Annotated in this window: 59 protein-coding genes (1 of these 59 only partly in view); 28 read left to right on the forward strand and 31 right to left on the reverse strand. The window is 63.9% G+C overall.

Features of this window, described 5'->3' with window-relative positions:
• The 4 genes from glgB to petJ form a co-directional block, all read left to right on the forward strand.
• Positions 1-1,190, forward strand: a 1,190-nt coding sequence (glgB, locus tag QZ184_RS00830) for a 1,4-alpha-glucan branching enzyme (RefSeq protein ID WP_296417708.1), incomplete at its 5' end; no start/stop codon positions are given.
• Positions 1,191-1,216: 26 nt separating this feature from the next.
• Positions 1,217-2,275: a uroporphyrinogen decarboxylase gene (gene hemE, locus QZ184_RS00835; RefSeq protein WP_010316726.1), complete on the forward strand. Its 1,059-nt coding sequence runs from the start codon at positions 1,217-1,219 to the stop codon at positions 2,273-2,275.
• A complete protein-coding gene (locus tag QZ184_RS00840) occupies positions 2,272-3,270 on the forward strand; it encodes an NAD(P)-dependent oxidoreductase (RefSeq protein ID WP_296415955.1) in 999 nt (332 codons plus the stop codon). The genes hemE and QZ184_RS00840 overlap by 4 nt, the downstream gene beginning before the upstream one ends.
• Positions 3,271-3,364: 94 nt before the next feature.
• Positions 3,365-3,706, forward strand: coding sequence for a cytochrome c6 PetJ (gene petJ, locus QZ184_RS00845; RefSeq protein WP_010316724.1), 342 nt, complete (start codon positions 3,365-3,367; stop codon positions 3,704-3,706).
• Positions 3,707-3,988: 282 nt separating this feature from the next.
• Here the strand turns inward: petJ and QZ184_RS00850 are convergent, their stop codons facing one another.
• Positions 3,989-4,219 carry a hypothetical protein gene (locus QZ184_RS00850; protein WP_247477998.1) on the reverse strand — a complete coding sequence of 77 codons (231 nt, stop codon included), beginning with the start codon at positions 4,217-4,219 and terminating at the stop codon, positions 3,989-3,991.
• Positions 4,220-4,263: 44 nt separating this feature from the next.
• Here QZ184_RS00850 and QZ184_RS00855 point away from each other — a divergent pair, with 44 nt between their 5' ends.
• From QZ184_RS00855 to clpB, 3 genes are all read left to right on the forward strand, one after another.
• A complete protein-coding gene (locus tag QZ184_RS00855) occupies positions 4,264-4,617 on the forward strand; it encodes a hypothetical protein (protein ID WP_296417710.1) in 354 nt (117 codons plus the stop codon).
• Positions 4,618-4,668: 51 nt separating this feature from the next.
• Positions 4,669-5,031, forward strand: a complete 363-nt coding sequence (locus QZ184_RS00860) for a hypothetical protein (protein WP_247477994.1) — start codon at positions 4,669-4,671, stop codon at positions 5,029-5,031.
• 136 nt (positions 5,032-5,167) lie between these two features.
• Complete coding sequence (gene clpB, locus QZ184_RS00865; protein WP_296417712.1) at positions 5,168-7,786, forward strand: ATP-dependent chaperone ClpB; 2,619 nt, start codon at positions 5,168-5,170, stop codon at positions 7,784-7,786.
• Positions 7,787-7,795: 9 nt separating this feature from the next.
• On the opposite strand, the gene asnB is transcribed toward clpB, so the two are convergent.
• The 5 genes from asnB to QZ184_RS00890 are packed head-to-tail and all read right to left on the reverse strand — an operon-like array spanning position 7,796 to position 10,949.
• The gene (gene asnB, locus QZ184_RS00870; RefSeq protein ID WP_296417714.1) at positions 7,796-9,589 is read right to left on the reverse strand and encodes an asparagine synthase (glutamine-hydrolyzing); all 1,794 of its coding nucleotides are present in this window, start codon (positions 9,587-9,589) and stop codon (positions 7,796-7,798) included.
• 32 nt (positions 9,590-9,621) lie between these two features.
• On the reverse strand, positions 9,622-9,906 hold the full coding sequence (locus QZ184_RS00875) for a 4a-hydroxytetrahydrobiopterin dehydratase (protein WP_296417715.1): 285 nt from the start codon (positions 9,904-9,906) through the stop codon (positions 9,622-9,624).
• 36 nt (positions 9,907-9,942) lie between these two features.
• Positions 9,943-10,221: a cupin domain-containing protein gene (locus QZ184_RS00880; RefSeq protein WP_247477978.1), complete on the reverse strand. Its 279-nt coding sequence runs from the start codon at positions 10,219-10,221 to the stop codon at positions 9,943-9,945.
• Entirely contained in the window at positions 10,221-10,490 is a 270-nt protein-coding gene (locus QZ184_RS00885) for a hypothetical protein (protein WP_296415949.1), read from the reverse strand. The genes QZ184_RS00880 and QZ184_RS00885 overlap by 1 nt, the downstream gene beginning before the upstream one ends.
• A gap of 3 nt (positions 10,491-10,493) precedes the next feature.
• Positions 10,494-10,949: a secondary thiamine-phosphate synthase enzyme YjbQ gene (locus tag QZ184_RS00890; RefSeq protein ID WP_363159398.1), complete on the reverse strand. Its 456-nt coding sequence runs from the start codon at positions 10,947-10,949 to the stop codon at positions 10,494-10,496.
• Positions 10,950-11,025: 76 nt separating this feature from the next.
• On the opposite strand from QZ184_RS00890, the gene QZ184_RS00895 reads away from it, so the two are divergent.
• Positions 11,026-11,436, forward strand: coding sequence for a DUF393 domain-containing protein (locus QZ184_RS00895; protein ID WP_296417718.1), 411 nt, complete (start codon positions 11,026-11,028; stop codon positions 11,434-11,436).
• On the opposite strand, the gene QZ184_RS00900 is transcribed toward QZ184_RS00895, so the two are convergent.
• Positions 11,407-11,847 (reverse strand): DUF2721 domain-containing protein, encoded by a 441-nt coding sequence (locus QZ184_RS00900; protein ID WP_363159400.1) that lies wholly within the window; start codon positions 11,845-11,847, stop codon positions 11,407-11,409. The genes QZ184_RS00895 and QZ184_RS00900 overlap by 30 nt on opposite strands.
• 52 nt (positions 11,848-11,899) lie before the next feature.
• Here QZ184_RS00900 and QZ184_RS00905 point away from each other — a divergent pair, with 52 nt between their 5' ends.
• From QZ184_RS00905 to QZ184_RS00920, 4 genes are all read left to right on the forward strand, one after another.
• Complete coding sequence (locus QZ184_RS00905; RefSeq protein ID WP_247477973.1) at positions 11,900-12,301, forward strand: OsmC family protein; 402 nt, start codon at positions 11,900-11,902, stop codon at positions 12,299-12,301.
• A 39-nt stretch (positions 12,302-12,340) separates the two neighbouring features.
• Entirely contained in the window at positions 12,341-13,867 is a 1,527-nt protein-coding gene (locus QZ184_RS00910) for a carboxypeptidase M32 (RefSeq protein WP_296415945.1), read from the forward strand.
• Between the two features lie 43 nt (positions 13,868-13,910).
• A complete protein-coding gene (locus tag QZ184_RS00915) occupies positions 13,911-14,924 on the forward strand; it encodes an LOG family protein (protein ID WP_296417724.1) in 1,014 nt (337 codons plus the stop codon).
• Positions 14,925-14,985: 61 nt separating this feature from the next.
• Positions 14,986-15,573: an inorganic diphosphatase gene (locus QZ184_RS00920; protein WP_010316702.1), complete on the forward strand. Its 588-nt coding sequence runs from the start codon at positions 14,986-14,988 to the stop codon at positions 15,571-15,573.
• A gap of 31 nt (positions 15,574-15,604) precedes the next feature.
• On the opposite strand, the gene QZ184_RS00925 is transcribed toward QZ184_RS00920, so the two are convergent.
• The 7 genes from QZ184_RS00925 to rpoD form a co-directional block, all read right to left on the reverse strand.
• Complete coding sequence (locus tag QZ184_RS00925) at positions 15,605-17,503, reverse strand: chloride channel protein (RefSeq protein WP_296417726.1); 1,899 nt, start codon at positions 17,501-17,503, stop codon at positions 15,605-15,607.
• Positions 17,504-17,570: 67 nt separating this feature from the next.
• The gene (gene hemC, locus QZ184_RS00930; protein WP_296417728.1) at positions 17,571-18,524 is read right to left on the reverse strand and encodes a hydroxymethylbilane synthase; all 954 of its coding nucleotides are present in this window, start codon (positions 18,522-18,524) and stop codon (positions 17,571-17,573) included.
• Between the two features lie 80 nt (positions 18,525-18,604).
• Complete coding sequence (locus QZ184_RS00935; protein ID WP_296415938.1) at positions 18,605-19,018, reverse strand: DUF1824 family protein; 414 nt, start codon at positions 19,016-19,018, stop codon at positions 18,605-18,607.
• Entirely contained in the window at positions 19,011-19,679 is a 669-nt protein-coding gene (locus QZ184_RS00940) for a phosphatase PAP2 family protein (protein WP_296415936.1), read from the reverse strand. The genes QZ184_RS00935 and QZ184_RS00940 overlap by 8 nt, the downstream gene beginning before the upstream one ends.
• Before the next feature lie 5 nt (positions 19,680-19,684).
• Positions 19,685-21,451, reverse strand: a complete 1,767-nt coding sequence (locus QZ184_RS00945; RefSeq protein ID WP_296417730.1) for a glycosyltransferase family 39 protein — start codon at positions 21,449-21,451, stop codon at positions 19,685-19,687.
• A gap of 2 nt (positions 21,452-21,453) precedes the next feature.
• Positions 21,454-22,554 (reverse strand): glycosyltransferase family 2 protein, encoded by a 1,101-nt coding sequence (locus QZ184_RS00950; protein ID WP_247477954.1) that lies wholly within the window; start codon positions 22,552-22,554, stop codon positions 21,454-21,456.
• 80 nt (positions 22,555-22,634) lie between these two features.
• Positions 22,635-24,047, reverse strand: coding sequence for an RNA polymerase sigma factor RpoD (rpoD, locus tag QZ184_RS00955; RefSeq protein ID WP_296415931.1), 1,413 nt, complete (start codon positions 24,045-24,047; stop codon positions 22,635-22,637).
• 408 nt (positions 24,048-24,455) lie between these two features.
• Between rpoD and priA the strand changes: the two genes are divergently transcribed.
• Positions 24,456-26,711 (forward strand): primosomal protein N', encoded by a 2,256-nt coding sequence (priA, locus tag QZ184_RS00960; protein WP_296417732.1) that lies wholly within the window; start codon positions 24,456-24,458, stop codon positions 26,709-26,711.
• Here priA and QZ184_RS00965 read toward each other — a convergent pair.
• From QZ184_RS00965 to QZ184_RS00975, 3 genes are read right to left on the reverse strand one after another with little or no spacing between them, the layout of a single operon-like run.
• The gene (locus QZ184_RS00965; protein WP_296417734.1) at positions 26,708-27,853 is read right to left on the reverse strand and encodes a DUF3153 domain-containing protein; all 1,146 of its coding nucleotides are present in this window, start codon (positions 27,851-27,853) and stop codon (positions 26,708-26,710) included. The two genes, priA and QZ184_RS00965, sit on opposite strands and share 4 nt — an antisense overlap.
• 6 nt (positions 27,854-27,859) lie before the next feature.
• Positions 27,860-28,744: an acetylglutamate kinase gene (gene argB / locus QZ184_RS00970; protein WP_296417737.1), complete on the reverse strand. Its 885-nt coding sequence runs from the start codon at positions 28,742-28,744 to the stop codon at positions 27,860-27,862.
• Positions 28,745-28,788: 44 nt separating this feature from the next.
• Complete coding sequence (locus tag QZ184_RS00975) at positions 28,789-29,331, reverse strand: DUF2854 domain-containing protein (RefSeq protein ID WP_296415925.1); 543 nt, start codon at positions 29,329-29,331, stop codon at positions 28,789-28,791.
• On the opposite strand from QZ184_RS00975, the gene QZ184_RS00980 reads away from it, so the two are divergent.
• Positions 29,330-29,551, forward strand: coding sequence for a hypothetical protein (locus tag QZ184_RS00980; RefSeq protein WP_247477948.1), 222 nt, complete (start codon positions 29,330-29,332; stop codon positions 29,549-29,551). The two genes, QZ184_RS00975 and QZ184_RS00980, sit on opposite strands and share 2 nt — an antisense overlap.
• A gap of 4 nt (positions 29,552-29,555) precedes the next feature.
• Here the strand turns inward: QZ184_RS00980 and QZ184_RS00985 are convergent, their stop codons facing one another.
• Entirely contained in the window at positions 29,556-30,032 is a 477-nt protein-coding gene (locus QZ184_RS00985) for a single-stranded DNA-binding protein (RefSeq protein ID WP_296415924.1), read from the reverse strand.
• An 11-nt stretch (positions 30,033-30,043) separates the two neighbouring features.
• On the opposite strand from QZ184_RS00985, the gene QZ184_RS00990 reads away from it, so the two are divergent.
• Positions 30,044-30,886 carry a precorrin-6A/cobalt-precorrin-6A reductase gene (locus QZ184_RS00990; RefSeq protein ID WP_296415922.1) on the forward strand — a complete coding sequence of 281 codons (843 nt, stop codon included), beginning with the start codon at positions 30,044-30,046 and terminating at the stop codon, positions 30,884-30,886.
• Entirely contained in the window at positions 30,883-31,203 is a 321-nt protein-coding gene (gene cutA, locus QZ184_RS00995) for a divalent-cation tolerance protein CutA (protein ID WP_296417739.1), read from the forward strand. The genes QZ184_RS00990 and cutA overlap by 4 nt, the downstream gene beginning before the upstream one ends.
• Here cutA and QZ184_RS01000 read toward each other — a convergent pair.
• The 4 genes from QZ184_RS01000 to QZ184_RS01015 form a co-directional block, all read right to left on the reverse strand.
• Complete coding sequence (locus QZ184_RS01000; RefSeq protein ID WP_296417742.1) at positions 31,196-32,191, reverse strand: adenosine kinase; 996 nt, start codon at positions 32,189-32,191, stop codon at positions 31,196-31,198. The two genes, cutA and QZ184_RS01000, sit on opposite strands and share 8 nt — an antisense overlap.
• Before the next feature lie 5 nt (positions 32,192-32,196).
• The gene (locus QZ184_RS01005; protein WP_010316677.1) at positions 32,197-33,510 is read right to left on the reverse strand and encodes an adenylosuccinate synthase; all 1,314 of its coding nucleotides are present in this window, start codon (positions 33,508-33,510) and stop codon (positions 32,197-32,199) included.
• 148 nt (positions 33,511-33,658) lie between these two features.
• The gene (gene psb27 / locus QZ184_RS01010; RefSeq protein WP_010316676.1) at positions 33,659-34,069 is read right to left on the reverse strand and encodes a photosystem II protein Psb27; all 411 of its coding nucleotides are present in this window, start codon (positions 34,067-34,069) and stop codon (positions 33,659-33,661) included.
• A gap of 28 nt (positions 34,070-34,097) precedes the next feature.
• Positions 34,098-35,924: a proline--tRNA ligase gene (locus QZ184_RS01015; RefSeq protein ID WP_296417744.1), complete on the reverse strand. Its 1,827-nt coding sequence runs from the start codon at positions 35,922-35,924 to the stop codon at positions 34,098-34,100.
• Between the two features lie 240 nt (positions 35,925-36,164).
• Between QZ184_RS01015 and QZ184_RS01020 the strand changes: the two genes are divergently transcribed.
• Together QZ184_RS01020 and QZ184_RS01025 are read left to right on the forward strand one after the other, a co-directional pair.
• The gene (locus QZ184_RS01020; protein WP_010316672.1) at positions 36,165-36,611 is read left to right on the forward strand and encodes a hypothetical protein; all 447 of its coding nucleotides are present in this window, start codon (positions 36,165-36,167) and stop codon (positions 36,609-36,611) included.
• Positions 36,612-36,969: 358 nt separating this feature from the next.
• Entirely contained in the window at positions 36,970-37,485 is a 516-nt protein-coding gene (locus QZ184_RS01025; protein ID WP_247477932.1) for an inorganic diphosphatase, read from the forward strand.
• Here QZ184_RS01025 and QZ184_RS01030 read toward each other — a convergent pair.
• Positions 37,482-38,150 carry a class I SAM-dependent methyltransferase gene (locus tag QZ184_RS01030; protein ID WP_232197283.1) on the reverse strand — a complete coding sequence of 223 codons (669 nt, stop codon included), beginning with the start codon at positions 38,148-38,150 and terminating at the stop codon, positions 37,482-37,484. The genes QZ184_RS01025 and QZ184_RS01030 overlap by 4 nt on opposite strands.
• 142 nt (positions 38,151-38,292) lie before the next feature.
• Here QZ184_RS01030 and QZ184_RS01035 point away from each other — a divergent pair, with 142 nt between their 5' ends.
• Both QZ184_RS01035 and QZ184_RS01040 read left to right on the forward strand, forming a co-directional pair.
• A complete protein-coding gene (locus tag QZ184_RS01035) occupies positions 38,293-38,652 on the forward strand; it encodes a 2Fe-2S iron-sulfur cluster-binding protein (RefSeq protein ID WP_247479943.1) in 360 nt (119 codons plus the stop codon).
• A complete protein-coding gene (locus QZ184_RS01040) occupies positions 38,649-39,023 on the forward strand; it encodes a Spx/MgsR family RNA polymerase-binding regulatory protein (protein WP_296417746.1) in 375 nt (124 codons plus the stop codon). The genes QZ184_RS01035 and QZ184_RS01040 overlap by 4 nt, the downstream gene beginning before the upstream one ends.
• Here QZ184_RS01040 and QZ184_RS01045 read toward each other — a convergent pair.
• On the reverse strand, positions 38,989-40,482 hold the full coding sequence (locus tag QZ184_RS01045) for a hypothetical protein (protein ID WP_296417748.1): 1,494 nt from the start codon (positions 40,480-40,482) through the stop codon (positions 38,989-38,991). The genes QZ184_RS01040 and QZ184_RS01045 overlap by 35 nt on opposite strands.
• Positions 40,483-40,544: 62 nt before the next feature.
• Between QZ184_RS01045 and lepB the strand changes: the two genes are divergently transcribed.
• Positions 40,545-41,306: a signal peptidase I gene (lepB, locus tag QZ184_RS01050; RefSeq protein ID WP_296415914.1), complete on the forward strand. Its 762-nt coding sequence runs from the start codon at positions 40,545-40,547 to the stop codon at positions 41,304-41,306.
• Here lepB and QZ184_RS01055 read toward each other — a convergent pair.
• Together QZ184_RS01055 and QZ184_RS01060 are read right to left on the reverse strand one after the other, a co-directional pair.
• Positions 41,275-42,558, reverse strand: coding sequence for a dihydroorotase (locus QZ184_RS01055; RefSeq protein ID WP_363159405.1), 1,284 nt, complete (start codon positions 42,556-42,558; stop codon positions 41,275-41,277). The genes lepB and QZ184_RS01055 overlap by 32 nt on opposite strands.
• Positions 42,559-42,582: 24 nt before the next feature.
• On the reverse strand, positions 42,583-43,944 hold the full coding sequence (locus QZ184_RS01060) for a histidine phosphatase family protein (RefSeq protein ID WP_296415911.1): 1,362 nt from the start codon (positions 43,942-43,944) through the stop codon (positions 42,583-42,585).
• 96 nt (positions 43,945-44,040) lie between these two features.
• Here QZ184_RS01060 and QZ184_RS01065 point away from each other — a divergent pair, with 96 nt between their 5' ends.
• From QZ184_RS01065 to QZ184_RS01085, 5 genes are all read left to right on the forward strand, one after another.
• Positions 44,041-45,450, forward strand: coding sequence for a CPBP family intramembrane glutamic endopeptidase (locus QZ184_RS01065; RefSeq protein WP_296417750.1), 1,410 nt, complete (start codon positions 44,041-44,043; stop codon positions 45,448-45,450).
• Between the two features lie 53 nt (positions 45,451-45,503).
• The gene (locus QZ184_RS01070) at positions 45,504-45,956 is read left to right on the forward strand and encodes a hypothetical protein (RefSeq protein WP_010316655.1); all 453 of its coding nucleotides are present in this window, start codon (positions 45,504-45,506) and stop codon (positions 45,954-45,956) included.
• Positions 45,956-47,773 carry a penicillin-binding protein 2 gene (locus QZ184_RS01075; protein WP_296415908.1) on the forward strand — a complete coding sequence of 606 codons (1,818 nt, stop codon included), beginning with the start codon at positions 45,956-45,958 and terminating at the stop codon, positions 47,771-47,773. The genes QZ184_RS01070 and QZ184_RS01075 overlap by 1 nt, the downstream gene beginning before the upstream one ends.
• Positions 47,774-47,856: 83 nt before the next feature.
• On the forward strand, positions 47,857-49,026 hold the full coding sequence (locus QZ184_RS01080) for a transaldolase (protein ID WP_247477915.1): 1,170 nt from the start codon (positions 47,857-47,859) through the stop codon (positions 49,024-49,026).
• Positions 49,027-49,058: 32 nt separating this feature from the next.
• Positions 49,059-49,439 (forward strand): Crp/Fnr family transcriptional regulator, encoded by a 381-nt coding sequence (locus QZ184_RS01085; protein WP_247477913.1) that lies wholly within the window; start codon positions 49,059-49,061, stop codon positions 49,437-49,439.
• A 4-nt stretch (positions 49,440-49,443) separates the two neighbouring features.
• On the opposite strand, the gene QZ184_RS01090 is transcribed toward QZ184_RS01085, so the two are convergent.
• The 3 genes from QZ184_RS01090 to pyrH are packed head-to-tail and all read right to left on the reverse strand — an operon-like array spanning position 49,444 to position 51,886.
• On the reverse strand, positions 49,444-50,592 hold the full coding sequence (locus QZ184_RS01090; protein ID WP_296417752.1) for a geranylgeranyl reductase family protein: 1,149 nt from the start codon (positions 50,590-50,592) through the stop codon (positions 49,444-49,446).
• Positions 50,589-51,128 (reverse strand): ribosome recycling factor, encoded by a 540-nt coding sequence (gene frr / locus QZ184_RS01095; protein WP_010316649.1) that lies wholly within the window; start codon positions 51,126-51,128, stop codon positions 50,589-50,591. The genes QZ184_RS01090 and frr overlap by 4 nt, the downstream gene beginning before the upstream one ends.
• 44 nt (positions 51,129-51,172) lie before the next feature.
• On the reverse strand, positions 51,173-51,886 hold the full coding sequence (gene pyrH, locus QZ184_RS01100; protein WP_010316646.1) for a UMP kinase: 714 nt from the start codon (positions 51,884-51,886) through the stop codon (positions 51,173-51,175).
• 100 nt (positions 51,887-51,986) lie between these two features.
• Between pyrH and QZ184_RS01105 the strand changes: the two genes are divergently transcribed.
• Entirely contained in the window at positions 51,987-52,193 is a 207-nt protein-coding gene (locus QZ184_RS01105; protein ID WP_010316644.1) for a hypothetical protein, read from the forward strand.
• Here the strand turns inward: QZ184_RS01105 and cobO are convergent.
• Together cobO and QZ184_RS01115 are read right to left on the reverse strand one after the other, a co-directional pair.
• The gene (gene cobO, locus QZ184_RS01110; protein WP_247479937.1) at positions 52,190-52,813 is read right to left on the reverse strand and encodes a cob(I)yrinic acid a,c-diamide adenosyltransferase; all 624 of its coding nucleotides are present in this window, start codon (positions 52,811-52,813) and stop codon (positions 52,190-52,192) included. The genes QZ184_RS01105 and cobO overlap by 4 nt on opposite strands.
• A gap of 80 nt (positions 52,814-52,893) precedes the next feature.
• Positions 52,894-54,060 carry a site-specific integrase gene (locus QZ184_RS01115; protein ID WP_296415963.1) on the reverse strand — a complete coding sequence of 389 codons (1,167 nt, stop codon included), beginning with the start codon at positions 54,058-54,060 and terminating at the stop codon, positions 52,894-52,896.
• A gap of 128 nt (positions 54,061-54,188) precedes the next feature.
• Between QZ184_RS01115 and hemH the strand changes: the two genes are divergently transcribed.
• A protein-coding gene (hemH, locus tag QZ184_RS01120) for a ferrochelatase (RefSeq protein ID WP_296417753.1) crosses the window boundary here: on the forward strand, positions 54,189-55,242 show its 5' portion. 122 nt of this gene lie beyond the right edge of the window; 1,054 of the gene's 1,176 nt are visible here — the first part of the coding sequence; it begins with the start codon at positions 54,189-54,191; the stop codon falls past the right edge of the window.

Here is a 55,242-nt window from a genome sequence, read left to right on the forward strand (position 1 = left end):
TCGGTGAGCACAAGGAATGGGGAACGCTGATCTTCAACTACAGCCGCAACGAAGTCCGCAACTTCCTTGTTGCCAACCTGATCTATTGGTTTGAGCAGTTCCACATCGATGGCATCCGCGTCGATGCGGTGGCCTCGATGCTCTACCGGGATTACCTGCGTCCCGATGGCGAGTGGATTGCCAATGAGCACGGCGGGCGGGAGAACACCGAAGCGGTTCAGTTCCTCCAGCAGGCCAACCACGTGCTCTTCCAGCACTTCCCTGGGGCCCTCTCGATTGCCGAGGAATCCACCACCTGGCCGATGGTGACCAAGCCCACGGACATGGGCGGTTTGGGGTTCAACCTCAAATGGAACATGGGCTGGATGCACGACATGCTCGATTACTTCGAGCTCGACCCCTGGTTCCGCCAGTTCCACCAGAACAACGTCACCTTCTCGATCTGGTACGCCTACACCGAGAACTTCATGCTCGCCCTGAGCCACGACGAGGTGGTGCACGGCAAGAGCAACCTGCTCCACAAGATGCCTGGGGACGACTGGCAGAAGTTCGCCAACACCCGGGCACTGCTGGCCTACATGTGGACCCATCCCGGCAAGAAGACCATCTTCATGGGGATGGAATTCGGCCAACGGGCCGAATGGAATGTCTGGGGTGACCTGCAGTGGGATCTGCTGCAGTACGAGCCCCATCAAGGCCTGCAGTGCTTGGTGGATGACCTGAACGTCTTCTACAAGTCACAACCAGCTCTCTGGCGGGATGACTTTGAGGAGTACGGCTTCCAATGGATCGACTGCAATGACAACCGTCATTCAGTCATCAGCTTCATGCGCCGGGAGAGCACGACCGGCCAATGGTTGGTCGTGGTGGCGAACTTCACCCCGCAAAGCCACTCGCACTACCGGGTGGGCGTGCCGCTGAGCGGCTTCTACACCGAGGTGTTGAACACTGATGCCGCCCGTTATGGCGGCAGCAACCTGGGCAACCTCGGCGGCAAGTTCACCGACGAGTGGGGCATTCACAGCTACGAGAACTCCCTCGATCTCTGCCTGCCCCCCCTGTCGGTGCTGGTCTTCAAGCGGGATGAGAAGCGCAGCCAGGAGGGCCAGGCTGCCGGCGAGACTGAAGTTCATGACGATGCGGCGGAACCCGGCGCCTGGAAGGCCTCAATCGGGGGTCTGCTCGGGTAGGTTCCAAGGCCCCTTCGCTGGTCCTCATGTCTTCCAACGCCCCTCTGCTGCTGCGCGCCGCCCGTGGTGAGCAGGTGGAGCGTCCTCCGGTCTGGATGATGCGCCAGGCCGGCCGGTACATGAAGATCTACCGCGACCTGCGCGACAAATACCCCAGCTTCCGCGAGCGCTCGGAGAACCCGGATCTCTCCTACGAGATCTCGATGCAGCCGTTCAACGCCTTCAAGCCCGACGGCGTCATCCTCTTCTCCGACATCCTCACGCCCCTGCCCGGCATGGGCATTGACTTCGACATCATCGAGAGCAAGGGGCCCCAAATCCAGGACCCCATCCGCTCGATGGCCCAGGTGGAGGCCCTGACTCCCCTGAACCCGGCTGAGACCATGCCTTTTGTGGGTGAGGTGCTGGGCCGCCTGCGCCAAAGCGTGGGCAACGAGGCTGCCGTCCTCGGTTTTGTCGGTGCCCCCTGGACCCTGGCGGCCTACGTCGTTGAGGGCAAGAGCAGCAAGAACTACGCGGTGATCAAGGCCATGGCCTTCCGCGAACCCCAGATCCTGCACAAGTTGCTGGATCACTTCGCCGAGTCGATCGCCAACTACCTGCGCTACCAGATCGATTCCGGTGCACAGGTGGTGCAGATGTTCGACTCCTGGGCCGGTCAGCTGAGCCCAGCTGACTACGACACCTTCGCCGCGCCCTATCAAAAGAAGGTGGTGGACCTGGTCAAGCAGACCCACCCCGACACCCCCTTCATCCTCTACATCTCCGGCAGCGCTGGCGTGATTGAGCGGATGGCCAAGACCGGTGTGGACATCGTCTCCCTGGACTGGACCGTGGATATGGCTGAAGGCCTGGCCCGCATGCCCGAGCACATCGGCGTTCAGGGCAACGTGGACCCCGGCCTGCTCTTCGGCAGCCAAGACGCGATCCGCGATCGCATCGACGATTGCGTGCGTAAGGCCCGCGGCCGGAAGCACATCCTGAACCTGGGTCACGGCATCCTTCCTGGAACCCCTGAAGAGAACGGTCAGTTCTTCTTCGAAGCCGGCAAGTCCGTGATGGACCGCCTCGGAGCTGCGGTTTGAGTTCGGCCCCCGCACGGATCCTGATTACTGGGGCCAGCGGCTGCGTTGGCCAGCACATCGCTGATCTGCTCTACCGCGAGAGCGACGCCGAGCTGTTGCTCTGGCTTCGCGATCCCAGCAAGCTGACCGCCGTCCCGGCCAACGATCCGCGCATCACCCTGTTGGTGGGCGACCTACGCGATGTGGAACCCCACCGCGCCCAGATCGCCTCGGCCACCCGCATCATCCATACCGCCACCGCCTGGGGCGATCCCGAACGGGCCCAACAGGTGAACGTGGTGGCGGTGAAGCAGATGCTGGCGGCCACCAATCCAGAGGTGCTGGAGCAGGTGGTCTATTTCTCCACCGCGAGCATCCTCAACAAGGACCTGAAGCTGCTGCCGGAGGCGATGCCCTACGGCACCGAATACATCCAAACCAAAGCCCAGTGCCTGGAGCAGCTGGAGCAACATCCCCTGGCCCAGCGCATCGTGGCGGTGTTCCCGACACTTGTGTTTGGCGGACGGGTGGACGGCGGCGGCAAATTCCCCACCAGCTACCTGACGGCCGGACTGAAGGAAGGCGCCCGCTGGCTCTGGCTGGCCAAGTGGCTGCGGGCCGAGGCCAGCTTCCACTTCATCCATGCGGCCGACATCGCCCGGGTTTGCGTCCACCTGGCGACCCATCCCCATCAGCCCAATCCAGAGGTCGGCCAGGGTGCCGTCCGACGCTTGGTGCTGGGACAGCCGATGGTGACGGTGGATGAAACCGTCAGACGCCTCTGCCGCTGGCGCCGCGCCTGGTACCCACCAGTTGGCCTGGATCTCCAGGGTTGGCTGATTGAAGGCCTGATCAAGCTGCTGCGGATCGAAGTGAATGCTTGGGATCGTTTCTCGATCCGCCAGCGGCACTTTGTCCACGACCCGATCAGCCCTCCGGAGCGCTTTGGCTTGGTGAGCCATGCGCCCACGCTCGAGGCGGTCTTCGAGGACGCCGGGCTGAAACACCGGGGCTAATCACAACAGGAGGTTTCAAATGTTGCGAACCTCTGCAGCAAACGCGACGAGGGCCACTTCGGCCTCTTAATTTGGCCAGGTTGCACGAGCTCAGATGCGCCGTCTCCTCTCCCTGATTGCCCTTTGCCTGGCGCTGGTGCTGGGTGCTTCCCCCAGCTTCGCCGCTGATGCCGACCACGGCGCTCAAATCTTCTCCGCGAACTGCGCTGCTTGCCACATGGGCGGCGGCAACGTGGTGAACGCCGAGCGCACCCTCAAGAAAGAGGCCCTCGAGTCCTACCTCGCTAACTACAGCGCTGGTCACGAAGAGGCCATCCAGTACCAGGTCACCAATGGCAAGAACGCCATGCCCGCCTTCGGCGGCAAGCTGAGCGAAGGTGACATCGCTGACGTCGCTGCCTACGTCGAGTCCCAGAGCCAGAACGGCTGGGCCTGATCTCTCAGACCCCACAGACCAAACCGCCCCTTCGGGGGCGGTTTTTTTATGCCTGCTAAAGGCGAGAGCCGTTGCCGTACAAGGCTGAGCGCGCGAGGGTGAACGATGCGCAACAGCCAACGCCATGGGCAACCGCACAGGCCACGACAGGAGCAGAACGACTCAAGAGCAATCGGTCGTGGACTTTCTCAAGCGCTCGAAACTCGCCGCGATTCCACCGCTCAGAAATGCAGCTGACGGCGGTACGGGCAGTGCACAACAAACCGCCGAGCGCCACTGGAGTCAGGACTGAGCCAGAGCACGCCGGGCCTCAAGCACCTCGAGATAGAGCGCCTCATCCACCTCGCGGATGTCGTATTCACTCGGCAGGCAACCATGCTGATGGCGATGCACCACAAGCCAGCAATTGCGCTCAGGGTCGCGGGCTGTGCCGTCGAAGGTGAAGGACTCCTGGGCTAACCGCTGCACCAATTCAGACCGGGAGGGTTCTTGCTCTGCTGAATCGACGGGCATCTCGGCGTGTCTTGACCAGACTGGAGTCACTGGACCCAGCCATGATGGCGAGAGAGAGAGCCTGGCCGCTACTGCTGCTGAGCCTGACGCTGCTGGGGACGACGGTCAAAGCCCAGTCCAGCACTGATTTCGCCCCACTCGAACTGATTCAAGGAGGGGGAACACCGGCGGCGATTGGGCCGAATGCGCTGCGCGTCCTTGAGGCCAAGCGCTGCCGACTGGTGGTCAACCCCGAGCTGCCAGCACTCCAACCCCTACGGATCGCACCGAGCGCCGTTGCGGCGAAAAACCGGCTGGGCTGTCTCTCCCCGGCGGATGCGATCTACGGAGCCGACGGCTGCCCGACCAGGCTCTGCAGCCAGACCAGTGGTGTCTTGACCCTGCCGGCTGCCCAATAGAAAAACTCTGGACACACTGAGGAGGACTCCTCTCATTCCGCAGCAACGGTCATGTTCAAGTCGCTGGTGAAGACCTCTGTGCTGGTCGCAACGACCGCTGTACTCAGCAGCCTTCCTGCCCTCGCCCAGGTGAGCGCCGCCAACGTCCGGGCCCTCAATTCCGCCCGCAACTGGGCTGTGGATAACAACGGTGGCCTGAGCGTCTATCGCCCCGCCGCCTGCATGTTCAACACCGGTGATGGCGGCGGCAGCTGCCTGACGCAGAACAACAGCCAGGGCTTCCGCTTCAAATTCCTCGGCGGTGCACCCGGCTGGCAGCAGCAGGGCACTCCCGCCACCACGGAAACCGAGATCCAGATCTCAAGCGATGGCCGCACGGTCAGCAACGTCATCTACAACGGCTCGCCCCGCTGATCGGAAAACCGTCCGGAGCGGACGGCCTGCATCCCCGAGGGGTGGAGGACCGAAGCTGCAACTTCGGTTCTCCCCTCCTTCAAAGCCAAACAATCGCCATACGGTTTGGTCACCACCCAGTTGAGGGAGGACCGCCATGCATCCCACCGCCGAACTGTTTACCGAGAAAGCCTGGGCCTCAGTTGTTGCAGCGCAGCAGCTCGCGCAGCAGCGCCGGCAGCAGCAGATGGAAAGCGAGCATCTCTTCGCCGCGCTCCTGGCTCAACAGGGTCTAGCCAATCGGTTGCTGGAGAAGGCCGGGGTGGATGTGGGGACCCTCAGCCAGACCATCGAGGCCTACATCGAAGGGCAGCCATCCCTGAGCTCTGCGCCTGAGAACGTCTATCTCGGCAAAGGACTCAACAGCGTCCTGGATCAAGCCAATGGACTCAAGGAGTCCTACGGCGATAGCTACATCGCCATCGAGCATTTACTACTCGCCCTGGCGGGTGATGATCGCTGCGGCAAACAACTGCTCAAGCAAGCCGGCAGCGATGCCGCCCAGCTCAAAGAGGCCGTTCAGGCGATTCGCGGATCCCAGAAAGTGACTGACCAGAACCCCGAAGGCACCTACGAATCCCTGGAGAAATACGGCCGCGATCTGACCCAGGCGGCCCGCGATGGAAAACTCGATCCGGTGATCGGTCGCGACGAGGAGATTCGCCGCACGATTCAGATCCTCAGCCGCCGCACCAAGAACAACCCCGTTCTGATCGGTGAACCCGGCGTGGGCAAAACGGCAATCGTCGAAGGGCTCGCCCAACGGATCGTCAATGGAGACGTCCCCCAGGCCCTGCAGAACCGTCAGCTCATTGCCCTGGACATGGGGGCCCTGATCGCCGGGGCCAAGTACCGCGGTGAATTCGAAGAGCGGCTCAAGGCTGTGCTCAAGGAGGTCACGGCCTCCGAGGGACAGATCGTGCTGTTCATCGACGAAATCCACACCGTGGTCGGCGCCGGTGCCAGCGGTGGCGCCATGGATGCCAGCAACCTGCTCAAGCCGATGCTCGCCCGCGGTGAGCTGCGCTGCATTGGCGCCACCACCCTTGATGAGCATCGTCAGCACATCGAGAAGGACCCGGCCCTGGAGCGCCGCTTCCAGCAGGTCTTTGTCGATCAACCCACAGTTGAAGACACCATCTCGATTCTGCGGGGCTTGAAGGAGCGCTACGAGGTGCACCACGGCGTGCGCATCGCCGACAACGCCCTGGTGGCCGCAGCAGTGCTCAGTAGCCGTTACATCGCTGATCGCTTCCTGCCGGATAAGGCCATCGACCTGGTGGATGAATCCGCCGCGCGCCTGAAGATGGAGATCACCTCCAAGCCGGAGCAGATCGACGAACTCGATCGCCGCATCCTGCAGCTGGAGATGGAGAAGCTCTCGCTCGGACGTGAATCCGATGCCGCCAGCAAGGACCGGCTGGAGCGGCTGGAGAAGGAACTCGCGGACCTCAGTGAGCAGCAAAGCGCCCTGAATGCCCAGTGGCAAAAAGAGAAAGGCTCCATCGATGAGCTCAGCTCAATCAAAGAGGAGATCGAGCAGGTGCAGCTGCAGATCGAGCAGGCCAAACGCAGCTACGACCTCAACAAGGCCGCCGAGCTGGAGTACGGCACCCTGACGGGTCTGCACAAAAAGCTGGCCGCCAAAGAAGAGGAACTCACGGGCGAGGGCGATGACAAGTCGCTGCTGCGTGAGGAGGTCACTGAAGACGACATCGCTGAGGTGATCGCCAAGTGGACCGGGATTCCTGTGGCCAAGCTGGTGCAAAGCGAGATGCAGAAGTTGCTGCAGCTCGAGGATGAACTGCACACCCGGGTGATCGGCCAGGAGCAGGCGGTGACCGCCGTGGCTGACGCCATCCAACGCTCCCGCGCTGGTTTAAGCGATCCCAACCGCCCGATCGCCAGCTTCCTCTTCCTCGGCCCCACCGGTGTGGGCAAGACCGAGCTCTCCAAGGCCCTGGCCTCCCAGCTGTTCGACAGCGAAGAGGCGATGGTGCGCATCGACATGTCCGAGTACATGGAGAAGCACACCGTCAGCCGTCTGATCGGAGCGCCTCCGGGCTACGTCGGCTACGAGGAAGGAGGACAACTCACTGAGGCCGTTCGCCGCCGGCCCTACGCCGTGATCCTCTTTGACGAGGTGGAGAAGGCGCACCCCGACGTCTTCAACGTGATGCTGCAGATCCTCGATGACGGTCGCGTCACCGATGGCCAGGGGCGCACGGTGGATTTCACCAATACCGTCCTGATCCTGACCAGCAACATCGGCAGCCAGTCGATTCTGGATCTCGCCGGTGATCCCGCTCGCCACAGCGAGATGGAAGCACGAGTCAATGAGGCCCTGCGCGGACACTTCCGCCCCGAGTTCCTCAACCGACTCGATGAGTCGATCATCTTCCACAGCCTCAAGCAGGAGGAACTGCGGCAGATCGTGGAGCTGCAGATCCAGCGGCTGGCCAAGCGCCTAGAGGACAAGAAGCTGGGGCTGCAGGTCAATGCCGATGCCCTCGACTGGCTCGCCGGGGTTGGCTATGACCCCGTCTACGGCGCCCGCCCGCTGAAGCGCGCGATCCAGAAGGAGCTGGAGACGCCGATTGCCAAGGGGATCCTCGCGGGGCAGTTCAGCGCCGGTCACGACGTGGCCGTCGACGTGGAAGGCGAGACGTTGCGCTTCCAGCAGGTGGACCCCAGCAAGCTGCCGCTGTTGGTCTAGTCCCTCGAACTAGCCGGGTTGGAGCGCAATCCCCATGTTGCGCTCCAACCAATCGGCCAGAACCAGCAGTCCCCACTGGCGCGCCCAGGGCCTGAGGTCAACCCGCCGCGATGCCGCCTTCAGATCCAGTTGAGGAAGACCGCTACTAGCCGATGGCGAGCGGAGCCACTGGTCAAAGGGAATCACAAACCCACGCTTGGGGGCGTCCTGCAGAACCGCCGTCACCTCCGGGAAGGCATCCCGCAGCAGTTGCTTCCCCTGGGCCAAGCGCTCTGAGGCGGCGATGGGCGCGAGAGCCTCAAAGAGAGCGACATCGACCAGCGGCACCCGAAGCTCCAGTGAACTCGCCATCGAGAGGGCATCGCTATCGCGCAGCAGCATCGCTCCCATGTAGCTCGACGTCTCGAGCCAGGCGATCTGATCGGCGAGACTTGCCGCCTCCAACCCCTCATGCAGGGGAGGCGTTGATGGAGCGGGGAGATCCCAGAGCTTGATCAAACGGGAGGCCTCGCGGGCTGAAAAAATCGTGCGCATGCAGCGGTGGGCCGCGGGCACACCGGGCGGACTGGCCAGGTAGTCCGAGAAGCGCTGGAGCTTGGCACGCTTGATGGGCCGAATCAGCTGGGAAGCGGCCCAGGCGGCCGGTCCAAGCCGTTGACGCAGCGCCAGCAACTTCGGAACGGTTTGGAACAGCGGGTAGCCGCCGAAGAGTTCATCGCCCCCCAAGCCACTCATCACCACCTTCAATCCGGCATCGGCCGCCTCAGCTGAGACGCAGTAGGTGTTGAAGCCATCGGTGCTGGGTTGATCCAGGGCATCAAAGAACGCCGGCAGACGGGACCAGGCCTTGTCGCGTCGCAACAAGAGGCGGCGATGGTCGGAACCAAAGCGTTGGGCCACCTGCTCGGCGAGGGCACTTTCATCGAAAGCCTCCTCTTCAAAACCGATCGAGAGGGTCGTCAGCCGTTGGTCAGAGGCCGCCAGGATCGCCGATGAATCCAGGCCGCCAGAGAGGAACAGACCCACGGGCACATCCGAGACCATGTGCGCTTCGACGCTCTCCTTAACGGCCCTGCGTGTTCGCTCCACCAAGTCGCCATAGGTGTCGCCCTTCTCCTCGCCAAAGCGGGGTTGCCAAAAGCGTTCAATCGTCAACGCGCCGTTGGCCCAACGGGCCAGATGGCCGGGCGGCAGGGCGTTTAATCCTTCGACCAAGGTCCCGAGCTGGGGAACGCAGCCGAACATCAGGTAGTGCTGCAGCGCCTCCCCATTGAGTTCACGAGGGATTGATCCGCTGCGCAGCAGCGCCCGCACCTCCGATGAGAACAGCAGGCGTTGGTCTGTCGATCGGTAGAGATAGAGCGGTTTGATCCCAAAGGGATCCCGGCCCAGCAGGGCGCTCTGGCGCTCCTGGTCGAACAGGCAGAACGCGAACATGCCGCGCAGGCGAGGCAAGGCTGAGGCCCCCTCACGGATCAACAGCCGCAGGAGCACCTCGGTGTCGCCCGTGGAGACAAAGGTCTCACCCTCGGCCTCCAGCTGGGCACGCAGGGTTTTGTAGTTGTAGATCTCGCCGTTAAAAACCAGCCGATAGCGCCCGCAGGGGGACTGCATCGGCTGGTGCCCCGCCGGGGAGAGGTCCTGAATCGAGAGCCTGCGGTGGATCAGGGTGCAGGTCGGGCTCTGCCAAATCCCGGCGTCGTCAGGGCCGCGGTGGACCAGGAGTTCAGCAATGCGCTCGGCTTGGGCGCGAGGCATGGTCTCGGCCGATCCACGCGTGAGTTCGCCTGCCAATCCGCACATGCGAGGCGATCCTCAGTGGGGTGAATCTACGGTCAAAGCAACGCGCTGATCCGCTGCGCCAACTGCCGATCGAGGTTGGAGAGCCCACCGGTGTCATGGGTGGTGAGATCGACGACAACCCGGTTCCAGACGTTGCGCCACTCCGGGTGATGGCCCATCGCTTCGGCGATCAGGGCCACCCGGCTCATGAAGCCAAAGGCCTCGTTGAAATCGGCAAAAACCAACTCTCGGTGGAGCTTTCCATCCACCAGGCTCCAGCCAGGCAACTGCTGCGGCAGCTGATCGATCTCAGCCGGAGTCAGCGGAACAGCAGCCATCAGCAACCCATCCAACAGCCCTCAGCCTGGCGCGGCTCAACCGAAGCGGTAGTGCTTGCGTACAGGCTGATGCACATCCCAGTGGCAGGAGAGACCGGACGCAAAGGTGACCAGATCACCGGCACCAAAGCGCACCGGTTCACCGCCCTCGGGAGTCACCGTGACATCCCCCTCCAGCAGCAGGCAGGTTTCCTGCTCGTCGTAGGTCCAAGGGAAGGAGCTGATCTCGCAGCTCCAGATCGGCCACTGCTCCACCCCCAACGCCTCGAGCTGGGCAGGCTCAGGCCCATGGACAACGGTGATTGATGAGGCCATCAACGGCTGCCAGAACTGGGGCCATTCTCAAGGGCCAGATCGTGCAAGCGATCGATCAGCAGATCAATATCCGTGTCCTCCTCAGGCTCCGGTGTGGTCTCCCTGCGGCGCCGCACCTCCTCCGCCAGTCGCTCGGCATTGCGCCGCGCCAACTGGGTTGAAGGCGAGAGGTCCCGGCCACGCAGGGATGCCAGTTCCGCCTCCAAGGCCTCCACCCGCTGTTGCAGGCGCGTCAGCGCCGCGGTCAGTTCCTCGAGAGAAAGCGTCATCACTCACTCCCCGACCAGATGGGCCGCGACCCGCCTGCACTGGGGCCTCGAACGGTGCTCCCAGAGGTAGACCGCCTGCCAGATGCCAAGCAGCAACTCCCCATCCACAACGCTCAGGGAGAGGGTTTGGCTGGTCAGCGCCGAGCGGATGTGGGCGGGCATGTCGTCGGGCCCCTCGTCGTCATGGCGATAACGGCGCAGGAAATCAGAGCCATCCAAGGCGCCATGGGCGACCTGAGGAACCACGGCCTCCATCCAGGCCGCCAGGTCATCGAGAACTCGGGGATCGGCGTTCTCATTAATGGTCAGGCTGCAGCTGGTGTGGAGAGCACTCAGATGCAGGACGCCCTGACGCAGGCCCGTGGAGCGAATCCAGCGGTTCAGCTCAGGGTCGATGCGCAAGAACCCCTTGCCGCTGCTGTTGAACTCGAATTGCTCGAGCGCCTGCTGCAAGCCCATCACTGATCCAGCGCAACCCGGCTCCAGTCAAAGCGATCAGCCACGGCGCCCCCTGGCCATCGTTCAGGCTGGGCAGATGACGACAGAACTCACACTCCTCTTTGACGGTGGCTGCCCGCTCTGTCTGCGGGAGGTGAATTTCCTGCGAAAAAGAGATCAGCACTCGCGGATCGCCTTTGTCGACATCAACGCCAGCGATTACAGCCCGGAGCAGCACCAGGGCATCAGCTACCGGCAGGCCATGGGGCGCATCCATGCCATCCAACGGAATGGAACGGTCCTCAGGGACGTCGCAGTCTTTCGCGAGGCCTATCGCCTGATCGGTCTGGGCTGGTTGTACGCCCCGACGGCCTGGCCCATCGTCGGACCGTTGGCGGACTGGGCCTATGGCCTCTGGGCCCACTGGCGCCTCGCCCTCACGGGACGCCCGAACCTGGATCAACTCTGCAACTGCCGCTTAGAAGCGACGGCGGATCAGACGCGCTGAGACGCGGGTATCCAACAGCAGGGTCAATAGCCCCACCATCAGCGAGAGCATCGCCACAACGAACAGCGGCACCACGATCGCCGTCAGGTCAATCACGGCGATCGCACTGATGAAGGTGACCGCCACCACGGCTGCCACCAGTACGCCGGTTGTGGTGACCGCTTCGCTGGCTCGGGTCAGCAGGGTCATCCGCCGCTTCAACAACGCCAGATCCATGGCTTCGTCCCGGATGCTCTGCAACCGCTGGGCCCGGTCCAGCACACGGGCCAGGCGGTTACTGATCACACTCAACAGGCCCGCGATGGCCGTCAGCAGAAACACTGGGGCCACTGAGAGCTGAATCGCCTTGGCCAAGCCGAGCATCGGTGAGCCAGCTCCGGGATCCATCGTCAGCCACATCGACAGGTCCACCTAAGCGAGGCGAGACAAAACTGCCAACCTGGCGGCAACCACTCACCGCCCCGTGACCCAAATCAACAGCAGCTACAGCGGGGACCTGCGTTGTGCCTCGCTGCACGGGCCATCGGGCTCCGCCCTGGAAACCGATGCCCCAACCGACAACCAAGGCAAGGGCGAGCGCTTCTCACCAACCGACCTGGTGGCGACAGCTCTGAGCACCTGCATCCTGACGATCATGGGCATCGTCGCCGAACGCCACGACTGGGATCTCAAGGGATGCACGGCCCGGGTGGAGAAGGTCATGACCAGCGAAGCCCCGCGCAAGATCGCCCAGCTCGAGGTCTGGATCGAACTACCGGCCCACCTCGATGAAAAGGCCCGCAAGATCCTGCGCAAAGCCGCTGAAAACTGCCCGGTCAAATTGAGCCTTGAAGGGGCCGTGGCGATGCAGCTCCACTGGAGCTGAGGACAGTGCCTAGGGTCGCGCCCAGAGCCGGGCATTCCCTTGAGCGCAGGACAGGCATACGCACAGCTTCGCGATCACCTGCACACCACCCAACTGCTCGGAGGGATTCAGAGCACGCTCTACTTCGACCAGAACACCGCCATGCCGCCGGGATCGGCCCACTGGCGCGGCGAGCAGCTGGCCCTGCTGGCGCTGCAGCTGCACGAGCGGCAGACCTCAACGGAATACGCCGATCTGCTGGCCAATGCCGAGGCCGAAGCAGGAGCCCAGGCCAGTCACGAGCAGCAGCGCAACCTCCAACTGTTGCGCCAGCAATGGGAGCGGCAGTCCCGCCTGGATCCTGCCCTGGTGGGGCAACTGGCCCAGGCCCAGGCCCAGGGCTACGCCCTTTGGCAGGAGGCCAAGCGCGACAACGCCTTCGCTCGCTTTGCCCCGGCCCTCCAATCCCTGATTGATCTGCGGCTCGAGCAGGCACGCCAACTAGCTCCGGCCGAACGGGATGCCTCGGGCCAGGAGCGAAGCCCCTGGGAAATCCTGGCCCAACCCTTTGAACCGGACGTCAGCAAAGAGGCGCTCAGCCGCTGGCTGCTTCCCCTGCGCAACGAGCTGCCGCCGCTGCTTGAGCGAGCCCAGGCGCTCCCCAAGGGCAGCACTGAGCGCTGGGATCTCAGCGACCAATCCCAGGAGAGCCTCTGCGATCAACTGCTGCAGGAGTGGGGGTACAACCCTGAGCGCTGCTGCCGGGCCCGCTCACCCCACCCGTTCTCCAGCACCCTGGGGCCGGATGACTTCCGGATCACCACCCGCGTCGTCGAGGGACAACCCTTCTCGGCCTTCCTGGCCACCGCCCATGAATGGGGGCACAGCCTCTATGAACAGGGACTGCCGCGCACGGGGGATCACTGGTTCCCCTGGCCCCTGGGGGAAGCCACCTCCATGGCCGTTCACGAAAGCCAGAGCCTCTTCTACGAAAACCGACTGGCCCGCAGCCAGGCCATGGCCTGCCGCTGGCATCCGCGTTTCGCCCAGGCCCTTGGCCAGGACGTCTGGGGGAGCAGCCAGGGGTTCTGGCGCGATCTCAATCCGATCGCTCCGGGATTGACCCGGGTGGAGGCCGATGAGGTCAGCTACGGCCTGCACGTGCTGCTGCGCTACGAGCTCGAGCTCGCACTGCTGGAGGGGGGGATGCCCGTTGAGGAGTTGCCCAGTGCCTGGAACCGGGCCATGAAGGAGCTCCTCGGCATCGAGCCGAGCAACGACCGAGAGGGCTGCCTGCAGGACGTGCACTGGAGTGAAGGACTCTTTGGCTACTTCCCCTCCTATGCCCTGGGACACCTGATCAGCGCCCAGATCAGCGAGACGATCGAAGGGCAGCTCGGTCCGATCGAATCGCTACTAGAAGCGGGCGATGACGCAGCCCTGGGCCTCTGGCTCAAACAGCGGGTGTACCCCCTGGGGCGCAGTGTCAACGCCATGGAACTGGTGGAGCAGGTTTCAGGCTCCCCCTTGAGCCATCACCCCTTCCTCCGCTACCTGCAGCAGAAGCTCGAACGACTCGCCGCGTGAAGAAACGGAACAAAGGTGTGCAAACGCTGACCGTTGCGCTCTGATGGGTCTGCGCGAAAGGAAAGAGATGGCAAATCAATTCCCCCGCAAGGCCAGTTTCGATCTCTCGCCCCAGCAGCATGGGCAGAGCGTTAACAGCCAAGACAGCAACTCTGCCGGTGCGGAAGCAACCAGGCGCAGTGAAGACGAGCGCTTGGTCAATGAAAACCTAAGCCGGATTTTGCAGTCCTCCAGCTATCAGCTGGCCCACGCCGATGAGGGACTGCTCTCCAGCGCGGAGATGCGCGGCGTCCGCATGTTGCTGGAAATCACCAAGCCACAGCAAATCCTTGAAGCCGAGGGCGTTGAGTCCACCATCATCATTTTTGGTGGGGTGAACATCATTGAGCGCTCCGCTGCCGAGGGGCGACTGGCCGCCGCAGAAGCCGAACTCGCCCGTAACCCCAACAGCGGCCCACTGCAACGGCAGTTGAGACGCAGCCAGACCCAGTTGGAGTTCTCGCGGTACTACGACGCGGCCCGTGAGTTCAGCCGGCTGGTCTCGGCGGACCAACAGGCCGGTCATCACAACCATGTGATCGTCACCGGTGGCGGCCCCGGAATCATGGAAGCGGCCAACCGCGGTGCCTTCGATGCCGGTGGACGCTCGATCGGTCTGAGCATCAAGCTCCCGGGGGAACCGGAGCCCAACCCATACATCAGCCCCGAGCTCTGCTTTCAGTTCAATTACTTCGCCCTACGCAAGTTCCACTTCGTCAAACGCTCGGCCGCTGCAGTCCTCTTCCCCGGCGGCTTCGGCACCCTTGATGAGCTGTTTGAAGTCCTGACACTCCGCCAGACCGCGATCAAGGGTCAGATGCCCGTCATCCTCTTTGGCAAGGATTTTTGGCAACGGCTGATCGATTTTGATTACCTGGCTGACTGCGGGCTGATCCGCGAGGAGCACCTGGAGCTCGTCAGGTTCACCGACTCAGCGCAAGAAGCCTGGTCCTGGATCCAGGCCTGCCAAGCCCAGCCGGATGAGGAAGATCCGAGCTCCGAGCTGCTCGCGGCCTAGGCCAAAGGCCGGTTCCGGGAACTCCGTAGGATGCCGCCCATCCTTAAGGCCCGCTGCCCTGATGGCGAACATCGACCACGCCCCAAGCCGCACGATGCTCAACCTGCTGCACGTGCTGCCGGCCTTTGCCGATGAAGCGGAACTGCGGCTGAACACCATCGTTGAGCTGAACAGCAACACGATCAACAAGTACGAGCTGATCACCGAAACCGGTCACCTCAAGCTCGATCGCGTCGGCTACTCCTCCCTGGCCTACCCCTTCGCCTACGGCACCATCCCCCGCACCTGGGATGAGGACGGCGACCCGCTCGACATCGAGATCGTCGGTGTGACCGAGCCCCTGGTGCCCGGCTCCCTGGTGGAAGCCCGCATCATCGGCATCATGAAATTCGACGACGGCGGCGAAGTCGACGACAAGGTCATTGCCGTGCTGGCCGATGACAAGCGCATGGACCACATCACCAGCTACACCCAACTCGGTGAGCACTGGCTGAAGGAAACCCAGTACTACTGGGAGCACTACAAGGACCTCAAGAAGCCCGGCACCTGCCGCGTCAATGGTTTCTTCGACTCCGCAGAAGCCGTCAAGATCGTCAAGGAGTGCGAGGCCCGCTACATGGAAGTCATCGCGCCCAAGCTGGTCAACTGATCGCAGCCAAGCCCCCAACCGGGGGCTTTTTTCATGGCTTGGAGTCTGCGGACGTTTGGGCTCGAGCTACGGCCCGCGCCATGCCGTCGCGGCTGGCCAATCCCTGCAGGGCCTTCACGGGAAGGCCCGTGGCAGGGAGGGCGCTGGGGAGATGGGGCAGGTCCGGCAGGGCGAGATCAAAGACCGGCAGTTGACGCAGGCCGTTGGGACGCAACTGATCTTCCAACTGGGCGAGGTTCGCGGAAGCCGGCAGCCAGAGCAGCTCCGAGCGCCGGCAGTCCGCCAAGGTGACAGTCGGCCCCAAGCCGGTGAGGGCCCGCTGCAGGTCAGCCAGGGTGACCAGGCCCACCACCCAGTTGTCCTGCTCGACCATCAGGCAGTGACCATGGGCCGAGAGCAGTTGCTGCAGCGCTGACTGGGCCGACTCCGCAGCATTGAGCACCAGCGGTGCCTCGGGCTCAAAGGCATCGAGCACGGGCAGGGATGCCAAGGCATGACGGCGCTGGTCCTCAATCAGATCAGGCCCCAGCAGACCGGGGTCAGCCAGGCCCTGCCAGCGCTCCACCAAGGCTGCACTCAGACCCGCGGCCGCCATCAGCGGCAGGACGATGCGGATGTCACGCGTGAGCTCAAACAGCAGCAAGAGGGCGGTCAAAGGGGCGCGGGCACTGCCGGCCAGAACCGCAGCCATCCCGACCATGGCGTAGGCGGGGGGTTCCGCCACCGGCAGGCCAAAACCGCTGTCCCCCAGCAGTTGGCCATAGACATTGCCCAGGACCGCGCCGGCAAACAGCGACGGAGCAAAACCACCACCCACAAAACCTGTGGCGCTGCTCAAGGCCGTAGCCAGCAGCTTCACCAGCAGCAGACCCACCAGGGTGAATAGGGCGATGCCGCCCCCACTGCCGAGCAGCGCCTCGATCGTGTCGTAGCCCACCCCAAGCACCTGGGGAAAGCCCAGGGCCATCAAGCCAATGGCCAAGCCCCCCAGGGCAGGCAGGGACCAAGACGGCAGGCGTCCCAGCAGGCGCTGGACCCGTGGACTCCGGCCAGCCGCCAGCAGACGCAGGAGCGCCAAGGACACTCCGCTCGCCAAGAGCCCCAAGCCCAGATAAAGGGGCAATTCCAGGGGCGAGCGCACCTCGTAGGCCGGCAGGCGAAAGATCGGGTCACTGCCCAAACAGAGCTGCGTGACGAGGGCGGAGGCCACCGCAGCCACCAGCACTGCGCGAATACTGGGACGGCCGGGGATGGTGCTGTAGCTGCCCTCAAAGGCAAAAAAGACACCGGCGATCGGGGCCTTAAAACCGGCCGCCAGTCCAGCCGCAACACCCGCCGCCACCAAGGCCTTCTGGGACTCGGGGGGCAGTCCGCCGCGCATCCCAAGCCACAGGCCAATGTTGCCGCCGCTCTCCACACTGGGCCCCTCAGGTCCAAGGGACGCGCCGCTGCCCAGGCTCAGCGAAGCGCCCAGCAAACGCTGAAAGGGCAGCTTGGGCTTGGCCTGAACCGCGCCGTCAGCCATGGCCATCAAGCTTGGCAGTCCGGGACCCAGGTCCCTGGACCACAGCCGCAGCAGACCGACCCCCAATCCCCCGAGCACGGGCATCAGCACCACAGGCCAGGAGGCCAACCACAGGGGAAGGGCACCCGTGATCGCTGGTGTGGGATCGGGAGGAAGCGGCGTGGGATCCGGCAAAAAGCCCACGCCCCCCAGGCCGATCTGAAGCAAGGCCCGCAGCGGTGTGCCGCTGTCGACCGGCAAGGGATCCACCGGCAGAACGGGCGGCTCGGGCTGGGTCTGTCCCACCAAGGCCAGGGCCCAGGACACGGCCGGGCCAAACAGACCGTTATTGATCAGGCCGAGCAGCTCGTGGAAGCCGACCACGGCCAATCCCGTCAGACCGCCAACGAGGGCTGCCCAGGCCAACAGGCTCCATTGAAACGGAAGGGGCCGAGCCTCATCGAGCTCAGGCGGGGCCCCGTCCGGAAGGGTGTCAGGCCTCGGGCCGAACGGTTGCAAAGATCTCCTCCAGGATCTCTCCTGCTCCCTGGGCCTTCAGTTTGTGGGCCAAGTCAATCCCCAGGGCTTCAGGGTTGGTTTGATCCCCCTGCACCTGATCGCGGATCAGACGCTTGCCATCGAGGCTGGCGACCATGCCGGTGAGCACGAGCTCGTCCCCTTCAAAACGGGTGTTCACACCGATGGGGACCTGACAGCCGCCCTCCAGTTCGCGCAGGAAGGCGCGCTCAGCCAGGCAGCGACGGGCGGTGGGAACGTGCTCCAGCACTTTGATCTGCTCCAGCACCTTGGCGTCGCCATCGCGGCACTCAATCCCCAGGGCCCCTTGACCCACGGCATGGAGGGAGATGGAGGGATCGATCAGCTCGTGGATGCGATCGCCCAAGCCCAGGCGACCGAGACCGGCGGCGGCCAGGATCAGGCAATCGAATTCGCCGGAATCGAGCTTCTCCAGGCGGGTGATGACGTTGCCGCGCACATCCTTAAAGGTGAGGTGCGGGTAGTGGTGACGCAGCTGGGCCAGACGACGCAGGGAGCTGGTGCCCACCACGGCCCCTTCAGGAAGGGTCGCGAGGGTCTTGTCCTTGTGCTTCTCGTGCACCACCAAGGCATCGGCGGGATCCTCCCGCTCGGTGATGCAGCCCAACATCAGCCCCTCAGGCAGGTTGGTGGGCAGGTCCTTCAGGCTGTGGACGGCGATGTCGGCACGGTCCACCAGCATCTGAGCCTCGAGCTCCTTGGTGAACAGACCCTTGTCCCCAATCTTGGCCAGGGCCACATCGAGGATCTTGTCGCCCTGGGTGGCCATCGCCTCGATGGTGATCTCGAGACCGTCATGGGCCTTGGCTAGCTCGTCACGCACCCAATGGGTCTGGACCATGGCCAGCTGGCTGCGGCGAGAGGCAATGCGCAGTTGGGAACCAGCCATCGGAATGCATCAAGGCAGCAAACAGCCGCCAAGCCTAGGGAGTGGTGTGCCCATCGCGGCCAAAGGCCGCAAAGTCTTGATCAGTCGTCGTTTGCGAAGAGGGCCAGGGGAAGGGGCCCCCAGGTGTCCTCGGTGCTGGGATCCACGGGGTTGTGTCCAGTGATCAACAGACCTTCGCCAAGGCCGCTCTCACGGCGCACCAAAAAACGACCGTTGTTCTGATTCGCCTTCAGGAAGACGGGACCCTCGATCGTCGCCAGCTCCTCACCGGCTGGATCCAGCTCCAGGGTCTCCCAGGAGAAGCGCTGCTCAAGCGCCCGCAGGGTCGCGACCGCAAGGGCTGCGGAGGGGGCCATCACACCCACGGTGAACCACTCGCAGGTCGCCATGGCCTGGGTCAGTTCCTCCAGCAGTTGCCCCTGCTCAGCTGAGGAGAGCTCAGGGGCCGTGCGCAGTCCCTTCAGTGATGCCAGCAGCGAGGGCCCGTCAGCCATGGATGGAGGAAGAGGTGGGGTGGTGCCGTTCCCAGACGGTGAAACCGGCTAGGCAGAAGCTGAGCCACACATAACCGACGGCCGCCCCAGCCAGGATGTCCGTTGGCCAATGGGCGCGGCAATAGAGGGTGCTCAGCCAAACCAAGGCGACCCAAAGACTCGAGAGAACAAACAACGGCCGGCGCAGCCTGGGGTAGTGGGCCGCCAGCAGGGTGCAGCTCATGAAATAGAAGACCACCGAACCCGCTGCATGGCCGCTGGGAAAACTGCGACCACTCAGCTCCAGCAGGCTGGCGTCGGGGCGGGGTCGATCAAACCAGGGCTTCAGCAAGCGATCAACGATCACCAAAATGCCGCCGGTTCCGGCCACGACGCAGACCAAATCAGGCCAGAAGCGCTTGAAGGCCAGGAAACCCAGAACAGCCAGGACCAAAACAGCGGTCACATGAATGCCACTGGCTTGATAGACAACCAGCAGCAGCTGTCCAAGCCAGGCGGGGATGCGCTGGTGCAGCCCATCGAGCAGGACGCGATCGAAGGAGTCCGGGGCATTGGCCTTGAGGGTTGGACTCACCACCAGCAAGACAACCGCAATGGCCAGGGTCAACAGCAATCGGCGCCGTCCAAGGGCGTTCAACCACTCACGCAGAAGAGGAGGCATGGCGATCACCGTCTCTGGCTCAACTGATCGAGGGTGGTGCGGTCCAGTCTGATCAGTCGGTGGGCATCCAGGCGGCCCAGTAGCTCCGCATCACCAGGTCCCACGCCAAGGTCCAGCAGTTCCCGATCAGACCCCAGGACCAAGACGGAATCAGCGGGTAGAGCCTGGGCCTCCAGCTGATCGATGGCGGAACGGGCGTCGTGAACGAAGAGCACCGGACGACCGCTGTAGAACACCACGCTGTAGCGCTTGTAGCCCGCCACCAGCAGCGGTTCACCCGGCGCAGCTGAGGCCGCGGCTTGACGGGCCAACACCCGGATCGGCAGCAGTCGCTCACGATCCATCAGGGGCGCCAAGACTGGAATCACCAAGGCCAAAACCGCCGCAAACCCAGCGGCATTGGGGAGCCAAAGCCAACGCAGGGCGTCGCTATACCGCGCACGAAGCAACCAAATCAACGCGCCGCAGGCACCTGCCAAGGGGAGTGCCAGCAGCCAGGGCAAGCCGGACTGGGCGATGGCATCCGCGAAACCGGGGTAGGCCGGATCCACCTCAATCAAGCGAGGGGCAAGGACGGCGGCCAAGGCCATCAGCCCAAGGAGAAAGGCATTGAACCAACCGCTGCCCCGCTGCAGACGATCCAGCCAAGGGGGATGGCCCGTGCCCGGGGAAAGGGGCGCAAACAAGAGGCCCACCAGAAGGACTGCACCCGGAACCGCCGGAAGGATGTAGCCGGGCAATTTGGTCGCCGCGGCGGAGAAGAAAGCCACCACCACCACAAGCCAAATCAAGCCGAATTGGGCGAGGGCCTCGCCCGCATCACTGCGATGCCAGCGCTGGGGAGCCCAGACCTGCAGCTTGAGGATTGCCGCCGGGAGATAGAGCGACCAGGGCAGTGCCAGTAGCAGCAACCAGGGCAAATAAAACCAAGGGGGACCTGGGTGGGCGTAGATCACCGAGGTGAAGCGCTCCAGGTTGCTGAAGCCGATGAAGCGCGCGAGGAAGGTGAACCCGTTGGCCTGGGTCGCTGCCACATACCAAGGCAGGGTCACACCCAAAAACAGGGACAGCAGCGCCAGCCATGGGGTCTGACGAACCTCCGGCCAGAGATCACGCCGCAGCAGCAGAAAACCAATGATCACCAGGCCGGGTAGGAGCAGGCCAACGGGACCTTTCGCCAGCACCGCAATCCCGCAGAAGAGCGCCAACGCCACGTGGCCCAAGCGCCTGAGGACCTGTTGATCCCTGCGCCAGTAGGCCAGGGCAAAGCCCAACAGGGCCAGGCTGATGCCACTGGCTAGAAACATGTCGGTGACAGAGGAGCGGCCCCAGCCCACCCAGCCAGGACTCAAGGCCAACAGCCCGCTGCAGAGGGTCGCGCGCCCCAGCCGTTGACTGACGGACTCCGTCGATGGCGCCAGGGCTAGCAGCAGACCAAAAACGGCAAAGACAACGGCGCTGGCGGCGAGGGCCGCAGGGAAGCGGGCTGCCCATTCACTGACACCGAACAGCTGGAAGCTGAGGCCCACCATCCAGTACCCCCAAACGGGGTAATCGAAAAAGGTTTCACCGTTCCAGCGGGGGGTGACCCAGTCACCGCTGAGCACCATCTGGCGGGGCACCTCAACGAACAACCCCTCGGTTTTATCCAAGAGGCCAAGGCTTCCCAACTGGTTAAAGAAAGCCAGAACACAGAGGCCCAACAGGGCAGCGATCGCCGTGATGAGCGCCCGGGAGGGATTGGCATCCAGCCAAGTTCTGAGCCTCTGCATCACTAGTTGGGGGTGTTCCAGACGAAACGGCTGCTGGCGGCGTAGTTCCAGACGAACACCACAATGATCCCGGCCAACTGGGCCCAGAAGACATTCGGTGCGATCAGGCTGTAGTAGGCCGAAGCCAGGCCCACATTGGCCATCACCGGTAGGGAGGCCACCAGCAGGAACTTGAACAGTCCGCGCAGCAGCAGGATGCCCTTCAAGCGAGCGAAACGGAAGGTCAGGGCGTTGTTGATCAGGTAGTTCGAGCTGGCTGCCGAGATCACACCGATCGGGAGCGCCTGCTCAAAGCCAAGACCCCAGAGAGCCATGAACAGCTGCGTGATCAGCAGCTGCACCGCAACGCCACTGAGACCGACCAAACCAAAACTGATGGCTCGCCTGGGCAGCAGGCGGAAGCTCAGGGTGTGGAGGATTGAGATCAGGAAATCCCAGAAGATGGCCAGATCCAGCTTGGAGCTGCCATAGGTGCGGGGCTGGAAGGTCAGGGGCACCTCGGCGGTGCTCAAGCGCCCACGACTCACCGCCAGCAGTTCGTAGAGGAACTTGAATCCGTTGACATCCACGCCACGGATCAAGGGCAGCAGCGGCTCTAGGCGCAGGGCAAAGAAGCCACTCATGTAGTCCGTGAGATGGGCATAGCGCTTGGGCAGGCTGAAGCGGGCACTGGCATTGGCCCACGTCGATCCGGTTTCCCGCCGATCGCTCAGCCCCAGGATCTGGGCCTCGGGATGGAAGCGGCTGCCGATGACCAGGTCCGCACCACCGGCTTCCAGGGTCTCGATCGCGCGGCGGACAGAGCCAGGCTCATGCTGGCCGTCACTGTCCATCACCAGGACAAAGTCCCCCGTGGCATCCAGCAGACCTTCTTTGATGGCGCTGGCCAAACCGGAGCGCCCGACCCGGCGGATCAGACGGAGCCGCGGTTCGTCATGGGCGAGCTGGCGGACCAGCTCAGCGGTCCCATCCGCCGAGTCGTCATCCACCACCAGGATTTCCAAATCCCACTGCTCACCCAGGGGAAGCAGCTGGGCCAGAAGCGGCTCGATGTTGCCCCGCTCGTTGTAGGTGGGCAGAACAATCGAGACCCGCAAGCCCATGGAATCCTCAAGACAAAGCCGGCGGGAAGACCCGCCGGCGCCTGAACCTTAAACCGCTTGGACCGCAGTCAAAGAGTTGGTTACTTGATGTACTCCTTGAGCACGCCATTGCGGTTGGGGTGCCGCAGTTTGCGCAGGGCCTTGGCCTCGATCTGGCGGATGCGCTCGCGGGTCACATCAAAGATCTGCCCGATCTCCTCGAGGGTCTTCATCCGACCATCGTCCAGGCCGTAGCGCAGGCGCAGCACATCGCGCTCACGGGGGCTCAGGGTCGCCAGAACACCCTCGAGATCTTCCCTCAGCAGGTTCTTGGCGACGTCCTGCTCAGGATTCTCGATATCAGCCTCAATGAAGTCACCCAGGCGGGAGTCTTCCTCCTTGCCAATCGGTGTCTCCAGCGAAATCGGCAGCTGAGCACTCTTGGCAATGAAGCGGAGCTTCTCGATGGTCATCTCCATCGATTCAGCAATCTCCTCTTCAGTGGGCTTGCGGCCGAACTCTTGAGAGAGGGTCTTGGTGGTCTTCTTGATCCGAGAAATGGTCTCGTACAGGTGGACCGGCAGACGGATCGTGCGGGACTGATCCGCAATCGCGCGGGTGATCGCCTGACGAATCCACCAGGTGGCGTAGGTCGAGAACTTGTAGCCCTTCTCGTGATCGAACTTCTCGGCGGCGCGAATCAGTCCGAGGGAGCCCTCCTGAATCAAGTCCTGGAAGCTCAGGCCCCGGTTCATGTACTTCTTGGCAATCGACACCACCAAACGGAGGTTCGACTGGACCATCTTTTCCTTGGCGCGGCGACCCAACATCAGGCGCCGGCGGAACTTGACCAGGGGCATCTCGACGAGAGCCGCCCACTCCTTGGTGTCGGGGTAGTGGCCGTTGTCTGCCTCGAACTGGTTCGCTAGCTCCTCGAGCTGCAGCAGGTCCGCAATTTTGCGGGCCAGCTCAATCTCCTCGTCAGGACGCAGCAGTCGAATCCGGCCGATCTCTTGGAGATAAACCCGGATGGAGTCTTCGGTGTAGACACCCTTCGGCCCGATCTTGATGCTCGCCAGGGCTTTGGCGGTTTTCGCTGCATCCTTCTCCGTGGCCTTGGCATCGGCAGCTGGAGCCTTGCCCGCCGCTGCCAGCAGCTGATCAGCCGCCTTGTCCAGGTCGGCGGCCGCGGCCTTCTTGCTGGTGGCTTTCGATGCCGCAGCCTTTGTGGAAGCAGCCTTGGTCGATGCAGGCTTTTTGCTACTGGCGGCCTTGGTGGAGGCCGCTTTCGTCGATGCAGCCTTCGTGGCCTTGGCCTTGGTTGGGCTGACCTTGTTCGCGGCCTCGGCGTCCTTCTTGGTCTTGCTGGCGGCCTTGGCCTTCGTCACCTTGACGGTCTCACCCGAAGAATTGGCCACGGCGAGGATTTCAGCAGCGGGCTTTTTGGCCGTCGCAGCTGCCTTCGTGGTCGTCTTGGTGGTCGCTGACTTCTTTGTCGCAGCAGCAGGACTCATCGCGTTCGGCTAGATGATGTTGAGGCGGTTGACACGTCAGACGCAGACCCGACCAAGCCAAGGGCGAGGTGCCAATCATCGATCGACCGGAGTCGGCGAAGGGCCGCATCGATCGGGCGACAGAGCCGGTCAAGGCTCAATGACCCATGGGAACGATGAATTGGTGGGGCGTCAACGAACCCAGCAGACTTGCCAAGGGACTTGGCGGCGTGCTGAGGGGAATAGAAAGGAATGGGAACGGGGCCAGAAGCCCAGCAAGGCTGTCAGGGGTGGTCGCAGATCGGGCGCGCAGCAGTGCTGGCTGTCCTCAAGATCTTCCCGCTGGACGGAACTTTGCCGGGTTCCGACTGCAGCCCTATGGACTGCTCAACAGACTCATCTTAAGAAACTCCCAAGAGCTTTGCAAGAGTGACCGGCCCCACCCCAGCAGATGGCCAGGGTTCCTGGGTCCAGGTCTGGCTTGAGGCGGGCCGTGAGGGGCAGGTGTTCACCTACAGCAACCCCAAGCAAGTCCCCTGCGCCAGAGGGGATCTGGTGCAAATTCGACTCCGGGGACGGCGCCACATCGGGCTGGTGCTGGAGCTGCTGGATGAACGGCCCGCGGCCTTAGCCGGCAAAGCCCTGCAACCGATCGAAACCGTCCATCAACAGGCCGCTGTTGAGCCCGACTGGCAAAGCCTGATTGAGACGGTTGCGCAACAGTGCCGAACCACCTCCTTCCGAACGCTCAAAGCGGTCCTACCCCCTGGCTGGCTTGGGCAGCGCCCGGCCGCAGCGGCTCAGCGGCCGCGGGAGCAGCTCTGGCTCGAGCTGATTCAGCCCCCCACGGAAACGGAGCGCAGCAGCTGGAGCGACGCCCAAAGCCGTCTGCTCCAGGTGCTGGAGGCCCACGGCGGCCAGTGCTGGCAAACCCAGGCCCTCGAGGCCGCTCAGGTCAGCCGCTCGGTCAGTGACACCCTGCAGCGCCGGGGAGTCCTTCGGCGAGAGCGGCGCCCCTTTCAGGCCGAGGAGGTGATGCGCCCAGGGGGCGACAGCAGCATCCCCAAGCAGCTCACTGAGGATCAAGCCCAAGCGCTAGCCGCCATTGAGGAAGCTCAACCAGGAAGCCAGCTCCTGCTCTGGGGGGTGACGGGGGCTGGCAAGACGGAGGTCTACCTCCAGGCCGCCGCACGCGAACTGCAGGCAGGACGGTCCGTGTTGCTGCTGACCCCTGAGATTGGACTCATTCCCCAGCTGCTGGATCGCAGCCGAGCCCGCTTTGGTGCGGCGGTGGCGGAATACCACTCGGGTTGCAGTGACGGCGCGCGCATTCGAACCTGGCGCCACTGCCTCGATAGCCCCTCTCCGCTGCTGGTGGTGGGCACCCGTTCGGCGATCTTCCTACCGCTCAAGCAGCTGGGCTTGGTGGTGCTCGATGAGGAGCACGATCGCTCCTACAAACAGGACAGCCCGATGCCCTGTTATCACGCCCGAGACGTGGCCCAACTGCGGGTTCAAGCCAGCGGGGCCAAGTTGATCCTCGGCAGTGCCACCCCAAGCCTGGAGACCTGGCGCGCCTGCCAAGGTCCCCAGCCGCAGTGCCAGCTGGTGCGACTCCCTAAGCGCATTGGCAGCAGTGTCCTGCCACCGGTCCTGGTGGTGGACATGCGGCAGGAACTGGCGGAGGGCCACCGGCGTCTGGTGAGTCGGCCGCTGATGGACCGGCTCCAGACCCTCAAAGAACGGGGGGAGCAGGCGGTCGTGCTGGTACCCAGGCGGGGCTACAGCAGTTTTTTGAGTTGCCGCAGCTGCGGCGAAGTGGTGCAGTGTCCCCACTGCGACGTGGCCCTCACGGTGCACCGGCAACGGGAGCGCTCCTGGCTGCGCTGCCACTGGTGCGACCACCGTGCAGAGGTGGAGCGCCGCTGCGGCCATTGCGGCTCCACGGCCTTCAAGCCCTTTGGGGCCGGAACGCAACAGGTGCTGGAGCACCTATCGGGCGAACTGGAGGAGCTGCGGCTGCTGCGCTTCGACAGGGACACCACCCGCGGGCGCGATGGCCATCGGCAACTCCTTGAGCGGTTTGCCCGCGGGGAAGCCGATGTCTTGATCGGAACCCAGATGCTCGCCAAGGGGATGGATCTGCCGCGGGTGACCCTGGCTGCCGTGCTGGCCGCCGATGGGCTCCTGCATCGACCCGATCTGCGGGCCGCAGAGGAAAGCCTGCAGCTGCTGCTGCAATTGGCCGGCCGGGCGGGGAGAGGGGACCGTCCTGGGGAGGTCCTAGTGCAGACCTACAGCCCCGAACATCCCGTGATTCGCCATCTGGTGGATGGCCGCTATGAAGCCTTTTTGAAGGAGGAACTCCAACAACGGCAGGCCGCATCCCTGGTTCCCTTTAGCCGGGCCTGCCTGTTGCGCCTCGCGGGACCATCCGCCAGTCGAACCGCGACGGCCGCCTCCAGCCTGGCGGAACACCTGCGTGCGGCGCTGATGCAGCAGGGGTGGCTGCTGATCGGACCAGCTCCAGCGCCGGTGGCCAGGGTGGCGGGGAACAGCCGCTGGCAGCTCCTGCTGCACGGACCAGCCGGCTCTGAGCTTCCACTGCCCATGGAGACAGAGCTGCGGGCCCTGCTCCCCCATGACGTCAGTCTGGCGATCGACCCAGATCCGCTGGAGCTCTAGGCCGGCAGCTGGGGCAAGCCAAAACCAGCGGCAATGCGCAGCCGCTGAAGCAGTGCCACCAGCAGCAGGAGCAGGCTGATGGCCAGGGTGCCCAGGCCAAGCTTGCTCCAGCGCCAGCAGGAGAGCTGGAGCGTATTCACCGCCCCGGGCTCAAGGCGCCAACGGACAACCTCAGGCTCGCCCTTGCCCCGACGCATGGCGCGGGCGGGGATGGGCCCAGAGGACTGAATCGCACGCAGCGGAAGTGGTTCGAGGGCAACGCTCAACTGCAATCCAGGCAGGGGCTGGAGCGTCTCCAGATCCAGCTGGATGGCCAGCCGCTGACGCACGCCGATCAACCAGTTGCGCTCCTGGAAGTCCAGTTCAGGTGCGGGTAGATCCAGGTTGGCCAATGCAGCACCCTGCTCAAGACTGTCCTGCAGCAGCCTCAAAGCCTGAGCAGCAGGCAGCACCGGCGAGACCAGCGTCAGGCGGCCATGGTCTTGGTCCACGCGCAGGGAGCGGCCGCGCAGCCCTTGCCGCCACTGGCTCTGCCAAGGAAGGGGCTGATCCGTCTGGGATTGACTGCGCTGCTCAAACTGCAGGCGTCCAGGGCCGGGGAAGCGCAGCTGGGTCTCGAGGTCGACGCAACCACCGAGCAGAGCCGTCAGCAGCAACAGAACGATCGCCACGACAGCGAAACCCAAGGGAGCCTGGGTGGGTCCAGTGGGCGGTGGTGGTGGCTCTGGGGGTCCGCGGCGGCGGCGGCGTTGACGGGCCATCGCCTTGAGCTCGCCCTCCAGGGGCTTCATCTCCCCCAGGCTCGGAAGGGTCATCGACCACTCCCTGGGCCTCACCAAGGCCGGCGCGTCAAGGATCTCCTGGAGGTCCTTGGCCTGGGCGCGCAGGGTGGTGTCGCGGCAGGCCCGAAGGCTGCGGCAGGTCGCCGCCGCGGCCTTGTGATCCCCACGCCCCAACTGGGCCGTGGCCAGCAGAAGCCGGACCTCTCCCCCCGCCCGGGTCATCGCACCGTGGGCTTGCAGCAGCGGCTCCAGCAAGCGTTCACAGGTGCCGTAGTCGCCCCTCTCCAGGGCTGATCGTGCCGGGAGAAGCGTCGCTGGATCAAACGCCTCCGCGGGCTGGGCAGCGTTGGACTCCTCCACCGGCACCTAGAGGTTGGATCGGCCGGTCACCATCGTGCCGATGCCCGCGTCGGTGAACACCTCCAGCAAGAGCGCATGGGGTGTTCGGCCATCGACGATGTGGGCGGCGGCGACCCCCTGGGCCAAGGCGCGAATGCAGCATTCGGTTTTCGGCGTCATCCCGCCGGCCACGACACCGCTGCTGATCAGCTCGCGGGCGCCGGAGAGACTCACGGAGCGAATCAACGAACTGGGGTCTTCCCGGTCCCGCAGGATCCCCGGGGTATCGGTCAGGAGAATCAATTTCTCCGCTTCCAGGGCTGCAGCCAACTCCCCAGCGACCGTGTCGGCATTGATGTTGTGGGCTTGGCCCTCGGCGTCGGCTGCCACCGAGGAGATGACGGGGATGTAGCCGGCATCCAGCAAGGGGAAGAGAACAGACGGGTCCACCGCAGCCACATCCCCCACCAGGCCATTGGTCCCATCGCCATAGGTGCGAGCCCGCACCAGCGGGCCATCGCTACCGGAGAGGCCCACGGCCCTGGCGCCCAGACGATTCAAGCCGTTGACGATCTGCTTGTTGACCCGGCCCACCAGGACCATCTCCACCACATCCATGGTGTCCGGGCAGGTCACCCGCAGGCCATTGCGGAATTGGGGCTCGATGTTCAGGCGCCCCAACCACTCATTGATCTCGGGCCCGCCGCCGTGCACGACCACCGGCTTCACGCCGACCGAAGCAAGCAGCACCAAGTCGCGATAGACCGCATCGCGCAGGTCTTCGCGAACCATGGCCGCACCGCCGTATTTCACGACGACGCGGCGGCCGGAAAAACGTTGGATGTAGGGGAGGGCTTCACTCAGCACCGACACCCGCAGGGCGTCAGTGCGATCAGCAGGACGTTCGCTCAAGGGAGGGACTTGTCTCGAGAAGAGGGGCCTAGATGTGCTCAGGTTTAGCCAGCAGCAGGCAACAACTCAAGGAGCACCTCACCTTTGGAGGGCTCACTGAGCTCTGCCCGCAGGCCGCGATCGAAGAATCGGCCCAGTCGGTCCTGTTTCTCCTGCCAACGCTCGAAGGGAACCGCTTCACAGCGAAACCGCATCGCAACGGCATAGCGACCGTCGACGGCGCGCTCAAGCACGCTGATCAACTGAGGGGGCTCATCCTCATCCCAGAGCTTGAGGGCCTCCAGGGAGCTCTCGAGGTGAGCCTTCTGGCCATAGCGCCAACGGGTGACGTCTTTCACCAGCTTGCGGAGGGTCTTACTGGCGGCCTGCTCACGCAGGGCAACCGCATCTGGCTCTGCCTCCAGGAGCTCTGCAGGGGGCAGTTCGGAGGACTTGAGAGCCAACCCACCCAAGAGGATCGGGATGCCGTAAAAAATCGTCGGCAGGCTGAGGTTCGGATTGGAGGTGGCGTAGCCAATCCAGCCAATGACCGAGAGGGCCGCACCAGCCAAGGTGACTAGGCTGCCGGGGGAAGCGATTGCGAGCATGCAGGCATCTTCGGTCAACGGGGGGCAGGAGCCCAACCCCGCGCAGGATGCCCCCAGCACAGCGGAGCTGGTTGAACAGCTGCAACGGGACCGGCTCTGGTTGTTGCAGCAGCTGGACCAGGGACGTTGGCCAGAACTGCGCTTAGACCTGGCCGCCCTGGAGCGTGAACTGGGTCAGCTGCTGGAGCAGGCCCAAGAACGACTCAGCCCCAGCAGCTAAGCGATCAGAACGGAATCTCGTCCTCGCCCTCGGGAAGGTCAGGAACCAGGGGTGCGGTGTTCCAGGTGGGAGGCTGCTGCTGTGCGGGGGCGGCACTGCGGACAGGGGCAGGAGCCGAAGCCGGTGCAGCAGCCGGTGCAGCAGCGGCGGGACGAGGGGCGGCACTGCCACCGCCACTGCTACCGAGGGGATGCAGGCGGGAGAGCGTGAATTCAGCGCGCTTTTCCTTGGTCCCGTCCTGGCGGCTCACGGTGTTCATCCGCAGACGACCCTCGACCATCAGCCGCTGGCCAACCTGCACACGGTTCTGCAGGTCCTGAGCAAGACTTCCCCAGCCGACAACCTTGAGCTGACCCGCCGGATCATCAGGACGCAGCCCATCGAACTGAACGGCCATCTCCGCCACTGGAGTTTGGTTGTCCTGGGTGTATCGAACCTGAGGCGCCTCCAGCACCTCCACCTCCAGCAAGCAATGGTTCACAGGACCGGTCAATGGCACGGGGCCACATCCTGATGCAAGGCCTGGAATTTCACCAGGGGGATTCCTCGACCTCGGCCCCTGCCGAGACGATCTGGTTGGTCTCAGGCACCGGGGATGGTCCGCCCCTGGCCCAGGCCTTGCTGCAGCAGGGCTGGAACGTCCTGGTCAGCGTGGTCAGCGCCTCCGCCACACGGGCCTATCGGTCCCACCCCAATCTGCGCTTTCAGGTGGGGAAGCTCCAGGAGGATGAGGCCGTTGATCAACTGCTGAGGACGCTCAGACCCCGCTGGGTGCTCGATGCCTCCCATCCCTTCGCCGCAGTGATCAGCGGCAGGCTGCAACGGCGCTGCCAGGCCATGAACCAACCCCTGCTGCGACTGCAACGGGAGACCCCTCGCCTGCCTGAAGGAACCCGGATCCATGGGATCCAACAGTTCGAGGATCTGCGTTCCATCGCGCTGGGGGGAGAGCGACTGCTCCTGGCCATTGGCTCGAGACACCTCCAAGCGGCCCTGCGCCAGAGCTCCGCTTCGCAGCACTTCGCGCGAATCCTCGACAACCCGGAGAGCCTGCGTCTTGCCCTAGCGGCAGGCTTTGAACCGCAACAGCTGGCCTGCGTACGGCCCGGGGCTTTGCCCGAGGGCGCCATCGAACGCGCCCTCTGCCGGCGCTGGGGGATCAGCGCCGTGCTCTGCAGGCAATCCGGGGGACTCACCCAGCAGATCTGGCAGAACCTCAGCCAGGAGCTGGGCCTGCAGTTGATCCAGATCCGCCCCCCCGCAGAACAGCTGCCAGTAGGCCTGACACCGGAAGGAATCCTGCGTCAAGTTGGGGCAGCGCAAGCGCGGTCATGAGCCCATCGTTGATCCTGGCCCTCACCACCGAGGCCAACCCAGAGACCGCCGAGGCCCTCGCCCGCGTTCTTCTGGAGAGGCGTCTGGCGGCCTGCGTCGCCCTGCGACCGCAACGGGCCCTCTACTGGTGGCAGGGACAGATCGAGGACAGCGCGGAGGTCGAGCTGCTGATCAAAACCACTCGAGAGCAGCAGCAGGCCCTGGAGGCCGCCGTCCATGAGCACCACAGCTACGAGACACCCGAATGGATCGTCTGGAGTGCAGAAGCAAGCCCTGGCTATGGAGCCTGGGCTGAAGCGGCCTGCCGCCCTAGTTGAGGTGCGTCTGGGCGAGGGCCTTCAGATCGACCTGGGAGCGGGGACCCAGCTGGGTCACCACCTGACCAGCGCAGAGCGAGGCGAGCTGACCACAGCGCTCCAGCGATTCGCCCTGGGTATAGGCATGCAGGAAACCACCGGCATAGAGGTCACCGGCGCCCGTGGTGTCCACGAGCGGGCCCAGGTTGAAGGGCTTAATGGCGATCGATGAATTGCCGCTGAGAATCACAGAACCCTGCTCGCTGCGGGTCAAGGCGGCGATGCGGCAGCGGCCGCGGACAGCCTGGGCGGCCTCATCAAAGCTATTGGCCTTGTAGAGGGAGGTGATCTCCATCTCATTGGCAAAGAGAATGTCGACATGGCCGTCGACCAGCTCAAGGAAGCTGTCGCGATGCCGTTCCACGCAGAACGCATCGGAGAGGCTCAGCGCCACTTCGGCACCGTTCTCTTTCGCCACCTTGGCGGCCGCAAGAAAAGCAGCCTTGGCGTCGTCGCTATCCCAGAGATAGCCCTCGAGGTAGAGCACCTTCGCCTGGGCCACCATCTCGAGATTCAGATCGCTGGGATCGAGGCCAACCGAGGCACCCAAGTAGGTGCACATGGTGCGCTGCGCATCCGGTGACACCAGGATCAAGCAGCGTGCGGTCGAGGCCCCGGCCGTTGCTGCGGGGGTCTCATAACGGGTCCCCACAGCACGGATGTCATGGGCAAAGATCGTGCCCAATTGGTCATCCCGCACCCGACCAATAAAGCCAGCACGCCCGCCAAGCTGGGCAATGCCAGCCAGGGTGTTAGCCGCGGATCCCCCAGAGGTTTCCAAGCCAGGGCCGAGCTTGGAGTAGAGCGACTCGGCTTGGTCCTGATCAATCAGGGCCATCGTGCCTTTGGTCAGGCCAAAGCCCTCGATGACGGCATCGTCGGCCTGAACAAGCACGTCAACGATCGCGTTGCCGATCCCGACAACATCCAAGGTCTTCACTTCAGGCATGGGAATCAGCGGCTCAGCAGGGCCCGCTTGGGACCGTGAATGGGGTCTTCGACCACGATGGTTTGGTCGCGATCAGCACCCAAGGAAACGATCGCAATCGGCACTTCCATGAGCTCAGCAAGGAAGCGGAGATAGCTCATGGCCGTCGGGGGAAGATCCTCAAGGCGGCGGCAATCAGCCGTGGAGGTCTGCCAACCCGGCAGGGTCTCAAAGATGGGCTGACAGCGGGCGAAATCCTCAGCGGAGCCGGGGAAGTGCTCGATGCGCTGGCCATCGAGTTCATAGGCCACACAGACCTGGATCTCGTCGAGTTCATCGAGAACATCGAGCTTGGTGATGGCCAGGCAATCGAGACCGTTGACCTCAACGGCATAGCGGCCGATCACCCCGTCAAACCAACCGCAGCGGCGGCGACGTCCGGTGGTGGTTCCGAATTCACCACCTCGATCGCAGAGGTGGTCATTCAGGCTGCCCTCCAATTCCGTAGGGAAGGGACCTTCACCGACGCGGGTGGTGTAGGCCTTGGCCACACCGATCACGCGGTCAATCAGGGTCGGACCGACGCCAGCACCAATGCAGGCACCACCACTGACTGGATTCGATGAGGTGACGTAGGGGTAGGTGCCGTGATCGAGATCCAGCAGGGTGCCCTGGGCACCCTCAAACAGGATGTTCTTTTTGGCCTTGGCCGCCTGGTGAATGGTGCGGGTGCAATCGACGACGTGGGGAGCCAAGCGCTGGCCGTAGGCCACGTACTCAGCAACGACGGCGTCGAAATCCAGGGGCTCGATGCCGTAGATCTTTTGCAGGATCTCGTTCTTCTCCGCCAGCGGACCGGCCAAACGTTCCCGAAGGCGCGATTCATCCAGGATGTCGATCACCCGGATCCCGTTGCGCTGGGACTTATCGGCGTAGGTCGGGCCAATGCCACGGCCGGTGGTGCCAATGCGCTGATCCCCGCGGCGCTGCTCCATCGCCTGATCCAACAGGCGGTGGTAGGGCATCGTCACGTGGGCCGTCGCGGCCAAACGCAGGTCGTCGACCGGGATGCCGTTCTCAGCGAGCATGTCCAGCTCACCGATCATGACCTTGGGGTCCACAACGGTGCCGGAGCCGATCAGGCAGACGGTTCCTGGGTAAAGAATGCCGGAGGGAATCAGGTGCAGCTTCAGCACCTTGTCGTCCACAACAATCGTGTGGCCGGCATTCACACCGCCCTGATAACGGACGACCACATCGGCCGAACGACTCAGGAGATCGGTGATCTTGCCCTTCCCCTCGTCACCCCATTGAGCACCGATGACGACAACGTTGGCCAAGGACACAGCGGCCCGCAGCCGCTTCTAAGCACAAGGATCAAGGATCTCAGATGGGGTGACCCTCCGTCAAAACAATCACGGAATTGTTTGGATTAAAAAAGCGGCCCGGTTGGGCCGCTTTGGGTTCAAACAACGAAGGCGGAGACGATCAGGCGCCGCGCACGACACCGGTCTCAGCTTTTTTGAGTTCCTTATTCAGGCGCTCCTTCAGGGCATCGGGGACGGGGCGATTTGGGTAGTTCGCGTAGTGGCCCGCCAGGGAGTTCAGGGCCGTCTGCATCGTGGTGAAGGAGGCCAAGCCGTTGAATTTGGCCTGGGGGCGGTAGCGGGCCATGTAGTCATTGATCAGGGCCCGTGCCGAGGTCTCCGCCTCACTGCGGCCAGGATCATCAGCCGCAATGGCAATGGTGGCCATCAGCTGATCCGCGACGACAACCGTGTCCTCCGCGTAGTTACCGGTCAGGGGACCCGAGCTGCCAGAGCAAGCCGTCACCAGCAGGGTCAGGCCCAGGCAGACAGCCAGCAGGGCTGCTTTGATTCGACGCCAACCAGCTGCCATCGGACTCGGGATCAACTTGAGCGGGATCCTAGGGGGCCTCGGCGGCCAGAAGTCCTTGACGCTCCAGCAGGAGCTGGGGCAGCAAGGTGGCTTCCAGCTGGTCAGCCGCGAGGTCCTGTTTGGCACCTGTGGAGCGCTGAACCAACTCCACCTGGCCCTCAGCCGCGCCGCGACCGACCACGACCCGCCAGGGAATTCCGAGCAGCTCTGAGTCCTTGAACTTGACGCCAGCCCGTTCAGAGCGGTCGTCGAGCAGCACATCAACGCCGGCCGCCTGCAACTGGTCGTAGAGACGTTCCGCCAAGTCCACCTGCTCCGTTTCTTTGACGTTGGCGATCACGACAATCACCTCATAGGGAGCGATTGCGGTGGGCCAACAGATTCCGTTGGCGTCGTGGTGTTGCTCGACGGCGGCCTGGGCCAGCCTCGATACACCGATGCCGTAGCAGCCCATCCACAGGGGCTCCTCCTGGCCGGACTCATTGGTAAAGGTGGCGTCCAGGGCCGTGGAGTACTTCCTGCCGAGCTGGAAGATGTGCCCAACCTCGATTCCACGGCTGGCTTCGAGGGTTTGGCTGGGGTCATGGACGCAGCGATCCCCGGGCTGCGCGGAGCGCAGATCGCCTGAATCAGGAGCACCCCCGAGCGCAGCCCAGCTCACGCCCAGCCGATGGGCATCACGCTCATTCGCGCCGCAAATGAAGACCTCCAAGGCCGTGGCGGTGCCATCGGCAAAGCGCTCAAAGCGGGTGGCCCAAGACTTGGCACCGGAGAGCACCACGTCGCTCAAATCCGGCCCGATGTAGCCAAAGGGAATCCCCGTCAGGCCTTGCTTGGCCGCCTCATCGGGCTGCAGTGCTTGCAGGTCCAAAAGGGTGCCGTGCTTAGCCGAGAGCCGGTGACTGACGGCATTGCTCAACTTGACCTCATTGAGCTGCTGGTCGCCCCGCAGGGAGACGAGCAACGGCTGCTGCAGACCGTCTTCAAAGCGAGCCAGCAATAGGAGCACCTTGACCACCTGCGTGGGGTGCCAACCCTGGGCCTGGCTCAGGGCCTCAATGGTGCTTTGACCAGGGGTCTCGATCCGCTCCACAGCCGAGCCGGGCGGAAGCGGCTGGGGCTCGGGTGGTAGGGAAACCGCCCGCTCTTGGTTCGCCGCGTAGCGGCCATCGCCGGCGGCCAAGATCAAATCCTCACCGGATTCAGCCGTGACCATGAATTCCTGGCTGGCCGAACCGCCGATGGCACCACTGTCGGCCTCGACGGCGACGGCCCGCAGGCCACAACGCTGAAAGATCCTGCGGTAGGCCTGGTCCATCAGGCCGTAGGTCTGCTTCAGGCAGTCCTCGTTGGCGTGGAACGAATAGGCGTCCTTCATGATGAATTCGCGCCCACGCATCAGACCGAAGCGGGGACGAATCTCATCGCGAAACTTGGTCTGCACCTGATACAGGTTGACCGGGAGTTGCCGGTAGGAACGCAACAGATCAGCGGCGAGTGCCGTGATGACCTCCTCGTGGGTCGGGCCGAGACCGAGCTCGCGACCTTGACGGTCCTCAAGGTGAAACATGATCCCCTCGCCGTCGGTGTACCCGGCCCAGCGCCCGCTGCGCTGCCAGAGCTCAGACGGCTGGAGCTGGGGCAGGAGCGTCTCCAGGGCACCCGCCGCGTTGAGTTCCTCGCGGACAACGGCTGAGACCTTCTGAAGGACGCGCCAGAGGAGGGGGAGATAGGCGTAGATGCCGCTGCCAATCCTGCGGATATAGCCGGCTCGCAGCAGCAGCTTGTGGGAGGCAATCTCAGCCTCGGCGGGGTCATCCCGCAGCGTCACCAGCATCAGGCGGGAGACGCGCATGGGATCCGAGCAAGGAAAGAGGCCGGAAGCTATCACCTGCTCGAGCAGCCCTGGAGCCAGCATTTGCAGCCCCACGAACCGTTCCGTCCCACCCGCTTAAAAAAGCGCCACAAGTGAAGCGGAAATCAAGACGAAATTTCAGTTGCAGAGAGGAAAGCCTGCTAGTTTCCGCTGGATTCCAACCCGTCGCACGCACGTCTCATGAACCCCCATTCGTTCACTTCAGGAATGGGGCAAGGGATGGCCAGTGCAGCCGCTGCGATTGAAGCCAGTGCAGAAGGCGCAGCCAATAGCTCCGAACAATCCGAGAACCTGATTGGCATCGACGAAGTTCAGCGTTCGTTGAACCGCTCACGGGCCTCGGTCTACCGCTACACCAACACCGATCCGCGCAACCTCAACCCGCCTTTCAATCCCCGCAAACTCAACCCCGAGTACCGCAGCGATCAGAAAGAACCCTTGATGTTCCACCCCAATGAGGTGGCTCGCTTCGCCCGGGACGTCCTGCGCATCAAGGAAGTGACCGTTGAGGTACTGAACTCCCCTTCAACGGCAACCCAGCAACTCCTGGGTTCGATCCTCGAAGAACTGCGCACGATTCGAGAGCTTCTGGACTCCAGCAATCTCAGCCCCACCACCCTCGATAGCCGGCGGGATCAGCACGAGCAAGAACGCCCCGCGGCATAGACGCTGCACCTGACAGTCCCATCGCCGGATGTCAGGATGCACATATCTAATCTGTACTGAGGGTTTTCATTAACCCCGTCGATGGACTCAGACCCCCCTCCCCGAACCAGCGGATCCGCTCCTGCGGCTCAGGCTCCGGCCACCACGCAAGCCGCAAGCAGCAGATCCACCCCCGTGTTGAGCGAATCGAGCGAGGAACCCTTTAGTTCCAGCCCGATTTACGACTCCGCCGCTCCCCTTCTGGGCTTTGTCGTTGCCGTCTGCACCATGGTGATTCCCATCGCCAGCGTGCTGGGCAGTCGATCGGGTCCCGCTCAGGTAGCGGCTCCCCCCTCTGGCGTGATCGAGCAACCCAGCCATGGATTTGCGCAGTCTGCAGGCCTCCCCGCGGCCAGGGCTAGTGAACCTGGTGGTGGAGATTCCAGCTGGAAGCCGCAATAAATACGAGTTCAACCAAGAGGCTGGAGTGATGGCCCTCGATCGGGTGCTGCACTCCTCCGTGCGCTATCCCTTCGACTACGGCTTTATCCCCAACACCCTCGCAGAGGACGGCGCTCCTCTGGACGCGATGGTGATCATGCACGAACCCACCTTTGCCGGATGCCTGATCCAGGCCCGTCCCATCGGCATCCTCGACATGCTCGACGAGGGGGCCCATGACGGCAAGCTCCTCTGCGTTCCTGCGGCCGATCCCAACCAACGGGGCATCAACAGCATTCGACAGATCGCTCCGGTGCAGCTGGAAGAGGTGGCCGAATTCTTCCGGACCTACAAGAGCATGGAGGGCCGGGTCGTCGACATCCTGGGGTGGCTCGATGCGGACGCCGTCCCTGCGCTGATCGAAGCCTGCAGCGCCGCAGCGCAACAGCCTTAACCCCGCTTCTGCAGCAAAAAGCCTTCAAAACCCAGGGCCTGAAACACCCGGGCCGGATCACCAAAACCAGCGGCGTTGACCAGGCTGGTGAGACGGGCCAGACCGATGGGATGCAAACCCTCCGAGGCCAACTGATCGCGGGTGAGATCGAGGCCACTGGCGCGCTGGAAGCGATCCCAGGCCGCATCGAGCTGGGGCTCCAACGACGTCAGGGAGCTGCGCATCAAGTCAACCAAGACCAGCTGAGCCCCGGGCTGCAGGCACTGGGCTAGGGCGCTCAGATAGGCCAGTTTGCTGCCGTCATCAGGAAGGGACTGAAGCACCAGCACCGAAAGGGCGCCGGCGTAGCCACCGGCTTCGGCGTCAGCGGCGACAAACCCCTCGACCGTGTCTTGATGCCAACGAATGGGAACCCCTTCACCCAGGCGATCGCGCGAGGCCTGGAGCATCTCGTCGCTGGGATCCAAGGCCGTCAGCCGCCAATCCGGACGCTGCGCAACCGCTTCCAGAAGCTCCGCGCCGGTGCCGCAGCCCGCCACCAGGACGGATGATCCCTCGATCTGAGCCTGGGGTGAACTGCTGAGCAGGGCCACGGCCAGGCGAGCCAGACTGCCGTAGCCGGGAATGACTTGGCTCTGGAGACGGTCGTAACCCGCTGGATGCACCGTTTCGGCCAAAGAAAGGCCAATGCTAAGCAGCCCAATGCGACACGGCAGGACGCTGCATTTGGTGTCAGCCGCAGCAAACAACGTCAAAGAACGTCTGCGGCCAGGTAGGTTTGTCGGCGCCGAAGATCCCCGCCCGACCGTGCCCACCATCCGTTTTGAACAGGAAGGCCAGCAGGTCGGATGCATTGAAGGGGCCAACCTTCGCAAGGCTGCCGTGGATGCAGGCGTCAATCCCTACGGCGGTCTGAACAACCTCAATAACTGTGGTGGTGTCGGCCAGTGCGGCACCTGCGTCGTCGAGGTGGTTGAGGGCATGCAGAACCTCTCCCCCCGTAGCGACGTCGAGCAGGTCTACCTGGCTGACCGTCCCGCTAACTACCGCCTGAGCTGCCGCACCAGCGTCAACGGTGATGTGACCGTTCGCACCCGCCCCCAAGGCGGCACCGGCAGCGGCTCCAACAGCCTCGTGGGCGCCATCAAGAGCCTGCTGGGCAAGTGAGCAGCAGCCGTCTTCGGCTCTTCAGTTATCCCAAGTGCGGCACCTGCCGCAAAGCCCTGCAATGGCTTGACCAGCAGGGCTTTTCTGTTGGGAATGGGAATCTCGAGCTGATCGATATCACCCTCGATCCCCCGGGCCTGGACGACCTGCGCCTGGCCTTCAACAGCCTGGGGCGCAAGCGGCTGTTCAACACCAGTGGCCAGAGCTATCGCGCCCTTGGTGCCGCGGCCGTCGCTGCACTCAGCGATGACGAGGCCCTTGCTGCCTTGGCTGCTGACGGGAAGCTGATCAAGCGTCCCTTCGCGATCACTGAAGCCGGCACGGCCCTGGTGGGATTCAAGCCTGAGGAGTGGCAGGCGGCTCTGGGCTAAGCGGCACAGGCGCTGTCAGTTCATCGAGTTCCTCCATCAAGGCGCCGATGCCGGCGCGGTTGACCTGGGCCAAGTAGTTCAACTTCACCTGCTGGAGCAAGCCGCAGAGCAGCTCCTGACTGCGCTCCAGGGTGTCCCCCCGCTCCAGAGCCGCCGCCAACTCCTCCCAGAAGCGATCACCGAAGCGCTGCAGCAGTTCTGCCTGCCGGTCATCGCTCTGTGCCAAGCGATCCGCTGTTGTCCGGGAGAGCTCAACGACGGTCTCCACCATGCTGGCGGTGAGCTGACGGGCCAGGGCAGAGGGAACCACCGCCCCCCCAGGCACCTCCCGCAGACTTTGCTCGAGGGCATGGCTGAGCAGGGACTGCAGCTCTGGGGTCAGCCTGGGGGTGACCTGGCCGAGCACCATCGGTCCCCACAACTGCAGCAAACCCAGGAGGGGCTGCTCGAGCTGGGGGGGTAGCGCGCTGACACTCTGGTGGCTGCGCAGGCTCCGAATCATGCGCGGCCACTGGGGAGATCGAATCAGCGATTGGGTGCCATCCACCAATTGCAGAGCCAAAACCTCAAAGAGCTCCAACGCCAAGAGTGAGACGACACCGCGACTAATCACGGCCCGCAGCGGCTCGACATTGATCATTCCCGTCTGACTCAAGCGCTCCACCACCGGCGCCAGGCGCATCCAGCGCCAAAAGGGCAGCAACAGCGGCAGATCGATCCAACGCCGCAGCAGGGCATCCCGCCAACTCAGGCCTGGGAAGCGCCGCCGCAAACGCAGCATCCGCAGCAGGATGTCGAAGGCAAAGACGCTTTGAAAGAGCAGAAGGTCGTAGCGCCAGAAGTGATCGCTGGGGCGGCCGTTCTCATCAATCGAGCGCCAATAGCTCGTGGCCACCAGCGGGAGGATCTGCTGCTGCCAGAAGCGCCGCTCCTCCTCCCAGGAGTGTTGCTGTAGCCAGCCGTCCGAGAGCAGGCGCTGGGCGGACTGCTTGGCGGAGTCCAAGCCAGCGCGCTGACGCAAACGGTTCTTGATTTTTTCGAGGGTGCCGCTGTTGCCTGAGGCGGCAAAGGGGTTCTCGTTGATCATCGCCTCGGTCAGTGCCACCTGTTGACGGCGCAGCTGAAGCGAATTGCTCAATGGAGCGGGTTTGAGCAGGGCCCCATCCAGTTGGTCGAACTGCTGCAGATAGCCCTGGGTCTCCCGATGGGGCTCAATGCCCTTCACCGGGTCGTAGAGCGGGGTGATGTTGGGCAGAACCGTCAGCGGAACCACCAGCGGCACCTGGGGAATCGGGGTCAGATTCCGTTGCAACCAGAAGGTGCGGAAGGGGACATAGGTGATGTCAAAGACCACCCAGACCAAATTGACCGTGGCCCAAAGGGCAATGGTCCGATCCCAGATCAACCAGCTGCGCGCCGCGCCGGTTCGCTGAACGGACAACCAACGCGGACGAACCATCGATCAAGCGAGGGGACGGACCTAATCTTCCCTAGCCGAACCCCCAGCTGGCAGCCCCGTCCTTGTCCTCGCACGATCCAACACAAGCCGCCAGCAGCAACAGCGGAGGTTCAGACCCCGAACGCAACCCTCAACAGCCCCCCCAGGAGAGTCCCTGGGTGTTCTGGAGGGGGGTGCTGATCACCCTCGGAGTGGCCCTGGGCGTGCGCCATTACGTCCTGGAGGCCCGCTACATCCCCTCGGGTTCGATGCTGCCTGGACTACAGCTGCAGGACCGGCTGCTGGTGGAGAAACTCTCCCTGCGCAGCCGCTCACCCAAACGAGGGGAGATCGTGGTCTTCCATGCACCCCACCACTTCGATCCCGTTCTGAGCGCTGATCGCAAGGTCGGACCCTTCAGTTGCGTCCTGGCCCAGCTGCCCATTCTGAACAGCATTCCAGGGGTCGCCGATCCGGCCTGTGATGCCTACATCAAACGCGTCGTCGCCGTCTCCGGTGATCGGGTCGTCGTCAACCCGCGAGGGCAGGTCAACATCAACGGCACCTGGCTCAAGGAGCCCTACGTGCAGAACTACTGCCCCGTCGATGCCCTGGGCATGGGGCAATGCCGGACCCTGAATGCCGTTGTCCCTCCGGGCCATGTCCTGGTGCTGGGGGACAACCGGGCGAACAGCTGGGATGGTCGTTTCTGGCCCGGTGGCGCCTTCCTTCCTGAGCAGGAAATCATTGGACGGGCCTTCTGGCGCTTCTGGCCCCTCCCCACATCCGGTGCGTTAGCGAGCAGCGATCCGCTTAAGGACTCCGGCGCCAAAGCTGGGGGTTAAGCCCCGTCGCCAGCACCTGCCCCTTGAGGGTTGCCTTCGCCAGGGGCTGGTTGGCAGCCAGCGGAGCGTAGGAATCCTGCTGGGCCGACCAGACCTGCTGGGGGTCAAAGAGCAACCAGCGATCCGTGCCCAGAGCCAGCTGGGGAGGAGCGAGACCAAGCAGTGAGGCGGGGCCAAAACAGAGCACCTGCCAGAGCTCCTCGGCACTCCAGCCATCCGTCTGCACCAGCTCCTGCCAGAGGGCCGGCAGAACGAAGCGATGGCCGGCGACACCAGGGCGGCGCTGATCCACCGGAAGCAACTGCTCTTCAGGATCCAGCGCTTGATGGTGAACCGCCACGGCGCTGATCAGCCCCTGGCGCAGCCCATGCTTCAGCCGCTGGCGATCCAGGGCGGATCCCAGGGGCGGCTCCACACGCCACCCCTCCGCGATCGGATCCAAGCTGGCGGAGTCCACCAGCAGATGCCACCAACAGACCGTGGCGGGCGGGCGCTGGTCTGGGGCGACGGCCTCAAGCAGGTTCACCGCCTCGGCGGTGGAGAGATTCATCAGCTGCAGGCGGCGCGAGGGATAGCGCTCGGCCAGCGCCAACAGGCTGCGCAGGGGCAGGCTTTCACTGGTGGAGGGATCCATGGGCCATCCCGCCCGCAGGGCCGCGACCCCCTCTCGGACAAACCCCTCTTGAGCCAGGCGGCGATCACGGGGCGAGAGGAGGACGGGAGCGTTGTCCATTTCCGCCAGGCTGAGGCCACGCTCAAGCAGCGGCAGAGAGGGGAGTTGGGCGCCATCCGCCAGCCCCAGGGCTCCACTGGCCAATTGATCGCCGTGGGGGGCCAGCTCCTGGCCATCCCCCGCCAGGCTGAAGCTGCCCCAGCGCAGAAGCTCGAAGCCCCCTGAGGACACCGGACCCAGTGCCTGAAGCCGCTCAGGGGAGTCGCGCCACTGGCAGGAGTCCGGCAGAACAGCGACGGTGCCATAGCCCGCCGCAATCGCGGAACGCTCCAGGGAGACCCTGGTTTCAGCCACCCCATTCTGGGGATCGTCCAGGCAGGAATGGGGATCGACCAGGGCAGGGGCCAACAGGAGCCCCGAGGCCTCCATCTCTGGGGTGCTTTGATCCAGGCAACCCTCACCCCAGGAGACGATCCGGCCCTGCTCCAGACGCACGTCGGTGCGGCGAAGCGCCTGGCCTGGTCCCTCCAACAGCTGAACCTGGCGCAGCACCAGGGCTTGGGGGAGAGACATGGACATGGTCAACGCGGGGGACTGGGGCGATCAGAGCGCACCGGCAGCGGTTCGATCGATCACCCCCCCAAGATGCGCCGTTTGGTTCAAACACACCACCACTGGAGCCTGATCGGCTCCGTTGGGGTAGTCGATCACGGTGACGCCGCCGTTGCCCTGCTTGACGGCCCAGATGTCTGCCGGGGTCAGGCCCAGCAACGCGCAGAGGATGGTCTTGTTCACCGCATCGTGGGCGACCACCAGGGCGGTCTCCTCAGCGGACAAGCTCGCCGCAATGGTGTTCCAGCCCCGCAAGGAGCGATCCCAGACGTCGTGAATGGTCTCCCCACCAGGCATCTGCACGGTTTCGGGGGCCCGTTTCCAGTCGGCCAGGAGCTCCGCCCAGCCCGCAGAGATCTCCTCCTCCAGGCGGCCCTCCCATTCACCGTGGCCGATTTCCACCAGATCAGAGACGCTGGTGAGGGGCACCCCCGCGTGGTGCTTCAAGATCCCCTCCGCCGTCTGACGGGGGCGAGACATGGAACTGGAATAGGCCCGATCGAAGCTCACCTTGCGCAGGAACTCGCCGGCGGCGGCGGCTTGGGCTCGGCCGTTCTCGTTCAAGGGGATATCGATTTGACCCTGGAAGCGCCCTTGGCGGTTCCAGTCGGTTTCGCCATGGCGCACCAGCAGCATCCGGGGGCCTGGACCTTTGCTGGGCAGGCTGCTTCCGCAAACCTCGGGCTGCAGGTGGGTCGTGCCGTTCAGCGATTCGATTTGAACCGCGACGGGCTTGGAGGCCGAACCGGCTGGCGCAGGACTGACGTTGAACACCGACAAGGAGGCGTTCTCTAAGCGAAGGCGACGGAAGCCGGAAGCCTCCAAGCCAAGGAGGGCCAGCACGAGGCAACGCAGGATCGCGTTGTGACCGACCACCAGAACGGTCTTGGGGCTTCCCCCCGGGTCATGGGCCGCCAGCAGACCATCGAGAAAGCGCTGGGCCTGCGCCATCAACTCTGGGATCGGGGCGTACTCGGATCCATCGGCGCGCCGCAGCTGGAGCTGCTCAGGGCTCCGTTTCCATGTGGCGTAGTCCTGGGGGAACTGCGTCTGGACCTCACTGCTCAGCAGGCCACTCCAAGGGGCCAGGTCCACCTCGAGCAGGTCATCGCTCAACTGCAGATCCACGCTGGATCCCTGCGCCGCCAGCAGGGCCTTGGCCGTGTCGTGGGCGCGCCGCAGCGGAGAGCTATAAGCCGCATCAATCGTCAGACCCCGCAGGGCTTCACCGGTGGCCAGCGCCTGCTTAGCGCCCACATCGGTCAAGCTCGAGAGGTCATCTCGGCCCTGGATCCGGTGCTCGAGGTTGAAGCTGCTCAGGCCGTGGCGAACCAGCAGGATCCGGAGGGACACGGGCACTTCCTTAACGAAACGGCATCGTATTTGAGGGCTCTATGGCCCCTCACTGGGCCGCAGAATGCAGCCCAGTGAGATGCACGGGGCGGTGGGGTGAGCACGGAAAAGGAGTCCAACAGTCCACGCAGGTCAGACACACCCAACTGGAAATCGGCCCTGGCGCTGGTCAGCCTGGCCCTCAGCCTGTTGCTCTGGCTCAACGGACTCGTCAGCAGCCTGCAACGCCCCTCCGTTGGCGATGACCTCAGCCGACGCCAGCTAGAGCTGAGCGTGCTGGCCCAGGGGAACTTGAGCGAGCCCATCCGTCCGTTGCTGAGCTCTGGTGATCCCCTGCAAACCCTCCAGGAGAGCCTCCAGAACGCGATCAACGGCAGCCAGGAGGAGGGCCGCAATCCACCCCCAGGACTGCTGCTTGAGCAAGCCCTGCTGCTGCAACGCACAGGGGACCTGAGCCAGGCGCAGACCCTGCTGAAGCAACTCCGCCAAGAAGGGGGAGCCCAGCAGGCGATCGCCACCGTGCTGCTGAACCCCGAACAGCACGGCCGCCAGTCGCGCGAGCAACTTCTTGCCGAGCTCAAGGGATCAACGCTTGTACGCCAGTGGAGCTGCGAAGCACTGCTGGGCGCTGAGGCCTGCCAGGGGGATCAGGTCGCCAGGCAGGCCAGCGTGCAGCTGCTGGCTGTCACCCTGGTGCCCGGCCTGGGACTGCTCGGCGGCATCGCTCTGCTGATTCGCGAGCTCTGGAGGCGCTGGCGCGGAAAGACTCCAGCGGCGCCCCCATGGCTCGGCCCAGCCCTCTCCGGCATTGACACGGTTCTGCTGGTGGCCGGCGGTTTTGTGGTCGTCGGTGAGCTCATCACTCCCCTGCTGGTGGCACCGCTGCTGACGCGGCTGCTGCAGGACTGGCCGATCGAGGCTGTGCTCAAACAGGGGATCAGTGTCGTGGTCCTCTACGGCGCCTTGATGACAGGGCCACTGCTGATCCTGCGGCTGCTGCTGAAGCCCCTCGGCCCAGGGCCCCAGGGGGGCTGGTTGCAATTCCGCTGGTCCCCCCTGCCGCTTTGCTTTGGCCAAGCCCTCAAAGGCTTCTTGATGGTGCTGCCCCTGGTGAGCCTGGTGGGCTGGCTTCAGGGACAACTCTTTGGCGATCCGGGCGGCAGCAATCCCCTCCTGGAATTGGTCCTCAACGGACACAACATTCCCGCTCTGGCTTGTTTTGGAATCACCGCCATCGTCCTTGCCCCCCTGTTTGAGGAGACGATCTTTCGCGGTGCGCTGCTGCCCGTTGCCGCCCGCTACTGGGGATCGGGCTGGGGAATTGTGGTCAGCGCCGCTGTCTTCGCCGTGGCCCATTCCAGCCTCGGAGAATTTCCACCGCTGATGGTGCTGGGGCTCGGCTTGGGCTGGCTGCGCTGGCGCAGTGGACGGCTCGGCAGCTGCGTGCTGATGCACGCCCTCTGGAACAGCCTGACCTTCGCCAATCTCGTTGTTCTGGGTTGGTGAAAACCCCCTTGCTGGAAGCGCTCTCGCGTGGTTGACTTGCGCAGCACGCGTTGATGTTTGTGGTTGCCGTTCCGCTCCAGAAGAGCAATAGAGCGCCGGGCAGCCGCTCCAGCCGTTCCCTCGAGCTGATTCAAGGCACGCTGCTTGCCCGCAAGCTGGATCGCCAAGCGCCGTGGCTTGGCAACCTGCATCGCATTGCCGATGGAAGTCTCGTCGGCCTGGGAGTTGCCGTTGTCGGTCTCAGCGCCCTGACGCTCCACTGGCAGGGCCGCTGGACCAGCAGCTTCCAATCCCTTGAAGCCACCCAGCGGCTGGAGCACCGCCTGCAGGAATCAGCGGCGGTGCTCGAGCAGCATCACCTCTCGATGACCCGCAAGCCGGCCCTGCTGGAGCCCACCAGCAGTGAAAAGCTCGTGTACGTCGCTCCGCCGGCCGTCTCAGCAGGGCCCGACTTTGAAGCCCTCTTGGCCCAGGTCAATCCCGGTCAAATTCTTCCGGGCTACTGATGGCGCAGCAGGGGCTGCAGGGTCGCCGCGCCCCTGCACCACGGGAAGGACGTGGTCCAAGACGCAACCGGGTCGTGGATTTGCAGCCGGTGCCCCCGCGCCGGCTTTGGCTCGTCTACGGCCTTCTGGCGGCGGGACTCAGTGGTTTAGCGCTGCGGCTGGCCTGGGTTCAGGTGATCCAGGGCAACGAATTGTTGAACCGTGCCCGAGCGATTCAGACCCAAACGATCACGCCCCTTGGCCGCAGGCGGACGATCGTTGATCGCCAAGGTCGCCTGGTTGCCCTGGATGAAGAGCGCTTCACCCTCTGGGCCCACCCCCGCTACTTCTCCTTCCCTGGAGACGACATCGGAAGGCTGCGCAGCCCCCTGGATGTGGCGCGCAAACTCTCCCCCGTCCTGGCCAAACCCATGGGCGAGTTGCTCAAGGCCATGGATGGCCGTAAGTCAGGGGTGAAGCTGGCCAGCGAGCTCGACCCTGAAACCGCACAACGTGTGCGCGAGCTGGGCATCAGCGGTGTCGATCTTGAGGCCTATCCCCAGCGGGTCTACCCCCAAGGGGGACTTTTCGCCAATGTCGTTGGCTTCCTCAACCTCGAGCGGGTCCCCCAGGCGGGTCTCGAGCAGAGCCGTGACCGCGACCTGCGTCGCCAAGAAGCCTCCAAAAGTCTCCGTCGTGGAGCCGATGGCACGCCCCTGCCCGATGGTCTGAAACCAGGAGTGCTCTACGGCGACGACCTCAAGCTGCAGCTCACCCTCGATGCCCGCCTGCAGCAAGTCGCCCAGATGGCACTGGCCAAACAGGTCAAGCAATGGAAGGCCAAGCGCGGGGCCGCGTTGGTCATGGATGTCCGCAACGGTGAGCTGCTGACCCTGGCCTCCACCCCGACCTACAACCCCAACCAGTTCTGGAAGTTCCAGCCGGGATTGTTCCGTGAGTGGTCCGTCCAAGATCTCTATGAACCGGGGTCAACCTTCAAGCCGATCAACCTGGCGATCGCCCTTCAGGAAAACGCCATTGACCCGTCAGGAAAGGTGAATGACTCCGGCCAACTCACCATTGGCGGCTGGCCGATCTTTAACCACGACCGCAAAGGCAATGGCTTGATCGACTTCCCAACGGTCCTGCAGGTCTCCAGCAACGTGGCGATGGTGGAGGCGATGCGGCGGGTTCAACCGGCACGCTTCTGGCATTGGCTCCACACCCTGGGAATCGACAACACCCCGGATACCGACCTGCCCGGCGCCGTAGCCGGTCAGCTCAAATCCCTCGAGACCTTTAAAACCCAACCGATCGAGCCCGCAACGGCCGCCTTCGGTCAAGGCTTCAACCTGACGCCCCTGAAATTGATCCAGCTGCACGCGATGTTGGCGAACGGCGGCAGGCTGGTCAGTCCCCACATCACCCGCGGCCTGCGCTCCGGTGATGACCTGGCCAGCGCCCCGCCGGCCTCAGGGGTGCAACTGATCCGGCCCGCCATCGCCCAAACCGTCCTCAATTGGATGGAGACGGTGGTGGAGAAAGGCAGTGGCCGTGGCGTACAAATCCCAGGCCACCGGATTGGCGGCAAAACAGGGACGGCGCAAAAGGCACGCAATGGTGTCTACGTGGCCGGAGCCAAGATCACGAGCTTCATCGCCCATTTGCCGATCAACCAACCGCGCTATGTCGTGTTGGTCGTTGTCGATGAGCCGAAGGGCGAAAACGCCTACGGATCAACGGTGGCGGTTCCCGTCGCCAAGCAAATCATTGAGGCCTTATTGGTGATTGAGAAAATCCCGCCCAGCCGCACGGTTCCCACAACGGCCCGTCAGTAGATCGCACTGCGTGACCGCTTGATGACAACGGGAGTCACGCCCCGATTGGCATCGCTAGCTTGAAAATACGTTTGGTGCCCGGCATGGCCAATCTCCTCGACCAACTGGCCGCGATGACCGTTGTTGTCGCCGATACCGGTGACATCGATGCGATTCAGCAGTTCACCCCCCGGGATGCCACCACCAACCCTTCGTTGATCCTGGCGGCGGCCCAGATCCCGACCTACCAAAACCTGATCGATACCTCCCTGCGGGAGTCCCGCGAGGTCTGCGGCCCCTCGGCACCGGCTGAAGAGGTGGTGCGCGAAGCCCTCGACGAGATCTGCGTCACCTTCGGCAAGGAAATTCTCAAGATCGTCCCCGGCCGGGTCTCCACCGAAGTGGATGCGCGCCTGAGCTTCAACACCGAAGCGACGATCACCAAGGCCCGCAAGCTGATTGGCCTTTATCGCCAAGCGGGCATCAGCCGTGATCGCGTGCTGATCAAGATTGCCTCCACCTGGGAAGGCATCAAGGCCGCGGAGGTGCTCGAAAAAGAGGGCATCCACTGCAACCTCACCCTCCTCTTCAGCTTCGCTCAGGCCGTGGCCGCCGCTGAGGCTGGCGTCACCTTGATCTCCCCCTTTGTCGGCCGCATCCTCGACTGGTTCATAAAGAGCACCGGCCGCGAGAGCTATCCCGGCCATGAGGATCCGGGCGTGCTCTCGGTCACCAAGATCTTCAACTACTTCAAGACCTTCGGCTACAAAACCGAGGTCATGGGAGCGAGCTTCCGCAATATCGACGAGATCGTCGAATTGGCGGGATGTGACCTACTCACCATCTCGCCCAAACTCCTGGATCAACTGCGCAACACCCAGGGGGATCTGCAACGGAAACTGAACCCCTTTGATCCAGCGACGACGGAGCAACAGATCCACCTAGATGCCCAAGGCTTCAAGGCGATGATGGCCGAGGATCAGATGGCCACTGAAAAACTGGATGAGGGTATCCGGGGATTCACCAAGGCAATCGAGACCTTGGAAGCCCAATTGGCCCACCGTTTGGGCGAACTGGAGGGAGCCAGTGCCTTCCAACATGCCGCCCAGGAAATCTTCCTGCTGAACGACCTCGATGGCGATGGCTGCATCACCCGCGAGGAATGGCTGGGGACCGATGCTGTGTTCGATGCCCTGGACACCGATCACGACGGACGTCTTTTGCCCAATGACATCCGTGGCGGACTCGGTGCGGCCCTCGCCATTAACAACTGACTTAGGCTCTGGCCCAGTTGGTTGGCTGTTGCGTGAACGCCCTCGAAACCATGCGTGCCCTGGCCAGCCAGGGAGAGGTGATTCAGGCAACGGCAGGTGATGCGATCTTCTCCTCCGGGGAGACCGGAGACTGCATGTTCGGGGTTCTGGAAGGAACCGTTGAGCTCACCTGGAACGACGAGGTCGGTCATGAGGTCATTCAGGCCGGCGACGTCTTTGGTGCCGGTGCCCTGGTGACGGCGGAGCATCGCCGGTACGGCAATGCCAAAGCCGTCAGCGACTGCAAGCTGCTGAAGATGAACCGCGAGAAGTTCCTCTTCGCCGTTCAGGAATCCCCCATGTTCGCCATCGAGCTGCTGGGCTCAATCGATCACCGCCTGAGGCAACTCAAGGACTGCACCAAGGTCGGCTGAGCGCTCAGCCCCGCTGGAACAGCAGGCGTTTAATCACGCGTTGGGCGATATCGCCGTAACCCATCTCGCCCGAAAGAATTTGGGCGATCCGTTGCGGCGCTGTCGGTCGCTTGATCCCCAGCTGGTAGCCCACTTTCGGTACCCGGTAGAACACCTGTGCAATGCGCCGGCCCCAGGCCATGGAGTCGCCCCAGTGTTGGCGCATCTGGGCGCTGTATTGAGCGAGGGCCTGCTGTTGCTCATCGGCAGCGGAGCTGCCCAGATAGCGATCCACCGCGTCAGCGGCCCGCACGCCACTCATCAGTGCTGGGCGTAACCCCTCCGCCAAAAAGGGATCACAGAGGGAGGCCGCGTCACCGACCACCACGGCGCCAGGGACATGCAGTGGGTAGTGACCATCCCAAACCCTGAGGGGAGAACGGCGCCGCAGGCCGGCATCCGGCGCGAGGCCCAAGGAGGGAAGCAATTCGGCTAACACCGCATCCGCATCCGCCGCTTCGCGGCCAATGAAGGTGCCCACTCCAATGCTGTAGCCCCCTTGCCTGGGGAAGGCCCAGCAGAAGCCATGGCGCACGAGACCGAATTCGAATCGGGCCGTGTCCCCCTCCAACACCTCGGCATCAACCTCAGCCGCCAGGGCTTCTGCAAAGCGCGGCTGACTGGGACCGAGGCCCAAGGGGGCCGCAAAACGAGAGTTGGAGCCATCGGCAATCACCACGGCTCGTGCGCGGTAGCCATGGCCACCGGCTTCCAACATCCATTGATCGCCATCCCGCTGGATTGACGACACTTCGGAGCCATCCAGCAGTTCCGCACCCTCCGCAACGGCTCGCTCAACCAGATAGTGATCCAGCGTGGAGCGCTGCACGATCCAAAACGGAGAGTCGCCAGGAAGGACCGCCACCACCGGATCCTCCAGGCACCAGGTGAATTTCACCTGGGTGATCACCCGATCAACGGCCGGCTGCAGATCAAAGGGAAACCAACGCTGCACGGAGGCCGCCATGCCACCGCCACAGGGTTTGGCCCTGGGAAGGGACTGCGCCTCAAGCAGCAGAACACGACGTCCCCGCGCAGCCAGGTGGAAGGCCGCTGCGCCGCCGGCAGCACCGGCGCCGACAACGGCGACATCAAAACAGTGCGGTTCGCTCACACCTTGAGGATGTCTGCTTCCTTCTCAGCCAGCAGTTTCTCGATCTCAGCAATGAACTTGTCGGTGAGCTTTTGGACCTTGTCCTGCTCATCGCGGCTTTGATCCTCGGAGAACTCGCCCTCCTTCTCCTGCTTTTTCACCTTGTCGATCGCATCGCGGCGAACGTTGCGCAGGGCCACCTTGCCCTCCTCGGCATACTTCGCCGCCAACTTGCAGAGCTCCTTGCGGCGGTCCTCCGTCAGGGGCGGGATGTTGATACGGATCAACTTGCCGTCGTTGTTGCAAGTCAGACCCAGGTCACTCATCGAAATGGCCTTCTCGATCAGCCCCAAGGAGCTGCCATCGAAGGGCTGCAGTTGGATCGTCGAGGAGTCGGGGGTGCTGATGGTGGCCAGGGACTTCAGCGGCGTATCCGCGCCGTAGTACTCCACCTGGATCTTGTCGAGCAGCGACGCATTCGCCCGGCCGGTGCGAATCGTGTTGAAGGTGCGCTGGGTGGAATCCACCGACTTGCGCATGCTGGCTTCGAGATCCATGGCGAGAAAAAGGGCGTCGCTGAAGAAAGAAAGGGGCCGACCCGTCAGGCCGAAGGAAGGATGCTGGTGCCGATGGGCTCACCGCGCACAGCCCGACCAATGTTGCCGGAACCGAACAGATCAAACACCACGATTGGGATGGCGTTGTCCTTGCAGAGGGCGATGGCCGTGCTGTCCATGACCTCTAGCTCTTTGCTGAGGACATCCATGAACGAGAGGCTCTCGTAACGCACCGCGTCGGCGTGCTTGTTGGGGTCCTTGTCGTAGACCCCGTCGACCTTGGTGGCCTTGAACACCACGTCGGCTCCGATCTCAGCGGCCCGCAACGCAGCGGTGGTGTCCGTGGTGAAGAAGGGATTACCCGTACCGGCGGCAAAGATCACCACGCGCCCCTTCTCCATGTGGCGGATGGCCTTGCGACGGATGTAAGGCTCCGCAACCTCCTGCATCGAGATGGCGCTCTGGACGCGGGTGGGAATGCCGGCCCGCTCCAATCCGTCCTGGAGCGTGATGGCATTCATCACCGTCGCCAACATGCCGACGTAGTCAGCGGTGGCCCGGTCCATGCCGGCGGCGGACCCCTTAAGACCGCGGAAGATGTTGCCGCCGCCCACCACGATCGCCAGCTGGCTGCCGTCGGCGACCACAGCGGCGACATCCTTAGCGATGGCATCCACCACCGCAGGATCGATGCCGTAGCCCTGCTCGCCCATCAGGGCTTCGCCGCTGAGCTTCAGCAACACGCGCTGATAGGCCATCCCTTCGTGCTGCAGCTTCGTTGGCCGAACAGTAGCAAGCGTGAGATCCCTTGCCGACGCTGGCCAGGAGCGCTTCGATGCCAGCAGATGGGAGTGCTGGATGGACAGGCATCAGGACCAACCCATTCCACCGGTCGGCTCCAGCCGCAGCGGCCTCATGGCACGGCTCACCCTCTCGGCCGTGGAACAACTGACCGAAGACCCCCGCGCCTGGGCTGAACCGGTCGTGCATCGGGCGCTGTTGATCAGCGGGCTCTCGGTGCTGATGAGCGCCCTGGCCACGGTGCAAACCCAGACCAGTCCTTAGAACTCAATACCCGCCTGGGCTTTTACCCCCTGTTCCCGGAAGGGATGGCGCACAAGCTTCATCTCCGTCACCAGATCAGCACGCTCCACTAACGCCGCCGGAGCGCCGCGGCCGGTGAGCGCCACATGGGTCAAGGGCGGCCGCAGCATCAATCCCTCCAACAGATCCTCCAGATCGAGGTAGCCCAACTTGAGGGCCACATTCACCTCATCGAGGACCACCAACTTGCGCTGGGGATCAGCGAGGTACTCGCAGGAGCGCTTCCAGGCCTGCTGCACCAAGGCACGGTCACGCTCGCGGTCCTGGGTTTCCCAGGTAAAGCCCTCCCCAAGGGCATGCCAGTGCAGCGCTTCACCAAACAGCTCCAGCGCCTTGGCCTCGCCGGGTTGCCAGCCCCCCTTAATGAACTGCACAACGGCCACCTGCTCCCCGTGGCCCAAGGTCCGCAGCACCAACCCCAGGGCTGCCGTGGTCTTGCCCTTGCCATCACCGGTGAAGACCAGCACCAGTCCCTTCTCCAGGGAGCGCTCCCCAACCCGCTGCTGCTGCACTTCCTTGCGGCGAGCCATGCGCCGCTGGTAGGCATCGGCTGTGGCCTCAGGGGCCAGGTCTCCGCCCATCCCCAACTCCGATGCTGTCTGGTCCAGGGCGTTGGGATCGGCCACAGCTTGAGGTCAGGGGTGCCTCCAATCTGGCGCGGTTAAGCCGCGCTCGCCTGGTGCCGGGCCAGGGCCGTATCCACAGCCTGCTGCTGATCCCGGCGGGTGATCCAGTGGTGATAAGTCCTGGTGTGGATCGCCACGGAGTGGCCCATCATCCGAGCCGCCACCGTGTCGGGCAGACCGATGTGGATCGTGCGAACCGCCCAGGCATGGCGCAGGTCATAGGGGGTGAGGGGCAGGTCGTAGCGACGGAACTGCTCGGCAACACGGCGGCCGACCTGCTGCAGGGTGGTGCGGCGGAGATCGGTACAGACCGCCGGCAGAAGCTGACGCTGAGCCCCTAGTTGCTCCAAGCCGAAGCGCTCCACCCACTCCGGTTGAAAGGGCCAAACCTGGTGCTCTCCGGTCTTGCTCGTGGGCAACACACGGATCACCCGATCGCCCCCGGGTGCCAAGGCGGAGAGGTCGGTGAAGAAGACCTCATGGTTGCGTAGGCCATAGGTCGCCATCAGGCCGTAGGCCAAGCGCCATCCGGGGTTAGGAATGCGCTCAAGCCACTCCAGGATCTGAAGGTCGCTTGGGAGCTGGCGAAATTGGGCGGCATGCAGGCCATAGCCCCCCGCCCGCTCACCCCAGTCAGGGGGCAACGCCAACCCTTCGGCTCGAGCCAGGGCCGCGAGGGTGGTGCCGCACTGCTGTCGCCCCCGCGAGGCCAGGGGATAACTCTCCAGGACAGCCTCCAGAAGCGGCAGGCCCCAGGCCATCCCCTGATCCCCAGCCAAGCGCTCGAGGCGGCGGACATAGGGCAGATAGGCGCTGCTCCAGGTCGTCCGGGCTCCGGAGGGATTGCGGCGGCGGCGCGGATCTTGGAAAAACCCCTGCTCAAAGCGCTGCAGCCGCGCCGCAAGCGAAGAGGCCGTCGCTGGGGGCAATGGCCCCGTGGGAGCGTCCTTGGTTTGAAGCCAGTCGTCCCAGCAGAAGCGCTGCTGCTGAAGCTGCTGCAGGACCAGCTTCAGTTGGTGGCGGGCCTGCTCGAGGCCGGCTGGGTCAGCGTCAAGGCCAAGGCTGATCCGTTGCACCCGCTGAGCCGACCCACCGCTGCGGCAGGGCAAGGGTCCCCTCAGGCCGAGCCGGGAACCCCGGCGCTCCAGCCGCAGCGAAACACCGCTGGCGGCCAGCAGCGCGTTGTGTTCCCGAAGGGCCAGATCGAGGCGTTCGAGGCTGATCTTGAGACCAAAGCGAGCCGGCCGACCTTATCGAGCCTGAACGGGAGCGACCAGCCCCCAGCCGGCAGCGTTACGCTCGCCGCTGTTGTTGTCCGATGAAGCGGGGCATGGCCAAGGTCGGCGTGGTGTTGCTGAACCTGGGCGGCCCTGAGCGCATTCAGGACGTCGGTCCCTTCCTCTACAACCTCTTCGCGGACCCGGAAATCATCCGGCTGCCCAATCCGGCGCTGCAAAAACCCCTGGCCTGGCTGATCAGCAGCCTGCGCGCCGGCAAGTCCCAAGCCGCCTACCGCTCCATCGGTGGGGGCTCCCCCCTCCGGCGCATCACCGAGCAGCAGGCCCGCGAGCTGCAAAGCACCCTGCGTCAACGCGGCATCGAGGCCACCAGCTACGTGGCGATGCGCTACTGGCACCCCTTTACCGAGTCGGCCGTGGCCGACATCAAGGCCGATGGGATCGATGAGGTGGTGGTCCTGCCCCTCTATCCCCACTTCTCGATCAGCACCAGCGGCTCCAGCTTCCGGGAACTGCAGCGCCTGCGCCAGGGCGATCCCGCCTTCTCCAAGCTGCCGATCCGCTGCATTCGCAGCTACTACAACGACCCCGGTTACATCGGCGCCATGGCCGAGTTGATCGGCAAGGAAATCCAGGCCTGCCCAGACCCGGCCACGGCCCACGTCTTCTTCTCCGCCCACGGCGTCCCCAAGAGCTACGTCGAGGAAGCCGGTGACCCCTATCAAAAGGAGATCGAGGGCTGCGCCCAGCTGATCATGGACAAGCTGGCCGCCGATCTCGGCCACGCCAACCCCTTCACGCTTGCCTACCAGAGCCGCGTCGGTCCGGTGGAGTGGCTCAAGCCCTACACCGATGACGCCCTCAATGAACTCGGGGAGTCCGGGGTGAAGGACCTGGTGGTCGTCCCCATCAGCTTCGTCAGCGAGCACATCGAAACGCTCGAAGAGATCGATATCGAGTACCGGGAAATTGCCACCGAAGCGGGCATCACGAATTTCCGCCGCGTTCCGGCCCTCGACACCACCCCGTCCTTTATTCACGGCCTGGCCAACCTGGTCCAGCACGCCTTGGAAGGTCCGGAGGTCAACCTGGATCAAGCCGCGGCCCTGCCAACCCAGGTCAAGCTCTATCCCCAGGACAAGTGGG

It is taken from the genome of Vulcanococcus sp. DEBay_Sum22DG08_74 (genome assembly GCF_017852955.1).
In the GTDB taxonomy this organism is placed as follows: domain Bacteria; phylum Cyanobacteriota; class Cyanobacteriia; order PCC-6307; family Cyanobiaceae; genus Vulcanococcus.

Coding starts and splice junctions, on each gene's coding strand:
- QZ184_RS01105 (WP_010316644.1), top strand. CDS start 51,987: ATGGACAGGCATCAGGACCAACCCATTCCACCGGTCGGCTCCAGCCGC.
- clpB (WP_296417712.1), top strand. CDS start 5,168: ATGCATCCCACCGCCGAACTGTTTACCGAGAAAGCCTGGGCCTCAGTT.
- QZ184_RS00875 (WP_296417715.1), bottom strand. CDS start 9,906: ATGGCTGCTGTTCCGCTGACTCCGGCTGAGATCGATCAGCTGCCGCAG.
- QZ184_RS01080 (WP_247477915.1), top strand. CDS start 47,857: ATGGCCAATCTCCTCGACCAACTGGCCGCGATGACCGTTGTTGTCGCC.
- frr (WP_010316649.1), bottom strand. CDS start 51,128: ATGGATCTCGAAGCCAGCATGCGCAAGTCGGTGGATTCCACCCAGCGC.
- QZ184_RS00945 (WP_296417730.1), bottom strand. CDS start 21,451: ATGCAGAGGCTCAGAACTTGGCTGGATGCCAATCCCTCCCGGGCGCTC.
- QZ184_RS00890 (WP_363159398.1), bottom strand. CDS start 10,949: ATGGGCTTGCAGCAGGCGCTCGAGCAATTCGAGTTCAACAGCAGCGGC.
- cobO (WP_247479937.1), bottom strand. CDS start 52,813: ATGGGCGGAGACCTGGCCCCTGAGGCCACAGCCGATGCCTACCAGCGG.
- asnB (WP_296417714.1), bottom strand. CDS start 9,589: ATGTGCGGATTGGCAGGCGAACTCACGCGTGGATCGGCCGAGACCATG.
- QZ184_RS00920 (WP_010316702.1), top strand. CDS start 14,986: ATGGCGAACATCGACCACGCCCCAAGCCGCACGATGCTCAACCTGCTG.
- cutA (WP_296417739.1), top strand. CDS start 30,883: ATGAGCCCATCGTTGATCCTGGCCCTCACCACCGAGGCCAACCCAGAG.
- QZ184_RS00950 (WP_247477954.1), bottom strand. CDS start 22,554: ATGGGCTTGCGGGTCTCGATTGTTCTGCCCACCTACAACGAGCGGGGC.
- QZ184_RS00915 (WP_296417724.1), top strand. CDS start 13,911: ATGGGTCTGCGCGAAAGGAAAGAGATGGCAAATCAATTCCCCCGCAAG.
- petJ (WP_010316724.1), top strand. CDS start 3,365: ATGCGCCGTCTCCTCTCCCTGATTGCCCTTTGCCTGGCGCTGGTGCTG.
- QZ184_RS01020 (WP_010316672.1), top strand. CDS start 36,165: ATGGCCAGTGCAGCCGCTGCGATTGAAGCCAGTGCAGAAGGCGCAGCC.
- QZ184_RS01075 (WP_296415908.1), top strand. CDS start 45,956: ATGGCGCAGCAGGGGCTGCAGGGTCGCCGCGCCCCTGCACCACGGGAA.
- pyrH (WP_010316646.1), bottom strand. CDS start 51,886: ATGGCCTATCAGCGCGTGTTGCTGAAGCTCAGCGGCGAAGCCCTGATG.
- QZ184_RS01045 (WP_296417748.1), bottom strand. CDS start 40,482: ATGGTTCGTCCGCGTTGGTTGTCCGTTCAGCGAACCGGCGCGGCGCGC.
- hemC (WP_296417728.1), bottom strand. CDS start 18,524: ATGGCTGGTTCCCAACTGCGCATTGCCTCTCGCCGCAGCCAGCTGGCC.
- QZ184_RS00895 (WP_296417718.1), top strand. CDS start 11,026: ATGACGACAGAACTCACACTCCTCTTTGACGGTGGCTGCCCGCTCTGT.
- QZ184_RS01055 (WP_363159405.1), bottom strand. CDS start 42,558: ATGTCCATGTCTCTCCCCCAAGCCCTGGTGCTGCGCCAGGTTCAGCTG.
- QZ184_RS00935 (WP_296415938.1), bottom strand. CDS start 19,018: ATGGCTGACGGGCCCTCGCTGCTGGCATCACTGAAGGGACTGCGCACG.
- QZ184_RS00880 (WP_247477978.1), bottom strand. CDS start 10,221: ATGGCCTCATCAATCACCGTTGTCCATGGGCCTGAGCCTGCCCAGCTC.
- QZ184_RS00980 (WP_247477948.1), top strand. CDS start 29,330: ATGCAGGCATCTTCGGTCAACGGGGGGCAGGAGCCCAACCCCGCGCAG.
- QZ184_RS00885 (WP_296415949.1), bottom strand. CDS start 10,490: ATGACGCTTTCTCTCGAGGAACTGACCGCGGCGCTGACGCGCCTGCAA.
- QZ184_RS01070 (WP_010316655.1), top strand. CDS start 45,504: ATGTTTGTGGTTGCCGTTCCGCTCCAGAAGAGCAATAGAGCGCCGGGC.
- QZ184_RS01000 (WP_296417742.1), bottom strand. CDS start 32,191: ATGCCTGAAGTGAAGACCTTGGATGTTGTCGGGATCGGCAACGCGATC.
- QZ184_RS00940 (WP_296415936.1), bottom strand. CDS start 19,679: ATGCCTCCTCTTCTGCGTGAGTGGTTGAACGCCCTTGGACGGCGCCGA.
- psb27 (WP_010316676.1), bottom strand. CDS start 34,069: ATGGCAGCTGGTTGGCGTCGAATCAAAGCAGCCCTGCTGGCTGTCTGC.
- QZ184_RS01015 (WP_296417744.1), bottom strand. CDS start 35,924: ATGCGCGTCTCCCGCCTGATGCTGGTGACGCTGCGGGATGACCCCGCC.
- QZ184_RS01025 (WP_247477932.1), top strand. CDS start 36,970: ATGGATTTGCGCAGTCTGCAGGCCTCCCCGCGGCCAGGGCTAGTGAAC.
- rpoD (WP_296415931.1), bottom strand. CDS start 24,047: ATGAGTCCTGCTGCTGCGACAAAGAAGTCAGCGACCACCAAGACGACC.
- QZ184_RS00850 (WP_247477998.1), bottom strand. CDS start 4,219: ATGCCCGTCGATTCAGCAGAGCAAGAACCCTCCCGGTCTGAATTGGTG.
- QZ184_RS00990 (WP_296415922.1), top strand. CDS start 30,044: ATGGCACGGGGCCACATCCTGATGCAAGGCCTGGAATTTCACCAGGGG.
- QZ184_RS00855 (WP_296417710.1), top strand. CDS start 4,264: ATGGCGAGAGAGAGAGCCTGGCCGCTACTGCTGCTGAGCCTGACGCTG.
- QZ184_RS00975 (WP_296415925.1), bottom strand. CDS start 29,331: ATGCTCGCAATCGCTTCCCCCGGCAGCCTAGTCACCTTGGCTGGTGCG.
- hemE (WP_010316726.1), top strand. CDS start 1,217: ATGTCTTCCAACGCCCCTCTGCTGCTGCGCGCCGCCCGTGGTGAGCAG.
- QZ184_RS00860 (WP_247477994.1), top strand. CDS start 4,669: ATGTTCAAGTCGCTGGTGAAGACCTCTGTGCTGGTCGCAACGACCGCT.